The 56,680-nt window shown below is 66.3% G+C and carries 47 protein-coding genes (2 of these 47 cut by a window edge); 27 read left to right on the plus strand and 20 right to left on the minus strand.

From position 1 onward, the window contains the following. The 4 genes from V9L18_RS11155 to V9L18_RS11170 form a co-directional block, all read right to left on the minus strand. Window positions 1–883, minus strand: the 5' portion of a protein-coding gene (locus tag V9L18_RS11155) for an ATP-binding protein (protein WP_337347234.1). It extends 224 nt beyond the left edge of the window; the window shows 883 of its 1,107 coding nt (coding positions 1–883); its start codon is at window positions 881–883; its stop codon lies beyond the left edge, outside the window. Further along, a complete protein-coding gene (locus tag V9L18_RS11160) occupies window positions 880–2,331 on the minus strand; it encodes a DUF5691 domain-containing protein (RefSeq protein ID WP_337347235.1) in 1,452 nt (483 codons plus the stop codon). Before V9L18_RS11160 ends, V9L18_RS11155 begins: the two co-directional genes overlap by 4 nt. Beyond that, the gene (locus V9L18_RS11165) at window positions 2,328–3,626 is read right to left on the minus strand and encodes an SWIM zinc finger family protein (protein ID WP_337347236.1); all 1,299 of its coding nucleotides are present in this window, start codon (window positions 3,624–3,626) and stop codon (window positions 2,328–2,330) included. Before V9L18_RS11165 ends, V9L18_RS11160 begins: the two co-directional genes overlap by 4 nt. 98 nt (window positions 3,627–3,724) lie before the next feature. Further along, on the minus strand, window positions 3,725–3,883 hold the full coding sequence (locus tag V9L18_RS11170; RefSeq protein ID WP_337347237.1) for a hypothetical protein: 159 nt from the start codon (window positions 3,881–3,883) through the stop codon (window positions 3,725–3,727). A 321-nt stretch (window positions 3,884–4,204) separates the two neighbouring features. Between V9L18_RS11170 and V9L18_RS11175 the strand changes: the two genes are divergently transcribed. Together V9L18_RS11175 and V9L18_RS11180 are read left to right on the plus strand one after the other, a co-directional pair. Beyond that, a complete protein-coding gene (locus tag V9L18_RS11175) occupies window positions 4,205–4,453 on the plus strand; it encodes a hypothetical protein (protein WP_376047368.1) in 249 nt (82 codons plus the stop codon). 31 nt (window positions 4,454–4,484) lie between these two features. Further along, complete coding sequence (locus V9L18_RS11180) at window positions 4,485–5,420, plus strand: 5'-3' exonuclease (protein ID WP_337347315.1); 936 nt, start codon at window positions 4,485–4,487, stop codon at window positions 5,418–5,420. Between the two features lie 13 nt (window positions 5,421–5,433). Here V9L18_RS11180 and V9L18_RS11185 read toward each other — a convergent pair whose 3' ends face one another. Continuing rightward, window positions 5,434–7,242 (minus strand): DUF222 domain-containing protein, encoded by a 1,809-nt coding sequence (locus V9L18_RS11185; protein WP_337347239.1) that lies wholly within the window; start codon window positions 7,240–7,242, stop codon window positions 5,434–5,436. 368 nt (window positions 7,243–7,610) lie between these two features. Here V9L18_RS11185 and V9L18_RS11190 point away from each other — a divergent pair, with 368 nt between their 5' ends. After that, window positions 7,611–8,735, plus strand: a complete 1,125-nt coding sequence (locus V9L18_RS11190) for a zinc-dependent alcohol dehydrogenase (protein ID WP_337347240.1) — start codon at window positions 7,611–7,613, stop codon at window positions 8,733–8,735. A 19-nt stretch (window positions 8,736–8,754) separates the two neighbouring features. On the opposite strand, the gene V9L18_RS11195 is transcribed toward V9L18_RS11190, so the two are convergent. Together V9L18_RS11195 and V9L18_RS11200 are read right to left on the minus strand one after the other, a co-directional pair. After that, entirely contained in the window at window positions 8,755–9,603 is an 849-nt protein-coding gene (locus tag V9L18_RS11195; RefSeq protein WP_337347241.1) for a DUF5655 domain-containing protein, read from the minus strand. A gap of 53 nt (window positions 9,604–9,656) precedes the next feature. Next, window positions 9,657–10,070 (minus strand): hypothetical protein, encoded by a 414-nt coding sequence (locus tag V9L18_RS11200; RefSeq protein WP_337347242.1) that lies wholly within the window; start codon window positions 10,068–10,070, stop codon window positions 9,657–9,659. 88 nt (window positions 10,071–10,158) lie between these two features. Here V9L18_RS11200 and V9L18_RS11205 point away from each other — a divergent pair, with 88 nt between their 5' ends. After that, on the plus strand, window positions 10,159–10,881 hold the full coding sequence (locus tag V9L18_RS11205) for a helix-turn-helix transcriptional regulator (protein WP_337347243.1): 723 nt from the start codon (window positions 10,159–10,161) through the stop codon (window positions 10,879–10,881). Here V9L18_RS11205 and V9L18_RS11210 read toward each other — a convergent pair. Then, on the minus strand, window positions 10,847–11,428 hold the full coding sequence (locus tag V9L18_RS11210; RefSeq protein WP_337347244.1) for a hypothetical protein: 582 nt from the start codon (window positions 11,426–11,428) through the stop codon (window positions 10,847–10,849). The genes V9L18_RS11205 and V9L18_RS11210 overlap by 35 nt on opposite strands. Window positions 11,429–11,587: 159 nt before the next feature. Here V9L18_RS11210 and V9L18_RS11215 point away from each other — a divergent pair, with 159 nt between their 5' ends. The 7 genes from V9L18_RS11215 to V9L18_RS11245 all read left to right on the plus strand — a co-directional run bounded on the left by V9L18_RS11215 (window position 11,588) and on the right by V9L18_RS11245 (window position 23,574). Continuing rightward, window positions 11,588–13,759, plus strand: a complete 2,172-nt coding sequence (locus tag V9L18_RS11215) for an elongation factor G-like protein EF-G2 (protein ID WP_337347245.1) — start codon at window positions 11,588–11,590, stop codon at window positions 13,757–13,759. Between the two features lie 124 nt (window positions 13,760–13,883). Then, window positions 13,884–15,749, plus strand: coding sequence for a gamma-glutamyltransferase family protein (locus V9L18_RS11220; RefSeq protein ID WP_337347246.1), 1,866 nt, complete (start codon window positions 13,884–13,886; stop codon window positions 15,747–15,749). 105 nt (window positions 15,750–15,854) lie between these two features. Beyond that, on the plus strand, window positions 15,855–16,907 hold the full coding sequence (locus V9L18_RS11225; protein ID WP_337347247.1) for a hypothetical protein: 1,053 nt from the start codon (window positions 15,855–15,857) through the stop codon (window positions 16,905–16,907). Window positions 16,908–16,935: 28 nt separating this feature from the next. Next, window positions 16,936–17,289 carry a hypothetical protein gene (locus tag V9L18_RS11230; RefSeq protein ID WP_337347248.1) on the plus strand — a complete coding sequence of 118 codons (354 nt, stop codon included), beginning with the start codon at window positions 16,936–16,938 and terminating at the stop codon, window positions 17,287–17,289. Window positions 17,290–17,349: 60 nt separating this feature from the next. After that, on the plus strand, window positions 17,350–19,527 hold the full coding sequence (locus V9L18_RS11235) for a hypothetical protein (protein ID WP_337347249.1): 2,178 nt from the start codon (window positions 17,350–17,352) through the stop codon (window positions 19,525–19,527). A gap of 32 nt (window positions 19,528–19,559) precedes the next feature. Further along, entirely contained in the window at window positions 19,560–21,512 is a 1,953-nt protein-coding gene (locus V9L18_RS11240; protein ID WP_337347250.1) for a M20/M25/M40 family metallo-hydrolase, read from the plus strand. Window positions 21,513–21,534: 22 nt separating this feature from the next. After that, on the plus strand, window positions 21,535–23,574 hold the full coding sequence (locus V9L18_RS11245; protein WP_337347251.1) for a M36 family metallopeptidase: 2,040 nt from the start codon (window positions 21,535–21,537) through the stop codon (window positions 23,572–23,574). Window positions 23,575–23,587: 13 nt separating this feature from the next. Here V9L18_RS11245 and V9L18_RS11250 read toward each other — a convergent pair whose 3' ends face one another. Then, complete coding sequence (locus tag V9L18_RS11250) at window positions 23,588–24,415, minus strand: DNA/RNA non-specific endonuclease (protein ID WP_337347252.1); 828 nt, start codon at window positions 24,413–24,415, stop codon at window positions 23,588–23,590. 178 nt (window positions 24,416–24,593) lie between these two features. Between V9L18_RS11250 and V9L18_RS11255 the strand changes: the two genes are divergently transcribed. Further along, entirely contained in the window at window positions 24,594–25,334 is a 741-nt protein-coding gene (locus tag V9L18_RS11255) for an AfsR/SARP family transcriptional regulator (protein WP_337347253.1), read from the plus strand. Here the strand turns inward: V9L18_RS11255 and V9L18_RS11260 are convergent. Together V9L18_RS11260 and V9L18_RS11265 are read right to left on the minus strand one after the other, a co-directional pair. Continuing rightward, on the minus strand, window positions 25,331–25,603 hold the full coding sequence (locus V9L18_RS11260; protein WP_337347254.1) for a hypothetical protein: 273 nt from the start codon (window positions 25,601–25,603) through the stop codon (window positions 25,331–25,333). The two genes, V9L18_RS11255 and V9L18_RS11260, sit on opposite strands and share 4 nt — an antisense overlap. Before the next feature lie 181 nt (window positions 25,604–25,784). Beyond that, window positions 25,785–26,813 (minus strand): M12 family metallopeptidase, encoded by a 1,029-nt coding sequence (locus V9L18_RS11265; protein WP_337347255.1) that lies wholly within the window; start codon window positions 26,811–26,813, stop codon window positions 25,785–25,787. A gap of 217 nt (window positions 26,814–27,030) precedes the next feature. Between V9L18_RS11265 and V9L18_RS11270 the strand changes: the two genes are divergently transcribed. The 3 genes from V9L18_RS11270 to V9L18_RS11280 are packed head-to-tail and all read left to right on the plus strand — an operon-like array spanning window position 27,031 to window position 36,789. Continuing rightward, window positions 27,031–28,611, plus strand: coding sequence for an esterase/lipase family protein (locus V9L18_RS11270; protein WP_337347256.1), 1,581 nt, complete (start codon window positions 27,031–27,033; stop codon window positions 28,609–28,611). Beyond that, on the plus strand, window positions 28,611–31,868 hold the full coding sequence (locus V9L18_RS11275) for a hypothetical protein (RefSeq protein ID WP_337347257.1): 3,258 nt from the start codon (window positions 28,611–28,613) through the stop codon (window positions 31,866–31,868). The genes V9L18_RS11270 and V9L18_RS11275 overlap by 1 nt, the downstream gene beginning before the upstream one ends. A 13-nt stretch (window positions 31,869–31,881) precedes the next feature. Further along, entirely contained in the window at window positions 31,882–36,789 is a 4,908-nt protein-coding gene (locus V9L18_RS11280; protein WP_337347258.1) for a hypothetical protein, read from the plus strand. 70 nt (window positions 36,790–36,859) lie between these two features. Here V9L18_RS11280 and V9L18_RS11285 read toward each other — a convergent pair whose 3' ends face one another. Further along, window positions 36,860–37,336, minus strand: coding sequence for an NUDIX domain-containing protein (locus tag V9L18_RS11285; protein WP_337347259.1), 477 nt, complete (start codon window positions 37,334–37,336; stop codon window positions 36,860–36,862). Window positions 37,337–37,483: 147 nt separating this feature from the next. Between V9L18_RS11285 and V9L18_RS11290 the strand changes: the two genes are divergently transcribed. Next, window positions 37,484–38,959: an APC family permease gene (locus V9L18_RS11290; RefSeq protein WP_337347260.1), complete on the plus strand. Its 1,476-nt coding sequence runs from the start codon at window positions 37,484–37,486 to the stop codon at window positions 38,957–38,959. A 96-nt stretch (window positions 38,960–39,055) separates the two neighbouring features. Here V9L18_RS11290 and V9L18_RS11295 read toward each other — a convergent pair whose 3' ends face one another. Further along, window positions 39,056–39,340, minus strand: a complete 285-nt coding sequence (locus V9L18_RS11295; RefSeq protein ID WP_337347261.1) for a hypothetical protein — start codon at window positions 39,338–39,340, stop codon at window positions 39,056–39,058. Between V9L18_RS11295 and hrpB the strand changes: the two genes are divergently transcribed. Both hrpB and V9L18_RS11305 read left to right on the plus strand, forming a co-directional pair. Beyond that, on the plus strand, window positions 39,339–42,149 hold the full coding sequence (gene hrpB / locus V9L18_RS11300; protein ID WP_443197946.1) for an ATP-dependent helicase HrpB: 2,811 nt from the start codon (window positions 39,339–39,341) through the stop codon (window positions 42,147–42,149). The two genes, V9L18_RS11295 and hrpB, sit on opposite strands and share 2 nt — an antisense overlap. A gap of 154 nt (window positions 42,150–42,303) precedes the next feature. Beyond that, window positions 42,304–42,456, plus strand: coding sequence for a hypothetical protein (locus V9L18_RS11305; RefSeq protein WP_337347263.1), 153 nt, complete (start codon window positions 42,304–42,306; stop codon window positions 42,454–42,456). A gap of 8 nt (window positions 42,457–42,464) precedes the next feature. Here the strand turns inward: V9L18_RS11305 and V9L18_RS11310 are convergent, their stop codons facing one another. Continuing rightward, window positions 42,465–43,142, minus strand: coding sequence for an alpha/beta hydrolase family protein (locus tag V9L18_RS11310; protein ID WP_337347264.1), 678 nt, complete (start codon window positions 43,140–43,142; stop codon window positions 42,465–42,467). A gap of 90 nt (window positions 43,143–43,232) precedes the next feature. Here V9L18_RS11310 and ligD point away from each other — a divergent pair, with 90 nt between their 5' ends. After that, a complete protein-coding gene (gene ligD / locus V9L18_RS11315) occupies window positions 43,233–44,249 on the plus strand; it encodes a non-homologous end-joining DNA ligase (RefSeq protein WP_337347265.1) in 1,017 nt (338 codons plus the stop codon). Window positions 44,250–44,362: 113 nt separating this feature from the next. On the opposite strand, the gene V9L18_RS11320 is transcribed toward ligD, so the two are convergent. Beyond that, the gene (locus tag V9L18_RS11320; RefSeq protein WP_337347266.1) at window positions 44,363–44,983 is read right to left on the minus strand and encodes an L-threonylcarbamoyladenylate synthase; all 621 of its coding nucleotides are present in this window, start codon (window positions 44,981–44,983) and stop codon (window positions 44,363–44,365) included. Window positions 44,984–45,102: 119 nt separating this feature from the next. Here V9L18_RS11320 and V9L18_RS11325 point away from each other — a divergent pair, with 119 nt between their 5' ends. Next, window positions 45,103–45,618 carry an AAA family ATPase gene (locus V9L18_RS11325; RefSeq protein WP_337347267.1) on the plus strand — a complete coding sequence of 172 codons (516 nt, stop codon included), beginning with the start codon at window positions 45,103–45,105 and terminating at the stop codon, window positions 45,616–45,618. Here the strand turns inward: V9L18_RS11325 and V9L18_RS11330 are convergent. Further along, a complete protein-coding gene (locus tag V9L18_RS11330) occupies window positions 45,615–45,785 on the minus strand; it encodes a hypothetical protein (protein WP_337347268.1) in 171 nt (56 codons plus the stop codon). The two genes, V9L18_RS11325 and V9L18_RS11330, sit on opposite strands and share 4 nt — an antisense overlap. Window positions 45,786–45,914: 129 nt before the next feature. Between V9L18_RS11330 and V9L18_RS11335 the strand changes: the two genes are divergently transcribed. Together V9L18_RS11335 and V9L18_RS11340 are read left to right on the plus strand one after the other, a co-directional pair. Beyond that, window positions 45,915–46,280: a DUF1801 domain-containing protein gene (locus V9L18_RS11335; protein WP_337347270.1), complete on the plus strand. Its 366-nt coding sequence runs from the start codon at window positions 45,915–45,917 to the stop codon at window positions 46,278–46,280. Between the two features lie 107 nt (window positions 46,281–46,387). After that, window positions 46,388–47,041 (plus strand): DNA alkylation repair protein, encoded by a 654-nt coding sequence (locus tag V9L18_RS11340; protein ID WP_337347316.1) that lies wholly within the window; start codon window positions 46,388–46,390, stop codon window positions 47,039–47,041. Window positions 47,042–47,756: 715 nt separating this feature from the next. On the opposite strand, the gene V9L18_RS11345 is transcribed toward V9L18_RS11340, so the two are convergent. Then, window positions 47,757–48,029: a helix-turn-helix domain-containing protein gene (locus V9L18_RS11345; RefSeq protein ID WP_337347271.1), complete on the minus strand. Its 273-nt coding sequence runs from the start codon at window positions 48,027–48,029 to the stop codon at window positions 47,757–47,759. 52 nt (window positions 48,030–48,081) lie between these two features. On the opposite strand from V9L18_RS11345, the gene map reads away from it, so the two are divergent. Beyond that, a complete protein-coding gene (gene map, locus V9L18_RS11350; protein ID WP_337347272.1) occupies window positions 48,082–48,852 on the plus strand; it encodes a type I methionyl aminopeptidase in 771 nt (256 codons plus the stop codon). 30 nt (window positions 48,853–48,882) lie between these two features. On the opposite strand, the gene V9L18_RS11355 is transcribed toward map, so the two are convergent. The 3 genes from V9L18_RS11355 to V9L18_RS11365 all read right to left on the minus strand — a co-directional run bounded on the left by V9L18_RS11355 (window position 48,883) and on the right by V9L18_RS11365 (window position 52,556). Next, entirely contained in the window at window positions 48,883–49,923 is a 1,041-nt protein-coding gene (locus V9L18_RS11355; RefSeq protein ID WP_337347273.1) for an alpha/beta fold hydrolase, read from the minus strand. Then, window positions 49,895–50,494: a class I SAM-dependent methyltransferase gene (locus V9L18_RS11360; RefSeq protein WP_337347274.1), complete on the minus strand. Its 600-nt coding sequence runs from the start codon at window positions 50,492–50,494 to the stop codon at window positions 49,895–49,897. Before V9L18_RS11360 ends, V9L18_RS11355 begins: the two co-directional genes overlap by 29 nt. A gap of 85 nt (window positions 50,495–50,579) precedes the next feature. Beyond that, window positions 50,580–52,556, minus strand: a complete 1,977-nt coding sequence (locus tag V9L18_RS11365; RefSeq protein WP_337347275.1) for an amino acid transporter — start codon at window positions 52,554–52,556, stop codon at window positions 50,580–50,582. 178 nt (window positions 52,557–52,734) lie between these two features. Here V9L18_RS11365 and V9L18_RS11370 point away from each other — a divergent pair, with 178 nt between their 5' ends. From V9L18_RS11370 to V9L18_RS11385, 4 genes are all read left to right on the plus strand, one after another. Next, window positions 52,735–54,693 (plus strand): DUF4118 domain-containing protein, encoded by a 1,959-nt coding sequence (locus tag V9L18_RS11370; RefSeq protein ID WP_337347276.1) that lies wholly within the window; start codon window positions 52,735–52,737, stop codon window positions 54,691–54,693. Beyond that, entirely contained in the window at window positions 54,690–55,409 is a 720-nt protein-coding gene (locus V9L18_RS11375) for a response regulator (RefSeq protein WP_337347277.1), read from the plus strand. The genes V9L18_RS11370 and V9L18_RS11375 overlap by 4 nt, the downstream gene beginning before the upstream one ends. Before the next feature lie 121 nt (window positions 55,410–55,530). Continuing rightward, window positions 55,531–55,962, plus strand: a complete 432-nt coding sequence (locus tag V9L18_RS11380) for a VOC family protein (protein WP_337347278.1) — start codon at window positions 55,531–55,533, stop codon at window positions 55,960–55,962. Window positions 55,963–56,019: 57 nt separating this feature from the next. Next, window positions 56,020–56,680 carry the 5' portion of a hypothetical protein gene (locus V9L18_RS11385; RefSeq protein ID WP_337347279.1) on the plus strand. It continues 23 nt past the right edge of the window, so the window shows 661 of its 684 coding nt (coding positions 1–661); it begins with the start codon at window positions 56,020–56,022; the stop codon falls past the right edge of the window.

Genomic DNA, 56,680 nt, shown 5'->3' on the forward strand with positions numbered 1-56,680 from the left:
CTGTCGACAGGGTCGCCGAGGGCGATTTAAGGGTGGTTCGCTGGTCCTGGGTTACGCCTGCGCGCAGTTCCCGCATGACGGTGACCACCCTTCGGATCTCCGAGAGCGCGGCCAGGTCAGCCGGAAGCTCAAGGGCCTCGCCCAGGCTGCGGACCCGGGTGGTGACAATCTCCACCTCCTGGTCAATGCTGTCCGGCAGCGGCAGCACCACGGTGTTGAAGCGGCGGCGCAGTGCCGAGGAGAGATCGTTGACGCCTTTGTCCCGGTTGTTGGCCGTCGCGATGATGTTGAAGCCCTTGCGTGCCTGCACTTCTTCGTTCAGTTCGGGGATCGGCAGCGTCTTCTCGCTGAGAATCGTGATGAGGGAATCCTGGACGTCGGACGGGATACGGGTGAGTTCCTCCACCCGCACCAGGCTTCCGGTTTCCATCGCGCGCATTACCGGCCCGGGGACCATGGCCGCCCGGGACGGGCCGTCGGCGAGCAGCCGCGCATAGTTCCAGCCATACCTCAGTGCCTCCTCCGGAGTTCCGGCGGTGCCCTGGACCACGAGCTTTGAGGATCCGGAAACAGCTGCGGCGAGATGCTCTCCCAGCCAGGTCTTAGCGGTGCCCGGCACACCAAGCAAGAGCAGGGCCCGGTCCGTTGCCAGGGATGCCACTGCGATTTCCACCAGCCGTTCCGAGCCCAGGTATTTGGGCGTGACTTGCACTCCGTTTGGCAGGGTGCCGCCGAGGATGTAGGTGGTTACCGCCCAGGGTGACAGCCGCCAGCTGGGCGGACGGGGCCGGTCGTCGACGGTGGCCAGCGCGCTGAGCTCGTCGGAGTACGCGTGCTCGGCGTGGGCGCGAAGGACATCGGTGCCGTTAGGGGCATTGGTCATGGAAAAGCCTCCGTCAGGGATTGTCGGAATGATTGGTACTGCAGGGCCTCACGGAGCACGCGGCGCCGCGCGGCGTCGTCGTCTGAACGCTCTAGCAATCGCCGGGCCTGCCCGGTCGCCTGCGGCGGTAGTGCCGCGGGCAGGACGTCGGCCAGCATGCTTGCCAGCTGTCCGCCGTTCTTGGCCGAAATCTGCTCAAGCACGGCTTCAGCAAGGGCAGTTCCCCAGGGACGTGGCATGTCACGCAGCGGTGTGGCCAGTGCGAAGGGGTTTGCGGCGCTGGCCCGGATGTGCCGGATCAGTGTCTCTTCGCGCTCATCCTGAGGCAGGCAATTGAGCAGCCGCAAGTCCAAGCGGAGCTCCAGGAGCGCACGAGCCCAGTCACCGTCACCCCGCAGTGCGGCAATGTCCCGGATCGTTTCGAGGACGCGCTTTTCGCTTTTAAGCAGTGCCACAGTTGCCCTGGGGCTGCGGCCAGAGGCCTTTGTCCAGACGTCGAGCGGGGCCCCGCGGACGACGGTGTCGAGCCGGCCCAGCAGGTCGGGCTCACCGGTGCGCGGGTCCGGCGCGATCCCGTCCCGCAGGGCGGCCGCGTCCGGTTCCGAAGGGAGGTCGATCTCGAATTGCTTGCGCAGCATGCCCTTGACGCGCAGCAGCGGGAGAAGCCGGGTGGCCATACGGCGGCCGCGGGCGCTGGCCGGGAGTTGGTCGAGCAGGCCGGCGGCGACCTCGCGGACCACCTTGGCTTTGTCATCGAGCGCCTGCTCGAGCAGGTCCTCGTCGTCGTCCCCGAGGTTCATCGCCAAGGTGCCCAGGTGGGCGGCCCGCTCCCGCGCTCCGAGCGTGTCCCAGTGGGCGGCAAGGTATTCGCGGGCGGCGGCGGGGTCACTCCTGCGGAGGCGTTCCAGTTCTTTGGTGGCGTCCGCGCTTTTCAGCTCCGCCCAATCCGTTGCACTGGCTGCCGGAAGGTCGGACGCCCGCGCTTTGAGGTCCTGAAGCCAGCGGCCCCGGGTGCCGATCGCCGGCTGCAGAAACGCTGCGACCCCGGGCTTCGTTTCCGCCAAAGCCAGCAGCACAGGCAGCAGTCTGTGCGGAACGCGTCGGCCGAAGGCTTGGGCCAGCTGAAGCCAATCGGCCACCAGCAGGCCCCGAAGCTCCTGTCCGACCGGCGGCTGGGTAAGCAGCAGTTCCAGCAGTCGGGCGGCCGCATCAGAGGCTATGGGGGCATCATCCGGTGGAGCTGGCTCGGGCAGGTCAGCTGCATCCAAAGTGGTGGATTCCCGGGAGGAACGGCTGACGGCGTCGGCCAGGGCCGCCTGGTCAAGCACCAATTCCTCGCTGGACAGGCCTTCCGCGGGGCGGACGCCCAGTTCACTGGGCGGCGGCGGTGCCGGATGCCGGGCGGTCCCGACGAGCGCCGCCGTCCTGAGCTCGGCCAGCCAGGTCATGGCGTCACCACCGTTCCACCAACGACGGCGGACAGTGGCCGTAGGTGGCCCTCGTCCAGTTCGCCGAACACGTCCACGGGATGACCGCCGGTCAGGGCCAGCAAGGCGTCCAATGGTGCGTCGACCAGGGGGAGGGCGTCTCCCGCTCCGTCCCGCAGCCAGCCGTGGTCACCAGGACAGATGCTCACTCCGCCCAGCAGGACGGGGTGGCGCTCACGCCAGGGGGAGAGGGCTACCGCGGCCGATTCGACTTCCATCGCTTGGGCGATACTGCCACCGTCGCCCAGGCTGGTTGCCGTTCCCAAGGGTGCGGCGGGGCTGGTGAACATGGCCCGCCTCGGTGCGGAGCCCGGGTATCGTGCGAGCGTGGCGTCCAGGACAGCGCCGGCGAGCTGGGGCGTCGCCAGGGACTCACTCTGGGCAGCGAAATCGAGGACGACGACGACCGTTCCGTCGGGTGCTCGGAGCCAGGTCCGTTGCTGCTTGAGCCTGCCGTCGTCGCTGCGGTGGGCGCCCAGGACCAGCCAGGGACCGTGCAGGGCCTCGGTGCCGTGGACGTCCGCCGTCGGAACTGCCCAGCCGACGGCCACCCGGAGATCGGCGAGCTCCTCCGGCGTCAGGATTTCTCTCATGCGCCAGGCCTTGGTCACGGCCCACCAGCGGCCTGCGCGGAACAGCAGATGGTCGGCCCAGTCGGCCCGGGCGTGTACGTCCGAACCCATGGCCCTCACCTGTTCAGCCAAACCCGGAAGCTGGGCGTCAACAAGGCGGGCTGCCACCCCGTCCCACCAGGAGTACGGCTGGGTGCGTGCGGACGCCAGCCCGGTCCTGACCAGATCTGTCAGCCACCGGGCGAAGTCCTCGATCCCCGCATCCATCAGTGCCATTCGGTCGGCCAGCCGCTTCGCTTGTGCTGCAGGATCCGTCGGCTGATCAGTAGGGCGTTTTTCCCGCGCAGCGGACCGTTCCGCCCGCTGGGCCGCCCATTCCTGGGCGAAACCGGCGGTCTCTGTGCCGGCGTCGGCCGCTTCACCCCGGGACCACATAAGCAGCAAAGCCAGGGCGTGCTTGCAGGGGAATTTCCGGCTGGGGCAGGAGCACCGGTAGGCGGGGGCCACGGTGTCCACGCTCACCTGATAGGGCGTCTTTCCACTGCCTTGGCATTTGCCCCAGACCAGGTCGTCGTTGCTGCCCGTATCCGACCAAGGCCCCGGCCGTGCCAGCTTCCGCGCGGCCGCGAGGGACGACGCGTCGGGAGCGGCGCCTATCACCTGCTGCTCGCTCCATCGCCCCATGAAGCACATTGTGCCCGATGTCACAGGAAGCGCCAAGGTGAGCAGCGCGGCGTGGCCCTCAAGATCTGAACAAGATTTGCAGGGTCCGTGACGTCCGGCTAGGTGCAGGAGTCTGAGCCGCCGCGCAGGCCCAGTCCCTTGCCTGCGTCCTCCCATATCGCGGCTGAAACGGGCGTTCCGTGGAGGCCCAGGACGAGGACCCCGTTACCGTTTTCGTCGTAGTAGAGCTCGACGCCGTTGACGCGGGGTTGAGGCATGCCACCAGCGTAGGCCTGCCAGTTAACGTGCGAAAGGCCCGCGTGCAAGGCCCTCGGGAACGCGGAGAGCTTAACTGAAGACTCTTGCGCACCCTCCCACGGCTGAGCGAGACTCTTTAGGAACTTGATGCACCGATCAATGGGATTGCACAACAAAACCAGCGGTAAGGGACGCAGCGTCGCGTCCCTCAGCTCAGCGGCAAAGACGTCGCGGGGTTTGATCGCGCAGACTTGAGGAGAGCCATGGCCGGCATGTTTGAACTTTACGTGGACCCAGAATCCTGTTTCAGGTTTCGTCTCACAGCACCGGATGGAACGGTGATGGCCATTTCCAAAGCCTTTGACACCAAGACCGCAGCGGTTGCCGGCATTGCCGAGGTGCGTGAGTATGCCGGCATGGGACACATCACCGATCTCTGCCCGAAGGCCATGAAGGAAGCGCGGCCGGATAATTACGACCTCCCGGTTGTCCAGCCCCATGAGGTCCGGCGTATTCCGGCCGCTGACCTTCATGGCCGTATCAGGCCGATCCGTCAGCCCGCCGGGCCACGGTGGGCGGGAGCGGTCTAACGCTGCCGACGCATCCGTGTCAGGATCAGGTATGCCACACCGCCTGATGCTGCTCGACACCGCGTCACTGTACTTTCGCGCCTTCTACGGCCTGCCGGATAGCATCCGTCGCCCCGACGGGACGCCAGTGAACGCTGTCCGCGGCCTTCTGGACATGATTGCCAGGCTCACCACCGACTACGGTGCGACACACCTGATCGCTTGCTGGGACAATGACTGGCGCCCGCAGTGGCGGGTGGATCTCATTCCGACCTATAAGGCCCACCGGGTCGCGGAGGTCATGCCGGATGCCGCCGATATCGAGGTTGTTCCGGATGCGCTGGAGGCCCAGATTCCGATGATCCGCCACGTGCTTGACCTCGCTGGCATAGCCGTCGTCGGGGCTGACGAGCACGAGGCGGACGACGTCGTGGGCACGTACGCCAGCCACGCCGAGTTTCCGGTCGACGTCGTCACGGGAGACCGCGATTTATTCCAGGTGATCGACGACGCCCGCCAAGTGCGCGTGATCTACACGGCGCGGGGGATGAGGAACCTCGAAGTGTTGACGGAGGTGGTCGTTGTCGGCAAGTACCTCGTGCTGCCCCAACAGTATGCCGACTATGCCACGCTCCGCGGCGACGCATCAGACGGGCTGCCAGGCGTCGCCGGTGTCGGTGAGAAGACCGCCGCGTCCCTGCTCGGGCAGTTCGGCACGCTGGACAATCTGCTCGCGGCGGCAGCTGACGGGGGAGGCGGCGTTTCCGCATCCGTGCGGGCAAGACTCGAAGCCGCTGCCGATTACCTCATGGTCGCGCCCACGGTAGTGAAGGTGGTACGCGACCTCAAGTTGCCCACCCTCGAGGAAGCCGGAGCGCAGCTTCATCCCGTCGGCGCCGACTCGCGCGCCGAACTGGAGCGTCTTGCTGTTGACTGGAATCTGGGCAGCTCTGTTAAACGGCTGCTGGCCGCCTTGGACCAGCGCTAGCCTTGGGCCAGCGCTAAAGGTGCTGGTCGGGAACCAGTTCGCTCAGTACTTGAGCTGGCCAGTGGGGTGGTTCCCAGTCTTGGTGTTCGCTTTGGTAGTGGCGGCCGGTGGGTGAGGTCCAGCCGGGTGGTTTGTCGATGCTGGCTGCGGTGGGTGTCCAGGCGGTGGTGTGTTTCAGGCGGTGGTGTTTGGGGCAGGGCTGGCCGAGGTTGCTGATGCCGGTGGTGCCGCCGTCGGCCCAGGCCAGGAGGTGGTCTGCTTCGTTGTCCAGTGACTGGTTGTTGCAGCCGGGGAACGGGCATTTGCCGTCCCGCATCCGGAGCCATTGGCGCATCGCGGCGGGGATCCGGTAGCTTTGGCGGCCGATCTCCAGTGGTGCCCCGTTGCGGGGGTCGGTCAGGACGCGGTGGAATGAGCCGGCGCCGTTGGCGACCAGGTTGCGGGCCATCGATGCCGGGATTGGCCCGTATCCGTCGAGGGTGGCGGGTTCGTCCGTGAGGCCCATCAGGGCGAACACCGGCACGGTCACGAGGACCTGCGCCGCCGGGGACGGGACCCGGCCCGTCATCAAGTCGTTGCCCGGCAGGACGTCGCTGCCCGCCACGGCTTCGTTGCCCGCCGCGGTCCCGTTGGCTTTGACAAGGCCCGCCAGGACGTCGTTGCCCGCCATGGTCCCGTTGGCCAGGACGCTTCCAGCGCCGCCATGGCTGTCGGGGGAACTACCAGCGGTAAGGTCGGGGCCCGCGGGGCAGCCTGCCGAGACGTCGCGGTCCGGGGCACGGCTGCCTGCGGCGGTCCGGCGGTCCGGGGCGCTGCCTGCCGTGCTGGTGTAGCCGCTGTTGCCCGCCCCGACGTTATTGGTGCTGGAGCTGCCGGTTGCTGTGTCTGTGCTGGCCTCGGCCGGGCTGGCCGTGGTGCTGCCCTCGGTCGGGCTGGCCGTGGTGCCGGTGAAGCCGGCGCTCAGGAGCAGTTTGGTGGCGATGTCGGCGCGGAGCTGGGTCATGGTGCGGGTCTCGGCCGGGCCTTGGAGGGTGCGGGCGGTGGCGGTGATGCCGTTCCAGATCCCGGCTGCCCGGTCCGCGGGCAGGTAGGCCGAAAGCCAGGCCATGCCGTCCCGGTCCGGGACGTACTCCAGCCGACGGTCCAACACGCTCCTGGCATGGCGCTTTTCAATACTCACCGGGTGGTGCCGTTCCCGCCAGGTCCTGGCCTTGTGCCGGAACCGGGACGGGACCAGCTCACCGGCCGGGCACTCCCGGGCCCGGTCCGGCACGTCCGGGTCTAGGAAACGGGCCTCCAACGCCGCCGCCCCGGCCGCATCCAGGCCGGTAGTTTCATCGACCATGACCCGCGCGTGCTGCCACGACAGATCCCCGGCCTGCAGCGCAGCCAGCGTCAGCGGCAAGGCAGTGGTCAACTCATGGGCCTGCGCCAACAACGCCGAAGCCGAGCGTTCACTCACCGTCAGCGCACACGCGACCTCGGACACCACACCCATCTCCTGGGCCGTGTGTTCGCCAGGGCTCCTGACCGGGCCGTCCAGGGCCGCAGCCTTCCCCGCATACGCGGCGGCCAGGCGAACCCTGAACGCCGCAACCATCGCGTCCACCCGGACCGAACCGGCCAGCCCGTCCAAGCAAGCATCCGCCTGCCCCCGCAAAGGATCACCACCCCCGGAACCCATCCCGGAACCCGTTCCGGAATCCATCTGGGAACCCGTCCCGGAACCGCGGCCGCCCAGCCCCCGGCGCACACAGGCAGCAAACTCCGCCGCAGCAGCCTCGAAAGCCTCCACCGCCTCCTCAACACCCGGGATCCCCATACCCCCATCATCCAGCGACCCGCCAACAAAAACACCACAGCAAATTCCCTATGTGGATAACCTCAGGACCCTCTCAGAATTGCCTTTGGGCGGTTTTCGTCCCCGGGTGCAGGGCCGCAAGTTGAAGGCCTCCGGCCGAGGCTGCCGTGAAAACCGGACTCGAGAGCGAACTTTTTCCGTCGGCGGTGTCATCCCCATGTTCCGTGCCGGACCATCCCTGCGGCCACGAAGGACACGGAATGAGTTAGCGCTTCTAACCGGTCTTCTCGGAAGCCGCTGCTGCCCGTATCGTGGTGGGCGTCCCCGGCAGAATGAGCGGCAGGGGAGAAAATCATCAGCACAGGGCTCCCCACAGAACGGATCCACCCATGCGTGAACTGAATTTCATCAGCACCGGCAAGCTGGAGTGGATTGAACGCATCGACCCGAGGCTGATCACAGGAGATGATGCGATCGTGCGCCCGATTGTTGTGGGCCGTTGCGACGGTGACACTCTGCCGATCCACCACCGTGTCTCGCGGGGGTTGCAGGCCGGTTTGAAGGCAGGGGTGATCGACCCCGTCGTCGGAAACATCTGTGGGCCGGTGCCCTTCCAAGGACCGTTCGCGATTGGGCACGAAGCGATCGCGGAGGTGGTCGAGACCGGGCCGTACGTCAGGAATCTCAATGTGGGCGACAAAGTGGTTGTGCCATGGTCCGTTTCTTGCGGACGGTGTGCGATGTGCAAGCGGGGCCTGACCTCCAAATGCACCGTTGCCCGGGACGGACGCGCCATCGCTGCTTACGGGTTCGGCCCGGCCTGCGGGCCCTACGGCGGGATGGTGGCAGACCTGATCCGGGTGCCGTTTGCCGAGCACATGCTCGTCCCGCTGCCCGACGGGCTCGACCCACTGCGCGTCGCGGCCGCCAGCGACAACCTCGCGGATGGATGGCGGACCGTGGTGCCGCAGCTCCGGGCCAGGCCTGGTGCGAAAGTCTTGGTCCTTGGCGGCGGGGGCGGAAGATCAATTGGCCTGTACGCGGCCGGACTGGCTGTGGCACACGGCGCCTCGAAGGTCGATTATGTGGACACCAGTCACCGTCGCCTTGATGTTGCCCATTCCCTCGGAGCCGATGCCCACCAGCGCACCGGGAAGTCTGCCAGTCCAAGGGCCGGGTACGACATTGTGGTCGAGGCTTCCAGCACTGCTTCCGGGGTCCGCAAGGCCATCCGCGCCACGGCCCCAGGAGGGATCTGTACGGCCATTGGCTACTATCCGGGCACCAATACAGGAATCCCTCTGATGCACATGTACGCCAACGACATCACCTTGCATCTGGGTGTTTCCCATCCCCGCGCGGTCCTGCCCGAACTCCTGGACTGGGTCCATACCAACAACTTCCCCGCGGAGAAGGTCACGAGCCACCTCGCGGACTTCGACGACGCTCCCAGCGCGTACGCCGAGCACGCCACCAAGCTTGTCCTCCACCGCCCGGCTCTCATTCAGGCCTGAACGGGCATGGGCAAAGTGACTAGGGTTCCCGCAGGTGATGCTGGCAGCCCACCTCATAGGCTTCGCGGAGCCAGCCGGCGAGCTCGTCGGCGACAGCGGCGCGATTGGTGACGCGGACTGTGTAGATGTGCGTGTACGGCGTTAGCGTTTCAACTTTCCGGAACCGGGGAGACTCGATCCTGCGGGTGAGCCAGAAGTCCACATCGAGCCATCTCTTCGCCGGCTTGGCTCCGGCAAAGCGCACTCGGACCATAAAGGCCATGCGGTCCCGGTAGGGGACAAGCGTCACAGGTCCCATCGCTTCCACAGTTTGGCGGACCATATCGAACAGCTGCCGGATTTCGGGCGGCTTCCCGCGGTATGGTTCGTCCAATGAATGCACGGCGCAGGAATGGTTCATGTTCCGAGTGACAAACGACTGACCGCAGTCCGGGCATGTCCACAAAGGCAGGTCGCTTTGGCGGCCCGGCGGGAGAACCGCCCCGCCGACGAGCTGCGCCACGACCTGGTCAACCCTTCGCTTCCGTGATCCTTGGGATCGGCCGTCTTCGATGAAGCGGGCCAGCTCCCGCCGATACGCCACCGGCAGCTGGCTCCAACGGTCCGCGACGCCTTGTTGATCGTGGAGCGCGGAGGCCAGTTCGCCGGGCGGGAGGACCTGCTGGGCAGTTTGCGGCTGGAGATCGACGGACACCACGTCGCCGGCCTTCACGCCAGTTGCCGCCCGAAGACCACCGGGAAGATACAGCACGTGCCCCCTGCCCTTGACGGGCATCAGGGTGGCGTTGAAGCCGCGGATCAGGTACATCGAGGCAGGGGTTGCGTCCCTGCAGCCGAACGAGAGCGCTGAAGTGGACCATGCGGCCATTATTTCTCCGCGCCCACAGCCCGGCAAGGGTCCGGGAAGGGCCCTTGAGACGCCTAATGCGACTCCGCCGTGGCGAGCCGGTTAAGTGCCAGGGCACCAACCAGGAGGCCAAAGTCGCGCAAGGCAATATCAAAGAAACTGCCCAGCACCAGGAGGTTGATGATGATTCCCAGCAGCCAGGCAGCCACGAGCAGGGACCCGAAGCGCGGTCGGACCGCCACCACGATGCCGGCGATGATCTCCACCACTCCAACGGCATACATGATGGTCTGCGGCGGAAGGGGCACCACGCTGCTCGCCACGGGGGCCAGATAGATGGTCCAGTCGGCAAGAAGGTTGGTGAACTTGTCCAGCCCGAAAAGGATGGGGGCAACGGTAAAGACGGTGCGAAGCAGGAGGAACGCCTGATGCCCCGGTTCAGCGACCAGGCTCCGGCCGTTCGTCCGCTCCGCAGCAGTGGATTTCATGATGACTCCTTCTAAAAGTAGGTAATGCTATTTTAGAAGTGAAGCTATGATTAATCAACAGTTGTTGTTTTTAGAAGGAGGCTCCCTCATGCGCAGACTTCCGTGGGCCGGCCGGCTGGCCGCCGTCGCATCGTTGGGGGATGAAAAGCGCCGCCAGCTGTTCGAGTTTGTCTCAGCGTCGGACGGTGCCGTTGGCCGCGACGAGGCGGCAGCGGCCGTGGACCTACCGCGAAGCACCGCGTCCTTCCACCTGGACCGGCTGGTGAAGGACGGCCTGTTGGCCGTGGAGTTCCACAAACCGGCGGGAAAGACCGGCCCGGGGTCGGGACGGCCAGCCAAGATGTACAGGACCGCCGAGCCTGAGATCGGGGCCTTCGTTCCGGACCGGAACTACGATCTCGCCGGCGAGCTGCTCGCTGCAGCCATTGAGCATTCGTCGTCCGGCGGGACACCTGTCCGGGAAGCGCTCCTTGTCACTTCACGTGAAGCCGGCCGCACCGCGGCTGCGGGAAACGGGACACTGGAGGGCTTCCTCACGGCCGAGGGCTACCAGCCTGAACCGGATGGCGCCGGCGGCCTGACGCTGCTGAATTGCCCTTTCCATCGGCTGGCGGACAGGCATCCGGACACGGTTTGCGCGATGAACGGCGCATTCCTCCGCGGTGCGGCGTCCGGATGCGGTGATTCCGAGGACAGGGTGCTGGGCAACGACACTCCCGGGCAGTGCTGCGCAAGAATCGCCCCGCCAGGTGCGAACGACGCCGGATCCGCTGACCTCAGTCAACTGCCGGCAGGAACCTCCCGTTCCTGATCCGCGATTCACCGAACGCCACGGTCATGGGCGGAATCCCCACCGGTCCGCGGGACCGTGACTTCGGCCGGCCCACCGCCACGTGCGGCACCCAGTGCGGGTATCGGAACCCCAGGGCGGGCGAACTGAGGATGAAGTCGTCCACGTTGTCCACGAGCAGGCCGTCGAGCAGCACCCGCAGTCCCTCCACCAGCGACACCTGGAAATCATGCACCTGTTGCGGCACATCCACTTCCAGTCCGGCGATGCCACCTCCGCCCAGCACAATGAGCCGGTCTGACGTTCCGGAGAAGGCGCCGAGCACCGGCAGGGACCGCAGCCAACGTACCGTTTCCCGGGCTGCAGCGTCCGCGCTGGTGATGCCTTTGGTCCACTCGGTGACGTCTCGGGAGAAGTCCTCCAGGATGCCGATGTGCAGCAGCGTCATGTGCAGTCCCCCCACCCGGCGCAGGCTATCGACGCGCTGGGCAAGGCCCTCATAGTCTGCCGGCCCCGATCCCACACCCAGCACAGGTACCTCAACCGTGATGCGCGGAAATGGCTGCATCCGGACCCCCTCACGCCAGCGCTGACTGTTCGGCTTGGTTGCAATTATCCACCGGTCCATGAATCGCCCGGCGGTGCCCTTGCCGTTCCGCCCGCCAGGGTGTCGAATCAAGTAACACGTTCAGCCCGGGTGGCATGGCAAAGACGCCAGGAGGTTCCAATGTCGGTGAAAGGTACCAAGGACGCAGCGAGGACGGCCGGCCGCGGCGGACCGGAGGCACGCCGGTCCGATGCCTCGGCCGGCATCCCCGCCCAGGACCCTGCGCAGGTCCGGAATGTGGCGCTGGTGGGCCACTCCGGAGCGGGCAAGACCATGCTCATTGAAGCGCTGCTTGCCGCGAACGGCATGATTACCCGCAAGGGCAGTATCGCGGACGGCACAACGGTCAGCGACTCGGATCCTTCTGCCGTCCATCAGCAGCGCTCGGTCACGCTGTCAGTAGTTCCGCTGTTGCTTGGCGACACCAAAGTGAACCTCCTGGACACGCCCGGATATCCGGACTTCATCGGGGAGCTCCGGGCAGGGCTGCGGGCTGCGGACGCCGTCCTTTTTGTGGTGTCGGCCGTTGACGGCATCGACGCGACCACCACGGCCCTGTGGGGTGAGTGCGAACACTTGGGGATGCCCCGCGCCGTGGCCATCACTCGTCTGGACCATCCCCGCGCCGATTACGACGGCGTCCTGGCCGCCTGCCGTGCGGCGTTCGGGGATTCAGTGCTGCCGCTCTATGTCCCGGTCCGGACCGGCGGTGAAGTCACCGGCCTCCTCGGCCTGTTGTCGGGGACTGTCTCTGAATACGGGACGGGGGAGGTTCGCCCCACCGGGCGCCCCGGCAGTGCCCGGGAGCTGGAGGAAGCAGAATCTGCCCGGGCGGAACTCATTGAAGGGATCATCGCCGAAAGCGAAGACGAGACGCTGATGGACCGCTATTTGGGCGGTGAGGACATCGACACCGCTGTGCTGGTCGAGGACCTGGAAACCGCCGTCGCCCGCGGTTCCTTCTTCCCGGTTCTCTCCACATCAGCCGTGACAGGGGTGGGCGCGGCCGAACTGCTGGAGGTCCTGACCCAGGCGTTTCCATCACCGCTGGAGCGCTCCCTGCCTGACGTGACCGATCTGGCCGGAACCCCGCTGGGTGCCTTGGCGTGTGACCCTGCCGGGCCGCTGGCCGCGGAGGTTGTCAGGACCAGCATTGATCCGTTCCTGGGCCGCGTGTGTCTGGTCAGGGTGTTCTCCGGGGAGCTGCGGGCGGATACCCCGGTGCATGTGGCTGGCCACGGCCTGGCGGACCGCGGCCACCAGGACCATGACACAGACGAACGCGTCACCCACCTGTATTCCCCGTTGGGAGCCAACCTGCGTCCTGTGTCCAGCTGCATTGCCGGGGACATCTGCGCTGTGGCCAAGCTCGGCAGCGCCGAGACCGGGGATACGATTTCCGGCCGCGAGCAGCCCCTGCTCCTGGCCACTTGGGAGATCCCCGAGCCCCTGATGCCCGTGGCCATCGAGGCTGACTCCCACAGCGACGAAGACGTACTGGCCCGCAGCCTTGGAAAGGTGGCAGCGGGGGACCCTACCCTGAGGGTGGAACGAAACGCCGAAACCCACCAGCAGATCCTGTGGTGCATGGGAGAAGCCCATGCCGAGGTGGTGCTCGACAGGCTGCGCGACCAGGGCGTGAAACTGCACACCGTCAGCGTCGTGACGCCCCTCCGGGAAACCTTCGCCGCTCCTGCTGCCGGCCACGGCCGGCACGTAAAACAGTCCGGCGGCCACGGGCAGTACGCGATTTGCGACATTGAAGTCGAACCCCTCAGCCGAGGTGGTGGCTTCGAATTCGTAGACCGGACTGTGGGTGGAGTGATCCCGGGAACGTTCATCTCGTCCGTCGAGAAAGGTGTCCGGTCGCAGATGCAGAAAGGTGTCTCCGCTGGTTTCCCGGTGGTGGACCTGCGCGTAACCCTGGTGGGCGGAAAAGCTCACAGCGTGGACTCTTCGGACGCCGCCTTCCAGGCAGCCGGTGCCCTGGCGCTGCGGGAAGCCGCGGCAGCGGGGCGTATCCAGTTGCTGGAACCCGTTTCTTCAGTTGTCATCAGCGTCTCGGATGAGCATGTGGGGGCGGTGATGAGTGATCTATCCGCCCGCCGCGGCCGCCTGACCGGGACAACGTCCTCCGGCTCGGATCTGACCGAAATCAGTGCTGAGGTCCCCGACCAGGAACTCCTGAAGTACGCCGTGGAATTGCGGGCCCTTACTGCCGGCACAGGACGGTTCCGGCGCCGGTACCTGAGGCACGACCCTGTGCCCGGCAACACGGTTCCTGTCGCCTGAACGGCAGGGCCGCGGGCTGGCGCGTTACCAGGGCGCGGGCTTTCGATCCACCGTTGAATGTCGAACTGCCGCGGAGTAGGCTGACGCCCACCTCAACCCGCACCACCCTCACCAGGGAGCGACTATGCCAGGTTTACGACGTCGACTTGCTGCCTCTACGGCGGTTTTGGCTTTGAGCGTTATGGGCGGGGCGGTGATGAATCCGGCCTCCGCCGATCCTCGCGAGACGACGAAGGAGGCTGTTGCCACCGGGTACGGCGGGGCGGTGAGCACCGTTGACCCGGAGGCATCGGCTGCGGCCATTGAGGTCCTGCGGGACGGCGGTAATGCCGTGGACGCCGCTGTTGCCGCCGCGGCTACGTTGGGCGTCACAGAGCCTTATAGTGCCGGGATTGGCGGGGGCGGCTATTTTGTGTTCTACGACGCGAAGACCGGCAAGGTGGGCACTATCGACGGCCGTGAAACCGCCCCGGCAACCATGCCGCCAACGGCGTTCGTGAACCCGGCGACAGGGACCTTCTACACGTTTGCGGAGCTCGTCTCCAGCGGCGTCTCGGTTGGTGTACCGGGCACGCCGGCCACATGGGAACGCGCCTTGGAACGATGGGGCACGCTGGACCTCGATGAGGCCCTCGAGCCTGCCATCAAGGTGGCCAACCGCGGGTTTGTGGTGGACGAAACGTTCCGCCAGCAGACCCTTGACAACAAAGTCCGTTTCTCCGCTTTCACGCCCACCAGTGAGCTTTTCCTTCCCGGTGGCGACGCCCCCGCCGTCGGCAGTGTCTTCCACAACCAGGACCTCGCGAAGACCTACCGGCTCCTCGCGAAGGAGGGGACGGATGCCTTCTACGGCGGCCCGCTCGCGGCGGAGATCGCCGCCACGGTGCAGGATCCGCCGAAGGATCCCACCTGGGTGGCTCCTGCACCCGTGCCACCTGCGACGACGCCCGTCTCCATTCCCGCTGTGCCCGGATACCTCACGACGGCGGATTTGGCTGCGTACCGGACGATTGACCAGGAGCCCACGCACGTCAACTACCGCGGCTACGACGTCTACGGCATGGCGCCGTCCAGCAGCGGCGGCACAACAGTCGGCGAGGCACTGAACATCCTTGAGCCGTTCGACCTCGCCGGAATGTCCGACGCCGGTGCCCTGCACCACTACCTCGAGGCGAGTGCGCTTGCCTTCGCGGACCGTGGCGCCTACGTGGGTGACCCCGCGTTCTTCGACGTCCCCACCGAGGTACTGACGGACCCGGTATTCGGCAAGGAACGGTCCTGCCAGATCGATCCGGACACTGCGGCCATCAAACCGGTACCGGCCGGGAACGTGACATCCTACGACGGCGTATGCCCGGTTCCACCCGCTGCGGCCGCTGATGAAACGGACACCGAAAACATCTCAACCACCAACCTGACCGTGGCTGACAAGTGGGGCAACGTCGTGGAATACACCCTCACCATCGAGCAGACCGGCGGCTCGGGCATTGTGGTGCCCGGCCGCGGATTCCTGCTCAACAACGAGCTGACCGACTTCTCCTATACCTCCACAAATCCGGACGACCCGAACCGGATTGAACCCGGGAAGCGTCCGCGCTCGTCAATGTCGCCCACGATCATCCTTCACGAAGGAGAACCGTTCCTGGCGCTCGGTTCGCCCGGCGGTTCCACCATCATCACCACGGTTCTGCAAACCATCCTTAACCGGGTGGATCTGGGCATGGGCATTTTCGACGCGCTCGCCGCGCCCCGTGCAGCCCAGCGCAACACGGTGAACGTCACGGCCGAGCCGGACTTCATCACGCTCTATGGATCCCAGCTGGCACCGTACGGCCACAACCTGGTACCCGCAGGGGACGCCTTCACGTCCGCGGCAGAGATCGGCGCCGCAACAGCCATTGAGTTTGGCCCGGATAACAGCATGACCGCAGTGGCCGAGCCCCTCAGGCGCGGGGGTGGTTCAGCGATGGTGGTCCGGCCGGCCAAGTGAGCGGTGGAAAGGATGGTTCCGTAACGCCGGTGTAACGCCGCCTGTCCATACTGGGTGCTCGTGGGGGGATGACAGATTCAGCCGCACGGGCGGAAGGCGACCGGGATGAGTGATCCAACCGAGAACGGGACGGTCCAGCAAGACCGGTTACGCCACAAAAACAGGATCTGGGCGGAGCAGGTCCTGACCCGCGCAACCCGGCTCAGGGCCCTGTCCGTGTGGATGCAGTCCCGCAGCAACGACGAATTCCTTGCAGTCCTCGACGAGGGCATCAGCCGGCACCTGGATATCGCCGAGACCTCCGCCGGGGGCAGGAACCACCGCGGATTCACCGACTTCGGCGGATCAGCCATCGAATGCGCCGTCAGCAACCTGGATGCCGCAGAATCCCTGCTGCTGCTACGCGCGCCGGACGATTACATCCAGGGGCATTTCCCCGGCATCCACTCGGACGTCCGCCGGTACCTTGAAGCCGAAGACCCACGGAGAAGGCGGATCGAAGCGCTGTCCAAACAGAGCCTTGAGTCGCCGGTCAGCATCGACACGCGCGAGAGCCTTGGCATAGCCCTCACGGCGGCCCGGTCGCATTCACGGCAGCAGTACATCAAGGTCCGGAACTTCCGGAACGCGGTGGTAGTGGCCACCGTGGTGCTGTTCTCGGTGGCCGTGGCATTGGGGATCTGGGGCCTGAGCGCGCCGCAGTCCATCCCGCTGTGCTTCAACCCCGATGACAAGATCGTCTGCCCTGCTGCGGAGTCGCTGTACCGCCCGGACGCCGGTGACGACAAGGACCTGGTGGTCTTGAGGACAGCGATGCCGGGGGACATCTTCCTGATCCAGTTCGTTGGGCTGGTGGCGGCTGCCGTGTCCGGGGCAACGTCCCTGCACCGCATGGAGGCAACCCCGGTTCCGTTCAGCCTCCCGATTGCCCTCACGGTCCTCAAGCTCCCCACCGGGGCACTTACCGCGGTGCTGGGCCTGGTCCTCATGGGCGGCGGGTTTGTGCCCGGACTGAGCGCACTGGATTCGGCGCCCCAGATCCTGGCCTGGGCCATCCTCTTCGGGGCGTCCCAGCAGTTGTTAACCGGCCTTGTGGACCGGCAGGCGAGGGGCGTCCTGGACGGCGTCGGCGGGAAACCGCACGGAGCCCGGACCTAGCGCTCCGATGGGCACTCCGGAGGAACGCATGGCCGAGGAATTCGTGGAGGCGCTGGTAGTACTGGACGTGGAGGCCGCCGCCGGTGGGCGGCTCGCGGAGTTGCGCCAGCACGCCGTCGTGCTTCAATGGCTGCCGCCGCGGATTGCCATTGTGCGAGTGCCGGCAACCCATCCGCTGCCCGAGGCAGTCCCGGGGACGCGCTGGTTCACTGGGGGCGTCCCGGCGGAAGTGGCAGCGGATTTCACGCCGGCGGAGCGGCTGTTTGCCGAGGCGTGGCTGTCCCGCCGCGAAGCCAAGACCCGCCCGGGGGAAGGCCTGCCGTGGGACGCGCCCGGAAGGGAAGCCCCTGACTGGCCGGAGGAGCCTCCGCAGCAGCAATAACACTCCAGTAACGCCCGCCGTCGCATAGTCCTTGCTGTACGCCGGTGTAAGGAGAGGGCAATGTCTGGAGATTTGAATGTCAGGGAGCAGGCCGTCCTGGACGATTTTCCGGGGCTGCGGAGCGGGGCGGATCCGAACCCGCCGGTCCACCAGTACGGGCGGATCCGGATCACCGTTGTGCCGCAAGGCGGCGGTCCACTGCGGAACGGCCTGGCGCCTGACGCGGTGCCGGAGGATCTCACGGACACCGAGCGACTCGGCTTGGATGCGCTCCGCCTGCGCGATTCGCAGGAGTTCCGGACCGCCAAGGAGAACCGTCCGCGGCAGGGGGAGCCTTGGGACATGACCGGCTGCACGGACGTCGCGCCCGTGGGGGAGGCGGACGTAGGCGCTGACAGCCTGGCCTTCGCTGCCGCACCCACCAGCAGTTACCTCGAGGGCACCGTTGCTGTGGGCATAGTGATAGTCCAGGGCCCGACGGCGGCCCTGCGGTTTTCGGACGCAGAGGTCCTGAAGGTGGTGGCTGAGGTCCAGAACGGGCTGGGCTACTTTGCCACGACCAACCCGATCGCAGGCATCAGCTTTGCCTATGACATCCAGAACGTCACCCTGGCTACCCCGGCGGATCCGGCAAACCCCGATCTGGAAGGGCTGTGGCGGAATCCGGCCATGGGCGCCATCGGATACAGCGCCGACTGGAGCGGCGTGGGTGCCTACGTGGAGGACCTGCGGACACGCTTTGGCACACGCTGGACCTTCTGCGGCTTCTTCACCAAGTACCCGCTCGGGCATTTTGCGTACGCGTCGATCGGCGGACCGCGGATTGTGATGGACTACAACAACGACGGCTGGGGACCGGACAACATCGACAGGGTCTTCGCCCACGAAACCGGGCACATCTTCGGCTGCCCCGACGAGTACGCGGCCAGCGGCTGCAACTGCGGCGGAAGCTGGGGCCGGTACGGGACAACCAACGGCAACTGTGAGAACTGTGCTGCCAGCGGCGGTGTCCCGTGCCTGATGAAGGGCAATACATTCACGCTGTGCGGCCACACCCCCGCCCATTTGGGCTGGTCGCCGCAACTCCTGGTCCGCAACTACGGGGCTTCCGCCGGCGGCTGGCAGGTGGGCCGCCACCCGCGGATCCTGGCCGACACTACGGGTGACGGCCGGGCCGACATTGTGGGCTTCGGCGACGCCGGCGCCTACCTGTCCCGGGCCCAGGCGGACGGACGGTTCGAAGTGCCCCATCTTGCCGTGAACGACTTCGGGTATGTGGCTGGTGGCTGGCGGGTGGAGAAGCACCCGCGGTTCCTGGCCGACACTACGGGTGACGGCCGGGCCGACATTGTGGGGTTCGGCGACGCCGGCGTGTACGTGTCCCGGGCCCAGGCGGACGGCACGTTTGATGCCCTGCGCCGTGTAGTGGACAACTTCGGGTATGTGGCCGGCGGCTGGCGGGTGGAGAACCATCCGCGGTTCCTGGCCGACACCACCGCGGACGGCCGGGCCGACATCGTCGGCTTCGGCAACGCCGGCGTGTACGTCTCCCGGGCCCAGGCGGACGGCAGTTACGACGCCTTGCGGCTGGTGGTGAACAACTTTGGGTATGTGGCCGGCGGCTGGCGCGTGGAGAACCATCCGCGGTTCCTGGCCGACACCACGGCGGACGGCCGGGCCGACATTGTGGGCTTCGGGGACGCCGGCGTGTATATCTCCCGTGCCCAGGCAGACGGCAGCTACGGCCCCGTGACGCTGGCTGTCGCCAACTTTGGCTACGTGGCAGGCGGCTGGCGCGTGGAGAAACACCCGCGCTTCGTGGTTGACCTGACAGGTGACGGGCGGGCGGACATCCTGGGCTTCGGGGATGCCGGGGCTTATGTTTCCCTTGCCCAGGCCGACGGCAGCTACGGCCCGGTGACCCTGGCCGTGGCCAACTTCGGGTACGTTGGCGGCGGATGGCGCGTGGAGCGGCATCCCCGGTTCCTGGCCGACACCACCGGCGATGGCTTGCCGGACATCGTGGGGTTCGGCGACGCCGGAGTGTACGTTTCCCGGAACCTGGGCGGCGGCGCTTTCGAGGGCCCCGGCTTGGTGGACACGCATTTTGGGTATGCGAACACGGCAGGCGGCTGGCGGATCGAACGGCATCCCCGCTTTGTGGTGGACGTGACCGGGGGCGGGAAGGCTGACATTGTCGGCTTCGGCGAAGCCGGGGTCTACGTGGCCCGGGCCTAGCTACCTCAACGCCTGGCACTGGAGGCACGAAGATGGCCACCGTCTTCTTCGACATCGGCGCGACGCTCGCGGATGCGAGTGCTGCCCCGGACGGTTCGCTGACCTTTCGGCCGCGTCCCCGTGTCCTCGAAGTCCTCGACGCGCTCGCCGACATACCTCTGGGGATCATTTCGAATCCTGGCCCCGGCGAGCGCGCACGGTCCAACGCCGCCGCGGCACTGGAGGTTGGGTTCCCCGGGCGTTTTACCGACGACGCGCTGATCCGCTGGGGACCGAAGGATTCACGCGCCATTTTTGACGACGCCGTGGCCGGGGCGGGAATCGACGCGGGAGACTGCGTTTTTGTCGGCGAGGACCCGGACGAGCGCGCTTTTGCCCGCGACGCGGGACTCCGGACAGCTCCCCATCCCGTGTTTGCCACCGCCGCCATCGACGGGCGGCGCGTCTTCTGGATCCGCATTGACCTGACGGCGGACCAAAACCTCCAGGATCTCGGGGCCGTGGCAAATGCTGCCGAAGTTGTCCCCGTTCACGTGCCGTCGGCACTGCTTGTCCTTGCCATGGCCACTGCGTCCGGCGCGGAGCAGTTGGAGCAGGCAGGCTTCTCCGTGGACCAGCAGGCGCCTGTGGACGACACCGTTGCGTTCCTGGTGCGGGACGACAGACCTGTCCAGCCGCCGTCGGGCGTTGAAGCCGCGGCAGAAGCGGCCGAGACTAACGCGGGAGGGCCGTCGATGGGCCTGGCCCGCGCCTCCGCCGCCTTTGCGTTTATGACCGGTGGGCTGACCGGGCTGACGCAGACGGTGACTTCCCTGGGTCCGGCACCCGGCGGCGTCTACATCGCGGCGGCCGCCGGCACATCGGTGGAGGAACTGCACATCCCCGGCGCCCGCCATGGCCACACCGAACGGCTGCTGCCTGACCCAGGCCTCCTCGGCCGTCCGGGGGAACGCGACGCCGGCGCGCTGGTGTCCGGGTTCGCCCGGGCCGGCTTCGCGGCGGCTGTGCCGTCGCCGGAAACGCTCGACGCCGTCCGTGCTGCGGTCACGTCCTCGGCAATCCGCCGGCACATCGCGAGGATCTCCGGTAAGGCCCCGCTGGTTGACGGTGGCGAGCGGACGGTCAGGAGCCGCGACGCCTCGCATCCCGACAACATGGAGGTGGTGGATGCTTTGGCGGCACAGTTCCGCGGCTTGGGCCTTGCCGTCACCCTGCAGCCCTTCACATGGCGGGGCCACCGGCTCGCCAACCTGGCGGCCGAACACCGGGTCGAGGGATCGGACGGGGCCGTCCTGGTTACCGCGCACCTCGATTCAACAGCGGCCTACGGCGCCTTCCTGGATCCGGACGGCAGTCCCCGTCCCTACGATCCGCGGACCGACCCGGCGCCGGGAGCAGACGACGACGGGAGCGGCACCGCGGGCGTCCTGGCGGCGGCAGAGTGCCTCAGCGACATGCTGGCCCGCGGCGCGACGCCGGCGCGGACCGTCCGCTTTGTCCTGTTCAATGCCGAGGAACAGGGCCTCATCGGCAGCAAGCTGTACGCCCGCGCAGCTGCCGCGATGGGCGACAGCATCACCGCCGTGCTGCAGATGGATATGATCGCCGGTCTGCAGGACGGCGCCCGCAGGGTGGAGATTCACGCGGGTTCGTCAGTGCCGGGGCCAGCGGTGGCTGCTTCGAACGCACTCGGTGACCGGGTTGCGGAGGCGGCGGCCGCGGTGGAGCCCGGGCTGGAAGTCCAACGGCTCACCGGGAGCGCGGATCCGGCCGCGGGGCGCAGCGACCACGCGAGCTTCCACGAACGAGGCTGGGCGGCAGTTGCCATCTCCGAGAACTTCTTCGCCGACACCTCACCCGCCACCGGCACCCGGCAGTATCACCTACCGGGAGACACGCTTGACGACGCCGACCACAACACCGAGTACGCCGCTACGATCGCGCGCGCCGTCACTGTGGCGGCGCTGACGCTTGCCGGACTCTGAACAACCGCCGAAGGGATACGCCATGGGCAGCATCATTGATCAACGGAATCTGGACTACGACCGCCTCGCTGAGCGCGGCGGCGAACGGCCCCCGCGGGAAAGTGCCGGCAGGGCTGCGCCCGGGGCCGGTCCGGAATCCGGTAGCGAAGCGGGCAACGTACGCGAGAACGTGAACCGCTTCACCGGGCACCGTTCCGAACTAAGGGCAGACCAGGTACCCGGCTTCGACGCCGGGGAGGAACGCAGCGAGTCAGAGTTCATTGCCAAAGCGAAGTCGTATGCCGTCTCCGTGGCGGACGCCGTCGGATTCGAGGTGGGCGTTGCACCGGAATTTGAGGCCGATCCAACAGTCACCACCACATCGGAAGGAATGCGGGTGGTCAGCCTGCAACAGATGTCGAACGGCATTGAGGTTTGGTCCATGGCTCCCAAAGTGTGGCTTCACAGCGACGGGGCTGTGGACCGGCTGGTGGGCGACACAGTGAGCGTCCCACCGGATCTCCCCGCCAAACCTGTTGTAGCCGCAGAGGCGGCCCTGCTGGCTGCAGTCCGGGAAGCGGCGAAGGCACGGACCGTGAGGAGCAATTTCGGCGATGACGAGCTGCCGCAGCTCGAGATCTCGGAGGGAGACTTCACCCGGTTGTCGTTCCAGTCGTTGCCGGCCCGGCCGATGACGTTCAGCCGCGGAGCTTTCGCCGAGGACATTCCGGCCCGGCTGGTGTACTTGGACATGGGCGGCAGCTTCAGGCTCACGTGGTTCTTTACGCTCTCCCGCGAGGACCTGATCGTCCAATACAAGGCCTTTGTGGAAGCCGATGAACAGACCAGGGACCCGGAAGCGCCGGAGATCCTGTACTTCTATGACTCCGCCAGCCACGCTGTGGGCGGCCGCGTCATCACCAGGAACCCCGGCCAGACCGACTTCCGCGACGTCCCGTTCCCCCTGCCCGTCAGTGAGTATCCGGTTGAGCCGCCGGTTGGCTTCCCGGCCTTCGGATCGTGGACGGACCCGGTAAACGGGAAGCTGGCCACGGTGGGCAACAACGTGCGGGCCCTCAACGGGACCACCCGGAAGCCCTTCGAGATTACCGCGTCACCCAGCGGCGGGGTCTTCGCTGCCAACGCCGACAGCCCGGAACAGTTCGTCACCAACATCTTCTTCTTCTGCAACTACATGCACGATTTCTTCCTGATGCTTGGATTCAATGAGGAATCAGGAAATTTCCAGGCCATCAATCCCGGCGGAGTGGGCAGGGGCGCGGACCCCGTCGATGCCCTCGCACATCCTGGCCGGGTAGTGGGCACCGCCAACATGAGCACCCGCGCCGATGGCGTGGCCGGCCTGATGAACATGGGCCTGGTGACCTCCACCGGCCGGCACACGGCCAACGACTCCGACGTCGTTTTTCACGAGTATGTTCACGGCGTGAGCAACCGGCTGGTGGGCGGGATGCTGGATGCAGAAGGCCTGAACGAAGACCAGTCGGTGGCCATGGGGGAGGGCTGGAGCGATTTCTTCGCACTGACCATCAACAACTTCCCAGGCACCCTTGAGCGTGTGGTCACGGGCAGTTGGGTGACGGCCCGGGAGTCCGGAATCCGGCAGCGGCCCTATGATTCGCGGTACCCGGGGACTTTTGGCGACATCGGCAAGGGGGCGGGAGAAGTTGGCGGCGCCGGCAATGCGGATCTTTCCTACCAGGAGGTGCACGACGTCGGGGAGATCTGGTGCGCGGCCCTGATGCAGGTAACGCGTGAGGTCGGGGCCGCGCTTGGCAGCAAGGAGCGCGGGTACCGGGTGACATGGCAGGCCGTGGTTGACGGGCTCAAACTGACGCCCAAGAACCCTTCCTTCCTGACGGCCCGTGACGCCGTCCTGCGTGCCTTCAAGTCAATGAAGGGCACCGGCCGGCTCGCGGACGGTGAGTACACTTCAGTCCGGGGCGCTGCGTGGGAGGCTTTCGCCAAATTTGGGATGGGCTTCGATGCCTCCTGCCCGAACGCCACGTTCAGCGGTTGCCGAGGTGGAACAGCACTTCCTCCTGAGGGGGTGGAAGACTAAAAGCCTTCAACTGTCACCATTGGATGTCGGATGGGCCGTTAAGCGGCTCCCGGTCGCCCGCCGGGGGCAAAGGAGCAAAGGCGTCTGCGCCCCGCAGCGCGTCGGCAAACCGAAGCTGCGTCCGATCTTCCAGTTCGGCCGTGCTGACCTGGAACGCCCGGAATTCATCCAGGTCCAGTGCCTCAAAGGGGTTCAGGTTCTGCGTCAGCAAGAAGGCGTTGCTCTTGAACACGCCCTGCTCCACGTAGGCAAGGATCTTCCAGTACTCCCGCGGCAGCCGGACTCCCCGGTACTCGCGGTCATTGTCCTGGAAGACCGGCCCGCCGAACACACTGACTTTCAAATCCTGGACGTCGACGTCGGCGAAGACCGCCTCTTCCAGCCGTCCCCAAACGCCGTCCTTGCTGCTTTGGTTGAAATCGTCCATGTGGGGTGCGATGTTCGTGAAGAAAAAGGAGTCGTCGTTTGCGCTCTCCGCCTCGGGCAGCTCGCCCCACAGCAGGTCTGCGCGGCGGGCCAGGTGGCCCCGGTCCAGGCGGTTACCACTGTAGAGCTCATCACCGTTCTGGAACGCCGCGGGAATCCTGGGGTCCTTGATGAAGGAGCTGCCTTTCCGGCTGACCCGCTTGAGGCGGCCGCCGTCGATATTCCAGGCCACCCACCGGGCGAACCGGCGGGACTTGCTGAGCGCGAGCGAGAAGTGGGTGTAGGGAATGATCTCGGACCCCTCGAGCTGGACGGCATCGTCCTCCAGCGTTGCATCGAGCACAGGGGGTTCAATAGTTTCACCGAGGAAGCCGGCAGAGTATCCGCCGCCCTGGAAATCCTGGATTTGAGCCATGCTGCGGACACTAGCAGGGGGCCGTTATCACGGCGTTACGGCGCCGCACAGCGGATCTGGCGCTGCGGCTCCGGGCGCGACACGGACGGAATGTCATTGACATCCCGCGTCAAACTGCGGATCGTCATTGCTACATAAGTTCCAGCTCATCAGACCCAGACTGAAATGGGGGGAACGCATGGGCGACGACGGCTATGGCCATTTTCAGTTGCGCCTGCTTCAATCCTGGCAACTCCGCCGCGATACCGACGTTGTGCATGTCGCGGCACGGCAACAGCGGCTCATTACTGCCCTGGCGATTACCGGTCCCCGGCTCCGAAGCTACCTTGTGGGCCTCTTATGGCCGGACAAGGCTGAGGCGAGGGCGCTGGAGAGCCTGCGCGTCAGCGTGCACCTGGTATCTCGGCAGTTACCGGGCCTGCTGGTCAACGACGGTGCCGTGCTGTCGCTGAACAGCCGGGTGGAGGTAGACCTGCACCGAGTCCGGGCAGGGATCCGGGCCCTGGCCCAGCCCGGGCTCAACGGAAACATGGCCGCGTGCCTGCCTCTGCTCCGGGACGCCGAACTCCTCCCGGGCTGGTACGAGGACTGGGTGCTGTTTGAACAGGGAAGGCTGAGCCAGGAGCGCCTCCACGCGTACAACATCATTGCCCGGGAATCCCTGGCCCATGGGGACTACGAAACTGCCTCGGAAGCGGCCGAAGCTGCGCTGGAGGTAGAGCCACTGTACGAAAGCGCTGTTGGCCTGCTGATCCAGGCCGAAAGCAGGCAGGGAAACGCCGTTGCTGCCCTGCGTGCCTTCGAGAAATACAGGGCCAAGTTGAAGGAGGAACTGGGCCTGACCCCTTCGGACACTATCTTCCGGCTCGTGAGTGAGGTCCGGGAAAGCCAGACGTCACGGCAGGGGGAAACCTACTAGTTGACTGCTCCAGGCCTGGCGATCAGCCACCGGCGGACAACTGCCAGGACCTCTTCGGGATCTGCGGTAGTCACTATGGTCGGTCCGGCTTCAACAGGCGGAGTAGAGGTGACCCTGGCGCGGAAACCGTGCACGTGGTCCGGCTCCCACCAGGTACGGATGACCAGGGTGCCCTGGGCCTGGGTAGGGGCCTCGGGACGGGACTGGGACGGCGCGGCGGAATCTGTGCCGTCGTCGGCGATTCCTGACTGGCCGTCCCCGTGTGCCATGGCATTCCACCTTTATCCCAGCCGGTTGCCTCTGCTGGCTTGCACCCCCGGCTGCCTTGATGGTCCAGTACGAGAATCAGGAATCAGCGTGGTTATTCGTAAGGTTTGCTCAAGATTGGGCCCCGGAGCCTGTCGCTCGCTGGCTGGAGCCTGCTACCTGCTAACTGCGGCACGGTGCCTGCTACCAGTACATCACCGCGGTCTGTCCCGATTCACCCGCCCAGTACAGCCGCACGCGCACCACGTAGTTGCGGCCTTGGAACAGCTTTGCGCTGACCCGGGAGTTCCGGTCCTCGCCGCTGTCGTCGTCGCCCGCCACGAACCGGAACTCGCCATCGATTTCTTCGAAGAGGACCACTACGGTATCTGAGGTCCCGAACGTCGCAATTTCGTACTTCCGTGAGGCCTGCGGCTGGATGGAGAAATCCGCCTGGCCCCCCGGGGAGAGCGAGAGGGGAACCGATTGGAAGGGCTGGAGCACGGGAACCGTTGGCTCCAGGGCCGGGAAGAACTTACGCACCCACTCCTTGTCCGCGTTGGACAACCCGCCCGGGGGATTGAGGCCGGTTTTGAACCGCGCAGGCTCCTTGATCAGTCCTGCGGGGAACCAGTACTCCATGACCGAATCCGGATCCCAAGGGGACCCCTCCACTTCGGTGGTTTCGATCTTGCGCAGCACATTATGCAGCGTTTGTTCCGGCGTCCAGTGGTTGGGTGCGCCGGTGAAATAGGCGTACACCTTCGGTTCATCCCAGACGATGCCGGCGAACGGGTTCTGGTGCTCGTGCGGCATGCCCAAGGTGTGCCCGATCTCGTGCAGGGCCGTAGTCCGGCCGTAGTCATCGGTCAGGTCCCAGCCGAAGTTCATGGTGGGTTCATTACTACTGATGCTCAGGACATCCCGGCCAACATAGGACCACGAGCCGTCCGCCTGGTCAAAGGCGATCCGGACCTCGGATTCGCTGCGGTCCGCCACCTCCGTGAACTCCAGGCCGATGCCGAGGTCCTTCCATTCCTTGAAGGCTTTGCGCACCGCTTCCTTCTGCGGCGCAGGGCCCTCGAGGAACCAGTAGTGCAGCACAGTACCGTTGACCCATTTCAGCCGCAAAAGGCGTATGAGGCGGTCCCTGGCGGGGGAAAGGTCCGGCCGGAGCAGCGGCCTGGTTTGCGGCCTGACATCACAATGCGGCTGGGGTGCGGTCTTAGCCATGACTTGCTCCTTCAATACAGCGGCTCCTGATCCAGTAGAACGGCGGGCCCGTTACTGCCGCGTTATCAGCGGGTGCCCTGCGCCGGCCGGGGTCCAACCATCCGAAGCGCAACTGCGGTAACACCGCAGTAACGCCTTGGATGCTCTACTGCCCGCACGAATGTGCCCTTGTCCCTTGCCGGAGCGGGGCGCCTATTTTCTGAAAGAGGGCTGCGAGATGGGTAATCCCGGCGACGACGGCAGGCTCCCGGTTATCTACGTCCGAGGATTCGCGGGCAACGGCTCAGCGATCAACAGTGCGGTGGATGATCCGTTCTATGGCTTCAGCCAGGGATCCGTCCACGTCCGCGCCGACAGCAGCGGCCGGGCAAAGTTCCACCAGTTCGAGTCTCCGATGCTTCGCCTGATTACCGACCACAAATACGAAGTTCCTGTCCACGGCGACCAGTGGGCCTACCTCCAGAGCGTCGACGCCGGTACGGTAACTCCAGCGTCCGTGTGGATCCACCGGTTTTATGACGACGCCGCTGCTACGTTTTCGGAGGACCCGGAGAACTTCTCCTTCGAACGGGCCGCGGCGGACCTGTTCGAGCTCATCAAGCTGGTCCTGGACAAGACCCGCGCGCCCAAGGTCTTCCTCGTGGCCCATTCCATGGGCGGCCTGATCTGCCGGTCACTCCTGCAGCGCGTGATCCCTGAACAGCTGGCAGGAGACGACGGCGAGATCGACCCTGCGGCCGGGGCTAAATACGTGGCCCGGGTGTTCACTTATGCCACGCCACACGGCGGGATCAGCTTCGCCGTCGGCTTTGGCCTCCTGGAGCGTATCCGCGACGCCACCGGCTTCCAGGGCGCCGACATCTTCGGGCCGGACCGGATGTATGACTACCTCACGGCCCCGGCGCTGCGGAACCGGCGCACACGGGAGGAATTCAGCGGGACAACGATGCCGGATGACGGGTTTCCGGTGGATGAGCTGTTTTGCCTGGTGGGATCCAACCCCGAGGACTATGACGTGGCCTTCGGCCTGTCCTCGAAGGCCGTGGGCGCCCGCAGCGACGGCCTGGTCCAAATCGAAAACGCAGCAGTCAGGGGCGCTCCCCTGGCCGTGGTCCATCGGAGCCACAGCGGCCGGTACGGCATCGTCAACTCGGAGGAGGGCTACCAGAACCTGCAGCGGTTCCTCTTCGGCGACCTGAAGGTCGAGGTCGAGCTTGTGGGCTTCACCGTGGGCCGCGACGCCCCAAGCGACATCGAGTTCCAGCTCGATGTGGGCCTGGCCATCCGAGGGCTTCCGGTCCTGGTGCACGAGCAGAGCGCCGCCCACTTCTGCCCCGTCCAGATCGAGCACTGGAAGGAAGGAAACCCGATTGACACTCCCGTCCCGTTGCTGACCACGTTCCTGTCCTCCCACGCCCCCCGCCCGCGGGTCGCCGGCAGGGAGGTGCCCAGGCTGCGGCACGCGCTCAAGCTGCGGCTGATGTCCATCAAGGAACGGCAAGGCAGGTTCTTCTTCGATGACCATATGGAGCAGACGGAGGACTGGATGGACGCTTTGTTAGTGGACATCGAACCACCGGGCCCAGGCGGCCTGCCGCGGGCCTGGGCTGCCTGGACGAGCACCGTCCCCACCGCCGTCAGGGACTGGAACCCAGAAGAGAAGGACTTCCTCGCCGACACCGTGGACACCCCCGAGTTTTGGCGCGGGCGCATCGACGTCCCCGAGTTCTCCAAGGAACTGCTCGGCGCCAACGCCGGCATCCGGCTGACCGTCACGCCGCGGAAAGTGTCCATCTGATGCCGCCACGGGATGAGGAGCCACCCGTTGATGTCCGCCTGCTGCGCCCCCACGACCTCATCGACCTGCGGCTCGAAGCCCCCGGCTGCGCGATAGAGCCCACCGACGGCGGCGCGGAACTGGTTGCCGGTCCGGACGCATCGCTGGTGGTCCACTTCCCGCCGCAGCACGTGGGAGAGGAAGTCTGGCAGGCGGGTGCTCCGCCGCCCCCTCCCGCGCAGCCCCCGCGACCGTCGATGCATCTGGCAGCAGGGCCCAGCCGCCTCGTCTATGAGGTTCCCGAAGGCATGCGCATCACGTTCACGCTCGAAAAAGTGTTGGAAGCCCTCCGGAGCCTCACCCTGCGGGTCTCACCGAACGCGACGCCCGCCGGCGAGGCCGGGTACCGCGGCATCCACAAGCCGGGCGACCTGGAGACGGCCATCGAGGCTCCTTACCGCCTGATTGTCTCGCCCAGCAGGCTGGGCGCCTTCCGGCACTCCACAACGCCACTGGGACCGGCTGGCCGGGCCGAGCTCTGGCGCACGCACCTCACGGTCCGCACTGACACAGGAACGGACGACGGCGACACGGACCAGCGCATCGTCCGCGCGCTCTGGACCCGCGACAGTGAGTTGCCGCCGCCGGGCTTCGACCAGCCACTCATTCCGTTCGACCGCACCGCCATCGTGGACCAGACCAGCGGCGGAGACCCCGCCAACGCCGACACGCCGCTGCTGGTCAGTAACCTCTCGCTCTCCAGCCTGGGCGCTTGGTTCGACTGGAAGCAATCGTGGGAGTTCCCGTCCAACATCGTCGACTACCGGCACCAGGCCTTTATGGGCCGTGACGGCTACGTCCGCGTCGCCTATCCCGGGATCCTCTTCCCGTTCGGTCACAGGTGCTTCCTGGTGAAAATCACCGAGCGCGAGGTCAAGCACCGTGACAAGCCGGTCGCTTACCTGTGGCAACGATGGTTCATCATCGTGCGCCAGCCAACACGCACCTATCCGCCGGCTGAGCGGGACAACCCCTTCGGCCAGGTCACGGTCAGCCCGCTGGTCACCCCGGACATCGACAAGCCGCCGGAGAACCAGCAGCCGTTTGTCCCCACCCGCAACGGAGTCCCGTTCCCGTTCACCCTGACCACCGTGGACCGCGGCGGCGGCACCCGCAGCTGGTCCGCACCGCTGGTGTTCGTCCAGGCCGGCAAGGACGGGCCACAGGCCTTCATCTTCCACGCCGAGGACGCGTCGCCGCGCTACTTCACGGTCCGGCAGATCCAGGGCCGCGGACAGGCGCTCGCGGTTGCCGCACCGGTGAAGGCCGGGGACACCTCGGTGGATGTCGTACACCTGGTCTTCGACGGGGAGATTGACCAAACAAACGTCACGTCGCGGCCGTTCCTGACCGAGGCCCGGGCCGTGGTGCCCTCTATGAGGCACCTGGCCCCGCAGGCGCCCGCCGTCGACCTTGTCTTCGCCAAGCCCTACCTTGCCGACGGCCTGCCCACACGTGGCCCGGACGACAAGCCAGTGCCCGGTACGCCCAACGCCGGTGAACTGGTCCTGGCCTTGAAAAGCCCGCCCGCCGCCGTCGACTTCACCAGCGGTTCCGACCGGGCAGGCGGTTTCATCGCCCCCAACCTGTCAGTCAAGGGCATCTCCCGGGCTCTCGGCGCCATCGGCGAAAGCGGCAACGCACCCTCGCCCTTCGACGCCGGCACGTTCGATCCGGCGTCGTTCCTGTCCGGGGCCATGCCCAAACTGTTCGGCCTGTTCAGCCTGGTGGACCTGCTCAAAGCGGCCGCGCTCGATGAGGCACCAGCGTTCGTGTCCGACGCCCTGGACGCTGTCGCCAGGCTCTTGACAGAAGCGCAACGGCTCCGGAATGCGCTGGACGACGCCGGCACGCGCCTTGCCAACGAGGTCACCGATGCAGCCCACGACGGCGCGCGGGCGGTCGCGCAGCACGCGAAAGACCAGCTCGACGCGCGGTCCGCAGCCTTGGAAGCCCGCCTCGACGCAGTGATTGCTGCCGTCCATGGACTGCCGGGGAGTCCTGACGCCGTCAGCACCGCCGCCGTCGCCCTCGCTTTGGAGCTGCAGCCCCTGCTGGACGCTATCGGTGCCCCGGGCGTTCCCGCCGCCGTCCGGTCTGCGCTGGTAAAACCGGTCCAGGCGCTGAAGACCCTCACCGAGCTAGCCAAGGACGCGGCCGGCCTGGCGCAACTGCTGCAGGGTGCGGCGGGCGGACAGGTCACCGCGCAGCTGCGCTGGCGTCCGGCAATCAAGCCGTGGGGCCCACCGGGGGTTCCCAACATCTTCAAGCCCAAGGACGAGCACGCCCTGCATGTTGACGTCGAGGTGCGCGCGTCCGCCAGCGCGCCGCCCGCCGTGGACATCGTTGCCGAGATCGTCGACTTCGACCTGAACCTGATCGGCGACGGCTCCGCAGCCTTGATGACGCTGATGTTCCGGCGGATCGGGTTCCACGCCGGATCCGCCGGCAAGCCCGAAGTGGACGTGGTGTTCGGCGGCATCGGCTTCCTGGGACCGCTGTCATTCGTGGACCGGCTGCGCGGACTAATCCCCTTTGACGGGTTCTCGGACCCGCCCTACGTGGACGTTGCCCCGACCGGTGTGACAGCCGGCTTCGACCTGACGCTGCCCAACGTGTCCGTCGGAGTGTTCAGCCTCGAGAACATCTCACTTGGCGCCGACGCACGCGTGCCGTTCCTCGGTGATGCGCTCACGGTGGGGTTCAACTTCTGCTCAAAGGACGCGCCGTTCCGGCTCACGGTGATGTGCATCGGCGGTGGCGGGTGGCTGGTACTGCGGGCATCCCCCAAGGGCCTGGTACTGCTGGAGCTGGGGCTCGAGGCGTGTGCGTGTCTGTCGGTGGACCTGGGAGTGGCGTCCGGCTCGGTGTCCGTCGCCGTCGGCGTCTACCTCCGCCTCGAAGCCGACAAGGGCCTGCTCGCCGCCTACTTCCGCATCCGCGGTGAGGTGGACGTCCTGGGCCTGATCAGCGCATCGATCACTCTTGAGCTGTCGCTGATCTACCACTTCGAGACCGGCAAGCTGGTCGGTCGTGCTTCGCTGGTGGTTGAGGTGGAAGTGCTGTTCTTTTCCGCCTCCGTGGAGATCTCCGTGGAACGCAAACTCGCCGGCTCCAAGGGCGACCCCACGATGTACCAGGTGATGCCGCCCGATGCGGACGGCATGAACTCGGACTGGGCAGAGTACTGCGGTGCCTTCGCCCCGGTGCCGGCCTAAGACAGGAGAGACTATGCCCACCACCGTCCTGGCCACAGCACTGCCCTACTCGCTTGCCGACGACGCACCGTTCCACCTCACGGTGTTCATCACGCACAAGCTGACCGGCGGTGGAGCCCTGCTCTCCAGCTATCCCGCGGCGGTGGACTGGGTGGGCACACTGTCGGGCTGCACGCTGGCGCTCGCTACCTCGCTTGACCCGGGTACCGCGTTGCCGCTGCGTGTCGTCTCTACCGCCGACGGCGCATCCTGGGCCGCCGTCCTGCCACCCGGTACACCGGTGGCCCCATTTCCCACCCCCGCCCTGTCCGGTGAGACCTGGCGGACCAATCCTGCCAGCCGGATGAGCGACCACGCCGTTGACCTGCACCTTGCCGCCATCACCGCCTCGCCGGCACTCAAGCCGGGGTTGGCAACCGACCCGGTGGCGGGTGGCCTGCTGGAGACGCTGGCCAACCTCGACGAACGCGGCGCCTTGCGGCGGCTCCTCCGGGACGCCCCGGCCCGGGCCCGCCGCGCGCTGCAGGTTCCGGCGCAGCGGCTGCGGGACACCCTGGCCACCCTTGGCCCCCTCACCGACCCCGAGGACGCGGACCCCGAGCGGGGCCACGGCCGGGAACTCCCGCCACTGCCGCCATACCAGTCGGAGATCAAGGACAACCCTTCCCCTTTGGAGGTACTGCTGGACGACCCCGAGGCCGACCTGCGGGTTACAAAGCGCCTTGACCGGCTCGTCGGCCAGGACCTGTCGGCCAACCCGCAGTTGCAGCTGATGGTGGACGCCCACGCGATGCGGCGTTACTACGAGCGTCCCGAGCAGCCGCAGCAGGAGCCCCGGACAGAACCTGATCCGGACGCCCCGCCCACGCCGCGTCCGGACCGGCCTGAGCATGACTTCCATGCCAAGGCCGCGTCCTTCGGGTCCACGCCGGCGTTGCTCCGCCGGCTCGGCCTCGCCATCGATGTGGTGCTCGACGGCGTTGATGCCGCTGGTGCAAGGGCAGCACTGGCAGGTGCCACCTGGGTGAGTGTCGCGATCTCGTCCCCGGACGCGGACGTTGAGGTGCTGCCGCCGCGGCGCACTTCGGTGGTAGTGGAGGGTCCCGTGTTCGCGGCCAGGTCGGGCGAGGCGTGGGTGGGCGGAGCCCTGCCGTTGGGTGAGGACGATTGGGTGGTGCTCGACGCCGACCCGGATGCGTCGGGCCTCAAGCTCGACCAGCACGCCCGGAACCTCGCCCGCCAATACGCGAGCGAGGCCAACGGCGATCCTGCCACCTCCGCGCCCGGCACCCTGCGCGCCACAGGGTTCGCCCTCGCCCGCCGGAACAGGGCCGCCCAGGTGCGGGCACGAGTCCACCAGGCTGAGCAGCTGGCCGCCGACGACGGCAGCCGCGAGCTCTCGTTGGATGATCTGGTCCGCGGCATCAGGGTTGAGGTCTGGGACGACGTCACGAGGCAGTGGCACAGCCTGCACCGCCGCCGCGTCACGGTAACCGGGCAGCCGGGGAACGTGCCTGTCCTGGAAGATGCGGCCGACGTCGGATTCCTGCAGCTGTCGGCGCTTAACCGGGCCCCAGGCGACACCACCAACGGGTACTACCTGCACGAGGTAGTGGCTGGCTGGGACGGTTGGAGCCTGTCCGCCCCGCGGCCCGGGCTGACCATTGTGCACGTCGAGCCGCCGGGGCCCGACGGCGCCACGGAGGCCGTCGTCGAAACCCCGCCGGATGAGCCGATCGACGGTGCACACATCACCTCCAGGGTGGAACCGGGGTCACTGCCGCGGCTGCGGTATGGCATGTCCTACAGTTTCCGGGTACTCGCCGTGGACCTGGCCGGAAATTCCGTGCCGCAGGTGGTGCCGCGGCACCTTTCGCCCCATGCTCCTGACGAAGCAGCAGTCGAGGCTGCCCGGACTCACCTCGACCGGCTGCGGACGTCCTACCGCGAGCGCGACCGCGCCGGAGTGGCGGCGGACCGCCGCGACGCCGTCGTCGAACATTTGCGGACCGCCGGGCGCGGGGTTGCTGACGTCGCGCTCCCTGGGGCGCTGCTGTCCGGTGATCCAGGCATCGACGCGACGTTGGAGGCCCTGGTGGCCCAGGCGTCAGCTCCCGCGGCGGCACCTGCCCAACGTGCGTTCGATGACGTGGTGGCGGCGTCGAGGGTCCTGGCGGAATCCCGCGAAACATTGCGGGTGCGGCCGCAGCTGCGCATCGATCCCGGCGACTTCGCCCGGTTAGCGCGAAACGATGACCTGCACCTGCCAGAGGACGCTCGGAGGCCCGGCCGGCCCGCCGTCACCGCCCCGCGGCCCTACCTGCGGTGGGAACCGGTTCCGGCCCCGGCACTGGTCGCCCGGCAAGAGCTGGGAACAGGGGAGCAGCCAGCTCACCTGGTGGTGCGCAGCGGACTGCCGGCAGACGGTGCCCCGGGTGACGGTGTTCCGGGTGACGGTGTTCCGGACGAGGGTCCTGATTCGCGGTCCTCGGCCGAACGCCACATTGCCCCGCCGAAGTCCACCCAGTTGGAGGCCGAGACCGCCGGATACTTCGACGCCGCGATCGGCACAGGCAACGCCACCGAGATCCGCAGGCTCTACGCGGTTGCCCTGGCCGAGCGCGGAACACTGCTGGACCAGTCCGTACCCAGCCACACCGACGCCAGGGCCACGGATGAACAGAACGGAATCGCGCTCGTTGACCGGCCGGGCGCAGACACGGGTTCGAGCCACCGGGCCACTTTGGCGGACATCGCCGCCGACCGTGGCCGGCCCATCGGTGAGGGCCAGTATGTGGTGCACAACACCGACGCCCTGAGGCTGCCGTATCTTCCGGACCCGTTTGCCACCGGCGTTTCGCTGGTGTTCTACGAGGCGGGAGCGCCACATGGCCTGCGGGAGCCGCGGGCGCTGCAATCCGTGACCGTCCCCTACCCGGGCTCGTGGCCTGCGCTGCAGCCGCTGAGGCTCGTCCTGGAGCCCGGCGACAAGCTGGGTGCCCGTGTTTCCGGCCACGAAGTGTACGTGTCTGTCCCGCCGGGTGAGCAGGTGCGGGTGGCACTCTCCAGCACTTTGGAGCAGGCATCGCTGGACAAATTCGGCCTGTGGCGGTCGCACCTGGCCAGCGTCGCAGATCCGGAGGACGGCTACACTCCGGACGAGGTGGTGGCCGCGGCCGCGCTCATGCGTGCGGCGTCCTCGGGCTGGACGTGGTGGCTGACCCCTTCGACCGACCTGCGGCTCGTGCACGCCGTGCCGGCGCCGGTGCGGCCGCCCGGGCTCAGGGCACTGGAGGTATTCCTCCGGCCGCCGGGCCGTGCGGTCGTGGCGCTCACCGGACTGGTGGACGTGCATGGCCCCAGCACCGACACGCTGCTCGTGCGCGCGCGTTGGACCGAGACCGTCGATGACCCCGCGGCCCCGGGGCCGCAGACGGTGTCCAAGTCCGACGTCGTGGTCCGCTCCGCCGTCGCGGAAACAGAACGGACGGGGGTGCTTTTCCTGTACGACTTCCTGCCCACAGGCCCGCTGGCGCAGGCGCTCGGGAACATCGGCTTCCACCGGGCACTGCAGAGCTTTGAAGACACCCACTACCGGCGGGTGACGTACGTGCCCTCCGGCGCCACACGGTACTCCGAGTACTTCCAGCACGTGCCGGATCCGGAGGAACCGGCCCTGGCCGGAGAGCCGGTGGAGCTCGATATTCCCTCGTCCGCGCGGCCGGCTGCGCCCCTGGTGCTGGATGCGGTGCCACTGCTGCGCTGGGAGGCGGTGCCTGAACCAGCGGACCCGTTCGCCTGGCGGCAGGTGCGGCGTTCCGGCGTACGCATCTGGCTGGCCCGCCCGTGGTTCTCGTCCGGTGACGGGGAACTGCTGGGAGTGCTCGTCTTCGACCCCGACGAATGGGTGCAGCAGCCGGACGGTTCCTGGGCCCGCCGGCCAAAGGCGAGGCAGGCCCCGGATGGCGCCACCAGCCTGTGGGCAGCGGACCCGATCATCCACCAGGGCGGCGGCGTTTCCCCAGCCACCGTGCCGCCCCTGCTCACCCTCGACCAGTTGGTGCTTGACCTCGTGGAAACGGGCGCTGCGGAAGGAGCAGGCATTCGCCCGCCGCTCGGGGGCAGGCCGCCGGGCGGGCGGGACCGTGGGTGGCCGGATGCGCCTGGAAACCCGGTAGCGGTCGCCGCGTCCCTGCCGTTACGGGATGTTCGGGGACGCCCAGCCGTGCGTGTCCTGGGCTACCGGCCGGAGTACGACGAGGCGTCGGGCCGCTGGTTCGTCGACGTCGCCCTCCAGGAGACCTCCGCCCTGTGGCCCTTCGTGCGGCTGGCGGTGGCCCGTTTCCAGCCGCATTCCATCGCTGGCTGTGAACTCTCACCTGTGGCGCTGACCAGCTGGGTCCAGCCGCTGCCCGCCCGGACCCTGACGGTGAGCCGGCCGGACCTCCAGCACGTCCAGGTGACGTTGACGGGCGTGGTCAGCTGGCTGCGCTGGGATCCCCACGGTGCGCCGGGCCTGCCGGGCGAGCAGCTCACCGCCGACAGCCCCACCGGTGACGCCGCCACCCGGGCTTCCCGCCTGCAGCAGTCCAGGACGGTGCGCGCCTCGGTGCAGAGCCGGTCCGCGGGTGCGGGAGATCTGGAATGGCAGACGGTATCCAGTTGGCTGCTGCTTGCCGTCAGCGTCGAAGAATCCGGGGGATTCCGGGCCACTTGGTCCGGGGCCATCAGCCTGCCGCCGAACGCCGGGACGCCGGCCGGGGACGCGGCCGGCGTCCCGGGACTGCGCCAGCCGGGAAACCCCGACTCACTGTGGCGCGTGTTGGTTGAGGAGCATGAACTGCTCGACGCCGACCCGGCGCCGGGCGAGCGCAGCGGCCGCGTTCCACGCCTCGTCTATGCTGACAGCGTGCCGCTGTAGGAGGGCTCCCTTTTGCGAGGTGGCACTTAGAGGTGGCACTTAAAGGCAGTGTTCGACGCCGGGACTGCCCTTAAGTGCCGCCTTGTTTGAGTTGTTCGACCAGTGCGTCGAGGATGGGCAGTTGGCCCCGCACCAGCCTGGTCCGGGCTTCGGCCTCGGTGGCCCACTCTGCACGGTCGATCTCGGGGAAGTCCGTGATGACGCCCGAGCCCTTCGGCCATTCCAGCGGAAAGGTGTTGCTGACGATCCGCTCCGGCGTGAAATCCGACTCCGCCGCGAAGACTGTGATGACCTTCCCCGAGGGCTGGCGGAACGAACCCAGCAGCCGGTAGTCGCCGGCGGGTGCGGGCACGCCCATTTCTTCAGTGAACTCCCGTTGCGCAGCCGCCCATGGGTCCTCGTCCTCGGCGTACTCGCCTTTGGGGACGGACCAGGCCCCGGCGTCCTTGCGCGCCCAGAACGGTCCACCCATGTGGGCGATCCAAAACTGGAGGCCCGACGCCGGATCCCCTCGGTACAGCAGGATGCCTGCGCTCCGGACTGTCATGTTCGCTCCATCGGGCTAGGCTATACCGCCGCGCCTCTGGGGTGTTGCCAAAGTGACCTGAGAGGTTCAAAGTGAAGTAGGTCACAAAAGACCGGGAATCCTGCTGCGGTTCCACCGGGAGCCGTCTACCCGTTGTGGAGGTCAGCCATGAGCCAGACGTCTGAAGAAGTGTACGACGTGACGCCCGAGGGGGACGGACCCAAACTCAAGCGGGTCCTCGGCCCCAAGCTCCTGCTCCTCTTTATCGTCGGCGACATCCTTGGTGCCGGCGTCTACGCCGTGACTGGCACCATGGCCGGCACCGTGGGCGGCATCGTGTGGTTGCCGTTCCTGCTGGCCTTCGTCGTCGCGACGCTGACGGCCTTCTCGTACCTGGAGCTGGTTACGCAGTACCCGCAGGCCGCCGGTGCGGCGCTGTACACGCACAAGGCCTTCGGAATCCATTTCGTCACGTTCCTGGTGGCATTCGCCGTGGTCTGCTCCGGCATCACCAGCGCTTCCACCTCAGCGAACGTCCTCGCCCAGAACTTCTTCGGCGGCCTGGAAGTCAACGGCTGGATGGAAGTGCCTGGACGGGAGGTCATCACCTTGGTGGCGATGGCCTTTATGCTGCTGCTGGCGGTCATCAACCTCCGCGGCGTGGGCGAGAGCGTGAAGTTCAACGTGGTGCTGACCCTCGTGGAGATGATCGCGCTCTGCATCGTGATCGGTGTCGGCTTCTTCGTCATGGCCCAGGGGACGGGGAACGCTGGAGAAATATTCGTCTTCAATGACTACCAGGACAAAGGGTTGTTCCTGGCAGTCACTGCGGCTACATCCATCGCGTTCTTCGCAATGGTTGGCTTCGAGGACTCCGTGAACATGGTGGAGGAGACCCATCACCCGGAGAAGATCTTCCCCCGGACCATGCTCACCGGTCTTGGCGTGGCGGTAATCCTCTACATGCTGGTAGCCATATCCGTGGTCAGCGTGCTCTCGCCCACGGAGCTGGAGAACATCAGGGAAGCCGAGGGGGCGGCCCTCCTTGAGGTGGTGCATAAGGGTTCGCCGGACTTCCCGATCGACAGGATCTTCCCGTTCCTTGCCGTCTTCGCCGTCGCCAACACAGCCTTGATAAATATGCTGATGGCCAGCCGCCTGATCTACGGCATGGCCCGCCAGCACGTCTTGCCCCGGCCGCTCGGGAAGGTGCTCCCGGTACGCCGCACACCGTGGGCCGGTATCCTGTTCTCCACCGTCCTGGCGCTCGGCCTTATCTGGTACGTCACGTCCGACCCTCAGAGCAACATCGTGGCAAACCTCTCCGGGACCACCGCGTTCCTGCTGCTGTGCGTCTTCACGGTGGTCAACGTGGCCTGCCTGGTCCTGCGCCGCAAGCGGGATCCCAACCGCAAGGTGTTCTTCACCTCGCCGGGGCAGCTGCCGCTGGTCGCCGCGCTGCTGTGCGCCTTCCTGGCAGGCCCATGGGTGGGCCGGAACGTCATCCAGTACCAGATCGCCGGCGGCCTGATGGCCATCGGTGTGGTGCTCTGGGTCCTCACGTGGCTGATCAACAGAAGGACCAACGCTGGCCCCGGAGGTCCGGACAGCCTGCACGATATTGGCAAGGAAGACAAGGGCTGACCCAGCTGCCTCCTTCCTGCGAGTTTGTCCAGAGACGGCCACTTGGCGCCGTCCAAGTCCCCCTATCCGGACAAGAACTCCATGGGGTTGGGTGGGCTACTGCTTCTGCCGCCCGTCCTCCGTCTTCCCCATGCCAGGGTGGACGGCCACGAATTCGATGCCTTCCTGGACCTTCTTCTTCGGACCCCTGGAAAATCCCTTGGCGTCGAGCTGGTTCTGTGCTCGGTATTCGGCCTTGGCTTCGTCGTAGATACGGTTCAGCCGGAGGCCGCTGAATACTTCCTGGGTGCCGTCGGCAAACGTGACAGTCACCTCCACACTGCCGGGAAAATGGCGCTTCATCCGGATGAAGCCTTCTGCGTCCTGCTGGAGATTGATCATGCTTGGTCCCGCTTTCGTGTGTGGCAGCCTCCAGTCTCTCCTACGCAGGCTCCTGACGGGACAGACAGCCGGGCACCTGTCGTACGGGGAGAATGGACGGGTGACTTCTCCGAACTCTGCCGCGACGTTTGACCTGGCTGCCATTGGGGCCGGCCTGGCCTTTGCCGATTCCCTCGGCGACCTCACTGCGGCGCTCAGGCGGGACGCAGAGGCCGGGACTGCGGTGGTGCAGGCGCCGCCGGGAACGGGCAAGACCACGCTGGTTCCGCCTCTGCTCGCCAACCTGCTGGCCGGTACCCCTGACGGGCAGCGGCGGGTGGTGGTCACGCAGCCACGGCGCGTGGCTGCCCGCGCAGCAGCCCGGCGCCTGGCCGCACTGGACGCCAGCCGCCTCGGCGACCGGGTGGGCTACACCGTCCGCGGCGAGCGCCAAACGGGCTCCGCCACCGTCATCGAGTTCGTCACTCCGGGGATTCTGCTCCGCCGGCTGCTTGATGACCCGGGACTGGAGACGGCGGGCGCGGTGATCCTGGACGAGGTCCACGAACGCGGGCTGGAGACGGACCTGTTGCTGGGCATGCTCACCGAAGTGCGGCAGCTCCGCGGGGACCTCACCCTGGTGGCCATGTCCGCCACACTGGACGCGCCACGGTTTGCGGCCCTGATTGGTGCCTCCACCGCAGGAACAGAAGATCACGCCGGCGGCGGGCCGGCTCCCGTGATCGACTGCCCATCGGCCCTGTACCCCCTGGCCGTTGAATGGGTGCCCGCCGGGGCTGCCAGGCTGGACGGCCGCGGCGTGACCCGCGGCTTCCTGGACCACGTTGCGGACACCGCCGCAGGGGCACACGCCAGGGCCACTCCCGATACGGACACGCTGGTGTTTGTCCCCGGCGCCCGGGAAGTGTCCCACGTTGCAGGACGCCTGCGGGCCAGGACCGGCCCAGGAACGGAAATCCTGGAGCTGCATGGCCAGGTCAGCCCGGCCGAGCAGGACCGTGCCGTGTCCGGTCGCACCGACGAAGCGCTGTCCCGGATCATCGTCTCCACAGACCTCGCCGAATCCTCACTGACCGTCCCGGGCGTCCGCGTCGTCGTTGACTCGGGCCTGACCCGCGAGCCGCGGCGAGACGCGAGCCGGGGCATGTCCGGCCTGGTGACTGTCTCGTGCTCCCGTGCCTCTGCGGAGCAGCGCGCCGGCCGGGCCGCCCGGCAAGGTCCGGGCCTGGTGGTCCGCTGCTACGACCAGAAGGCCTTCGGCGCGGCACCTGCCCACGTCACGCCGGAGATCGCCGTCGCCGACCTCACCGCCGCTGCCCTGGTCCTGGCCTGCTGGGGTTCGCCCGCCGGAGCGGGACTGGCGCTTCCGGATGCGCCCCCGCCGGCAGCGATGCAGGAGGCCGTTGAGGTGCTCCGGGAACTCGGCGCGGTGGCGCAGGACGGCCACGCCACAGCGCTGGGCAGGACCCTGGCGAGGATCCCCGCCGATCCGAGGCTGGCCCGCGCGCTCCTGGACGGCGCCGCCTCCGTTGGCGTACGGACAGCCGCCGAGGCGGTGGCCCTGGTAGCGGGGGACCAGCGCGCCCCCGGTGCCGACCTTACGCGGCTCATCGCGGCCCTCCGCACGGGCAAGGACCCTGGATCCCGGCGCTGGGAGGAGGACGTGAGGCGGATGGAAAGCATCGCTCGGAAGGAGGGCGCCGGCGTCGTGCCCCCAGTCCTGAGCGCTGCCCCGAACTCGACGTCTGCCAAGGCGGAAGCGGTGGGTGCCGTCGTCGCCCTCGCATTTCCAGACCGGGTGGCGCGGCGAGTTCCAGGCCAGGGGCCGGAGCGTTACCTGCTGTCGTCAGGCACCCGGGCCGGGTTACCGGCGGGAAGTTCCCTGGCCGGGCATGAGTGGCTGGCCGTTGCGGAGGTATCGCGCGCAGAGGGCCGGGACGCTGCCGGCACGGGTGCCGTGATCCGTTCCGCTGCACCGATCACGGCGGACACCGCGGAAGCGGCGGCCCGCCACCTCCTCACCGACGCTATCGAAGCAAACTTCAGCAGGGCCCGCGTCACAGCACGGCGGGAGCGCCGGCTCGGAGCGATCGTGCTGTCCTCCACTCCGGTCCGCCCCTCCCCGGACGAAGGGCGCGCTGCGGTGGCACGCGCCCTGGCCATAGACGGGCTGGAAACGATCGGATGGTCGACGGCGGCGGACACCTTGCGCCGTCGGATCGCCCTGCTCCGCCGCGAACTGGGCGAGCCCTGGCCCGACGTCTCCGAATCCGCCCTGCTCGCGCGCCTGGACGACTGGCTGGGGCCGGAGCTTGAGAAACTGGCCGGGGGAGCGGCCACCGGCAGCATCGACCTCACCGACCCTCTGCGGCGGCTCCTGCCCTGGCCCGAAGCTGCGAAGCTGCCGGAGCTCGCGCCGGAAACCCTGGAAGTTCCCAGTGGATCGAGGGTGCGCATCGACTACCCGGACGTGCCGGACCGCGCAACGGCGGCTGGTGCCGCGGCGGCTCCTGGACGGCCTGATCCTGCGGAACCTGGCGCCGGCGGCAGGCCGGTAGTGGCGGTCAAACTGCAGGAATGCTTCGGCTGGGCGGAGACGCCGCGGCTGGTGGGAGGACGCGTGCCCGTCCTGTTTCACCTCCTGTCACCGGCCCGGCGTCCGCTGGCCGTAACGGACGATCTGGCGTCCTTCTGGTCCGGGCCGTACGCGCAGGTGAGGGCCGAGATGAGGGGCCGCTATCCGAAGCACCCGTGGCCCGAGGATCCATGGACGGCGCAGCCAACCGCACGGACCAAATCCCGGATGTGACCATATCGGCGGGCGGATTCATCGCCCCCGGAAGACAGGGTGAGAGGAACGATACATACCGGAAACGTGGCGTCGACGTGCTGAAACATCACGCCGTTAGGCTCGTCGGTACGTGGACAGCGTGGTCCACACCACGACATGAAAGGACACAACAATGTTGCTTTTGAGTAGCCTTAACCTCCTGCTGGATGCCCGCCGGAGTGACGAGAACCGTCCGTATGGCAGCGGAAACGCCAAGGCCGGGTTCCCCAACGGACAATTGAGCTCCACCGCCTGGGAAGGCTGGTGGCACGAGGACGCCGCATAGCGGGAGGGTCAGCTGCGGGCGCGCATGAAGTCCGCAACCGTCGGGGCCAATGACGCTCCGATGTCTTCGGCGCTTCGCTTCCTGCCTGCGATGGCAAAGGAGTGGTCTCCACCCTCGATCCACTCCACTACGGCGGATGTGCCGATCCGGGACACCACGCCCTCCAATAGTTCCGGAGTGGCAAAGGTGTCGCGGGAACCCTGCAGGAACAACATGGGAAGCGTCAGCCCGTAAAGGTGTTCGTCGCGGATTTTTTCCGGCTTGCCCGGCGGGTGCAGCGGATAGCCGAGGTAAACCAGCCCGGCGGTGTCCATGCCTTCCGCGACGGCCATCGACGCCATCCGCCCGCCAAACGACTTGCCGGCCGCCCAGATGGGTCCGCTCTTCCCGTGCTCCGCGCCCTGCCGCGCTGCCTCGTCCATTGCCGCACGCCAGGCCGCGATCGCCACCGGGGGCCGGTCCGGGAACTTCCGTCCCGCCTCCCGGTACGGAAAGTTGAACCGCAAGGTGGCCACGCCTTCGTCGTTGAGGGCGTCGGTGAACCCGCGCATGAACGGATGCTCCATGCCCGCACCCGCTCCGTGGGCCAATACCAGCGTTGCAAACGGCTGCTCGGGACGGGCATAGGAAGCAGAAACCCCGACGTCGCCCACGGCGATGGTCAGGGGGGACTCTGAGACGGTCATGGATCCATCATGCCGGAAGTCCGCTGGTTCCGACGCCGGGCCCGATGCAATGTGGTTTGCCAGCGGAAAGGCGGGGTGTAGCTTGTCCCCATGGCGAGCGAACAGACTACCCTTACCGTCCCCGGGCCCAACGGCGAGCGTGAGATGCGGATTTCCAGCCCCAGCAGGGTCCTCTGGCCCGAGCTGGGGCTGACCAAGCTGGACCTGGCGCGCTACATAGTGGACGTTGGGGAGGCCTTCATTGCCGCTAACGGCGACCGGCCGGTGGCACTGCAAAGGTACTCAGACAACGTCGACGGCGAGCAGTTCTTCTCAAAGAACCCGCCCAAGGGTACGCCGGAGTTCATCCGGTCGGTGAAGGTGGTTTTTCCGAGCGCGCGCTCGCATCCCATGCTGGTGCTCGACGAGCCAGCGGCCGCGGTCTGGGCCGTGCAGATGAACACTGTGGTGTTCCACCCCTGGCCATCGCGGACCGGGAATACGGACAACCCCGACCAGCTCCGGATCGACTTGGATCCCCAGCCGGGAACTGACTTCGACGACGCAGTTCCGGCCGCGCTGGCGCTGAAGGAGGTACTGGCGGAGGCAGGCCTGGACTGTTTCATCAAGACATCGGGAAACCGTGGGCTCCACGTTTACGCACCGATCAAGCCCACGCATGAGTTCCTGGATGTCCGGCACGCGGTCATCGCTGCCGCCCGCGAGCTGGAACGGCGCATGCCCGACAAGGTCACTACGTCCTGGTGGAAGGAGGAGCGCGGCGAGAAGGTCTTCCTGGACTTCAACCAGGCGAACCGCGACCGGACCATCGCCGGCGCCTATAGTCCCCGCGCCCTGGCCCACGCGTCGGTTTCCTGCCCCATCACGTGGGAGGAACTGGAAAGCATCAGTCCGAAGGACTTCACCATCCTCACTGTCCCGGACCGGCTGAAAACCGTTGGCGATCCTTGGGCGGACATTAACGCTAATCCGGGGACCATCGACACCCTTTTGGGCTGGTGGGACCGTGATGTGAAGGCAGGACTCGGTGAGATGCCGTTCCCGCCCGACTATCCCAAGATGCCTGGCGAGCCGCCGCGTGTGCAGCCCAGCCGGGCGCGCAAGTAGGACTAAGGCGGGATTCACTGACTGATCGGGGCCCGTTCGTTCCCGCGAGGTGGCACTTAACGGTAGCTCCGCCGTCGAACACTGCCGTTAAGCGTCATCTCGCGGAAGAGAACCTATTCGAAGCGGGAGGGGTCTCCCGTGCCGCGGCGTACCACCTCGGCAACGCCGCTGGAGAAATCCACCACCGTGGTGGGCTCGGACCCGCAGTCGCCGGAATCGATGACTGCGTCCACTTCGTGGTCCAGGCGTTCCTTGATCTCCCAGCCTTGGGTCAGCGGGTCCTCTTCGTCGGGAAGGAGCAATGTGCTGGAAAGGAGTGGCTCGCCCAGCTCCGCCAGCAGTGCCTGCACCACGCGGTTGTCCGGGATCCGCACGCCCACAGTCTTCTTCTTGGGGTGCAGCAGCCGGCGCGGGACTTCCTTGGTGGCCGGCAGGATAAAGGTATAGCTGCCAGGGGTAACGGACTTGATGCTGCGAAAGACGTCGTTGCCGATGTTCACGAACTGGCCCAGCTGGGCGAAGTCCTTGCAGACAAGGGTGAAGTGGTGCTTGTCGTCGAGCTTGCGGATGGTCCGGATCCGGTCCAACGCGTCCTTGTTGCCCAACTGTGCGCCTAACGCGTAGCAGGAGTCCGTGGGGTAGGCGATCAGGCCGCCGTCCAGCACTATGCGGACGGCCTGCGTGATGGCGCGCGGCTGGGGATCCTGGGGATGAACGTCGAAGTATCTGGCCATGCCCATGAGCCTACGGCCCGGCTGGGAATAGCGCACTCGCGACTTGCCCTCTCAATCAGGCAAATCCTGGCCGACTTCTGAAATACTCGGAATCCCCGGCTGAATGAGAACAACGAACTGTGGCTGAATCAGTAATCCTGGTAAATGGCCTCCCCGGATCCGGAAAGAGCACTCTGGGGATCCAACTGAGCGAAAAACTGGGTGTTCCCCTCATCTCCAAAGACTCCATCAAGGAAGCCCTTGCGGATATTTGTCTGAGCCGTGTGAGCAGCGGCAAGCTGGGCCAGATTGCCTCGCAGACCATGTGGCAGCTGGCCGCCGCAATTCCAGGCACGGTCATTGTCGAGTCGTGGTGGTACCGGCCTCGGGATCTTGGCTTCGTCAATGCAGGCATAGCCCTCTCAGGACGTCCACAAGTGGTTGAAGTTTGGTGCGACGTGCCTCCGGGCCTGGCGTGGGATCGGTACAGGGATCGGCGGCGTCACAGGATTCATCCGGTCGGGATCAGTGCGGAGCGGGACTGGGCCGAGTGGTCAGCATACGGCGCGCCTTTGAGCATCGGCACCGTTGTCAGGGTGGATACGTCCTCGCCTGTCGATGCAGCCGCTGTAGTTGGCCTGCTGCCGTTCAGCTAGCCGCGGAGTTCCGATTCATCCCCAGATGCCTTCGCCTTTTCGGCTTGGCGTGCCGCGTCGATGATTCCATCACGGGTCGCAGCGCGAACCACGCCGTACAGGACATAAAAGAAGACGGCTGCGCCCACGGCGCACAGCACCAGAAAATTCAGCGGATTGGCGTCCATGCGTTCTTCCCCCAAGAAGCTATGTTGACCTGATTCGGACACGTCAAAGCCTATCGTCAGATATCCCAGCGAAGCACGTAGCGGACAGCGAAAGTGCTTGACTGTCTCATGACACTAAATCGAAACTCGGTGGTTGATTCGTTCCTGGAGTCGCTGGACCACCCCCTCAAGCCGGCAATTGAGTCGCTCCGGCTGGCAGTCCTCAACGGCGATGACGCAATAACGGAGCACATCAAGTGGAAAGCACCGAGCTTCTGCTTCAATTCCGTTGACCGGGTGACATTCAACCTGCGCCCGCTGAATCACATTCAGCTCATTTTCCACCGGGGTGCCAAGACGAACGAGGATGTCTTCCATTTTGATGCGTCGAAGTGGAGCGGGCTGTTGGAAATGATCGGGCAAGACCGCGGCCAAGTGATTTTTCCCAGCGCGGAAGTAGCGGCAGCACGGCAGGAGGATTTCGTAAGGCTCGTACGTGAATGGGTTCGTGGCTAAGTGTTCGATGCTTCCAGGTTTCGGTCGTAGGCTGAATCGCACACATGATCGACAGGGAGGCAGACGTGGCTGATACGACGGTGGCCGAAGCGACAGTGGACCAGGTGATGGCCGAGCTTGCCGCACTCGAGGACCCAAGGGCACGCGAGGTGAACGAGAAGCGCGGGGACGATCACGGCGTGAACCTCAGCAAGCTGCGCGCTGTGGCGAAGCGGCTGAAGACCCAGCAGGAACTTGCGCGCCAGCTCTGGGAAACGAATGACACCGCGGCGAGGCTCCTGGCGCTTCTGATCTGCCGGCCCAAGGTGTACGAGCGCGATGAGCTGGACGCCATGGTGCGCGAGGCGGGTACGCCCAAGGTGCACGACTGGCTCGTGAACTACGTAGTAAAGAAGAGCCCCCACTCCGAAGACCTGCGCCAGTCCTGGTTCGCGGATCCGGATCCAGTGGTCGCCAGTGCTGGCTGGGCGCTGACCACTGAACGCGTGGCGAAGAGTCCTGGAGGTCTGGACCTCCCCGGCCTCCTCGACGTCATTGAGTCCGGGATGCGGGAGGCACCTGATCGTCTGCAGTGGGCGATGAACCATTGCCTGGCTCAGATCGGGATTGAGCACGCCGAGCTCCGCGCCCGTGCACTGGACATCGGTGAGCGGCTCGAGGTGCTCAAGGATTACCCGACGCCGCCCAACTGCACTTCTCCGTTCGCGCCCATCTGGATCAACGAAATGGTGCGCCGGGCGGGAGAGAGCCGGGCCGGATAGCCAGGTGGACGTCGTTGGGCAACGACACGGCCGCCGTCAAGCGTAGGGAGTGCGGAACAGAGTGACTCCCCATTCAGGGTTATGGAGCACGATGCCAGCTTCCTTTGGCGCGAACTGCAACGGCCCTTGGAGGTACCTTGCCATCCGCTTCTGCTCCTCATCCCACGGGAAGTTGCAGGTGCCAATGGAGCTTTCCGTGGACCCCGGCTCCGGCGTGATTGTCTGGCCGACAATGCTAACCCTCAGCGCGTACGAAGCACAGGGGATCCGGAAGGTCATCAATGTGCTTCCCCCAACGTTGGAGAACCTTACGGCGTAGTCACCGGAGCTTAGGCCCGGGCCAGACGGGACTGAGTCCGGCATCAGGGAGCCGGAAGTGAAGTACTGGCACTGCAGCACTCCATTAGCACGGGCCTCTTCCGGGCTTTGTTCCAAGCAGTCGTCTGCACCCTGACTGGAAGCCGCGGGAGGCGCCGGCGGAACCGGTGCGGGAGTCTTGCCCGGCGACAACTCTGCGCCCGTCGAGGGTGCTTGAGCCATAGACGACGGCCTGGCGGCGGTGTGGTTGTCGGAGGCTGAGCCCTGCGGAAGCGCCAACCCACAGGCAGCTGCTACGACGCCGATAGTAAGGCCCGCCGTCGACAGCACTATTTGCCTGCGCACCCCACGAAAAACGGTCCCCCCAGATGCGTCCATGGTTCGAACCCTACGTGCTCTAGGAGGCTACATCGAGCTTTTCGCCGGACGACCTTCGCAGCGTTCGCTGGATAGCATCCAACGAGAGGCCCAGTTCCTCGGCCAGGGAAGCCACGATCACGAAAGAAGGCGTCGCGATTCGACCCGTCTCGATTTTCCTGAGCGTCTCGGGCGATATTCCTGCTCCGAGAGCCACCTGGACAAGGGTCCGTTCTCCGCGTGCATGACGGAGCATCTCTCCGAGCAGCCTCCCGGCGCGGACATCTTCGGGGCTAAGAGGAACTCTGACCATCCTCCCAGCATAGTACCGTTATAATAATACCGGTTCTATATTGGAGGATTCGTTGATTGAGCTACTCACACCCCGGGAAATTGACCAAGCACGTCACTCGGGCCAATTCGTGGCAAAAACCTTGTCGGACTTGCGGCAGAGAATCGAGCCGGGGACCAATCTCCTGGACATCAACGAATGGGCAGCTTCGATGATCCGGAGCGCAGGAGCCCGTTCGTGTTATGTCGACTATGCCCCGGCGTTTGGGCGCGGGCCATTCGGAAAAGTCATCTGCACGTCCGTCAACGATGCCGTCCTGCACGGACTCCCTCATGACTACGTTTTAGTGGACGGGGACCTGCTCACGCTTGATTTCGCGGCAAGTGTCGATGGTTGGGTCACTGATTCCGCCATCAGCTTCGTTGTAGGGAGTTCCGCCGCGCCCGGCGACCTGAAGATGATTGAAACCACGGAAAAAGCGCTTCTGGCTGGCATCCGGGCGGCCGAGTCCGGAGCCCGTATCGGAGATATCTCCCACGCAATTGGCGCAGTGCTCGAATCAGCGCATTTTGAGGTCAATACCGAATTTGGCGGACATGGTGTTGGAAGCACCATGCACCAGGATCCGCATATTCCGAATATCGGTGCGCCTGGCCGTGGATACGTGCTGCGGCCTGGACTGCTTCTGGCAATAGAGCCTTGGGTTATGGACGGCACCAGCAAGCTAGTGACAGCTCCCGACGGGTGGACCCTGTGCAGCTCCAATGGCCGGCGGACCGCGCATTCCGAGCACACGGTTGCCGTCACGGAATCCGGACCCGTTATTCTCACTCAACTGGCCTAGAGCGCTCCGAAGCCGTCGCAGCCCGTGAACTCAGGCCAGTGCAGCGATTTCTTCGACGGCTCGTGTCAGTGCTGCCATGCATCGAGTTCCGCCATGGCCCTCGTCCTCGATGACGATAAGCCGGCTGGACTCCCAGCGCCGGTGCAACTGCCATGCCGTGACGGCGGGGCCGCTGATGTCCCGCCTGCCGTGGATGAGGTAGCCGGGGATGCCATTGAGCTCGTGGATCCGCGGGATGATTTCCCGGCCTTCGACGAGGAATCCGTCCTTGGACCAGTAGTGCGTGACCAGGAGCGCGAAGGTCATCCGTTGGCGCTCGTCTTCGAACAGCAGGCCAGGAAGCCAGTTGGGATCCAGCGAAATGTGCGTAGATTCCCACCGGTCCCAAGACAGTGCAGCGAGCCGCGCGTCTGCGCGATCCTGCCCCGCCAGCCGACGAGCGTAAGCATCCACTATCCGTTCGCCGGGGGCCGCGTTGGCCGCTTCTGCGAACTCAGCCCATGCTTCGGGGAAGATGCGTCCGACGTCTTCTGTGATCCACTGGATCTCGTCCCTGCTGCTTGTTGTCACCGCTACCAAAGCGATGCCGAGAACCCGCGCGGGGAACTCCAGGGCATAGGCGAGGGCAAGCGTGCTACCCCAGGAAACGCCGGTCACGATCCATTTCTGTACACCCAAGTGTTCTCTCACAGCCTCGATGTCTTTGATCAAGGCTTGCGTCGTGTTCTCGGGCAGGTGGTCAAGGTCGTCCTGGACGACGGGAGTGCTCTTGCCGCAACCGCGTTGGTCAAGACCGATAGTGCGGAACCGGCCGGGGTCGTGGCGTTTACGGTACCCGCCCCGACCAAGGGAACCGCCAGGGCCTCCATGAAGGTAAAGGACCGCAATCCCGTCGGGATCTCCGGTGGCTTCCCAGTAGATTTCAGCATGGGGCATGGTCACCCAGCCGCTTTTTGCCTGAAATTGCTCGTCCGTCACCGGATCCACAGTATTCGACGTCGTGCCGTTCCGGTTGTTCACCGGGTTCGGGGAAAGCGAACCCTTACCGGCGGATCGCAGCAATGGCTGCATGCGGCCGCCTGCCGGCGTCATGCCTCGTTTCGACGTCGAGAACCTCGAACCCGGCATCCTGCAGTAGCCGGCTCATCTGGTCTAAAGAGCAGTAGTAAGCCTTTGTGATGGCATGGTCGAATGGCTCGGCGGAAACGCCCTCGAAAAAGCCAATGAGCAGGCGCCCTTGGGGCCTGAGCACGCGTGCGAGTTCGGAAAGAATATGCGGTAGCTCCGCCGGAACCAAGTGAATCAGCGAATACCAGGCGAGCACGCCACTCAGGCCCCCGTCCGCCACGTCCAGGGCACGAACTGAGGAGACCCGGAACAGTACCTCGGGGAAGCGGAGTCGGGCGATCTCTATGAACTCGGGAACGAAATCTACACCTTCGATGTCGACACCCCGTTTGTGAAGGTAGTCCGTCCAATGTCCCGGGCCGCACCCGGCGTCGATTACCGGACCGCGAATCTCCCCGGCCCACCGTTCAATCCGGCGCAGGTCGTGCTCGTGCATGTCCTCGATGGCGCCAAGGACGCTCGTGTATTCTGCCGCACGCGCGGCGTAGGCATGCAGAACCTGCGCATCAGTCACGCACCAAGTCTAGGGACAGGCAAGGAGATACCCGGCAATGTCCCGGGCCGCACCAAGTGATCCGGCCGCCGTCGGAAGCGAGCCCTTACCCCACATGCACCCACGGCCGCTTGGTGACATCCGGTTCGGCCTCCCGCAGGATCTCCCGTGTCACGGGAGCGATCTCACCCTCGCCCAGCACCAGGAAGCGCAGGAGGTTCACGGCAGGGTTGCCTTCGGTCCAGCGGAAGTACACGTGCGGCATCAGGCCAGTCACGTCCCGGATATGGAGGAGCACCGACGCGATGGTGTTGGGTACTACGGGTCCGTGCACCTCCAGCACGGCGAAACCATGCCGCACTACGCCCCGGACTTCCAGCGCCGTTTCGAAGTCGGAGGAATCATCCACGGTGACTTCCAGGAACAGGGGCCGGTAGTCCGAGGGGAAGTGGCTGGCTTCGGTGGCGGACGCGAGCTTCTGCCGGTAGGCCTCCGCGGACTGGCGGAGCGGTTCGTGGGCGATGATGCCGATGGGCCCCGACAGGTTCTCCGCGATGAACTCCAGCGCCTGTGTATCCAACCGGACATGCGTGGCGTGCAGTTCGAAGGAACGCAACACCCTGGACAGCAGCGAAATGCTCACGATCCCCAGGATGAACAGCCCCGCAATCCTAATTCCCTCGGGCCGCTCAAAGATGTTGGTGACTGTGGTGTAGACAAAAAGCACGGCAATCACACCGAAGCCTATGGCCCGCTTCCGTTGCTGCAGGCGGCGCGCCGAGAGCGTCACGGCCACCGCCGCCGAAGTCATCAGCACCAGGACGCCGGTGGCGTACGCACCGCCCTGGGCATCGACGTCGGCCTCAAACAGCCAGGTGATGAGGAACCCGGTGAGCGTGAAGACGAGCACCAGTGGGCGGACGGCCTTCGCCCATTCGGGGGCCATGCCGTACCGCGGCAAGTATCGGGGAACAAGGTTCAGCAGGCCCGCCATTGCGGATGCCCCGGCGAACCAGAGAATGGCGATTGTGCTGAGGTCATACACGGTTCCGAACCCGTCTCCCAGGTATTCGTGCGCAAGGAACGCCAACGCCCTTCCGTTCGCTTCCCCGCCGGGCTGGAACTCGTGCCCGGGGATCAGGACCACCGTCGTAAAACTGCTCGTCACCAGGAAGGCACTCATGATCATTGCGGCGGCGGTCAGCATCTTCCGTGTCCCCTGGATCCGTCCGGCCGGGTTCCCGTCGGTATCACCTGCGCCACCGCGCACCTGCGGCATCACCGCCACTCCAGTTTCGAAGCCGGACAGTCCCAGGGCCAGTTTGGGGAAGACCAGTAGTGCCATGGCCACAGCCATGAGCGGATTGCCGTGCGATGTGTTGAGGGTCTGCCACCAGTCACCGACAGCAACCGGATGGGCCGCCGCCTCGCCGAGGGACGTGGCGATGACCACCACATTGAGCCCCAGGTACAGGACCACCAGTACGACGGCGACGCCGATCGCCTCCTTGAACCCGCGAAGGAAGACCGCGGCGAGCAACGCAAGCAGCACCAGCGTCACTGCCACCTCCTGGCCGTGCAGGAACTCCGGAGCAAACGGGTTTTCGATGAGGTGCGCGGTGGCATCGGCAGCGGAGAGGGTCATGGTGATCATGAAGTCCGTCGCGGCAAAACCGAGCAGCACCAGCACCAGAAGCTTTCCGCCCCACCGGGGGAGCAGCCGTTCCAGCATCGCGATGGACCCCTCACCTCGGGGGCTCTCGCCCGCCACCCTCCGATAGACCGGCAGGGCCCCTAACAAGGTCACAGCAACCAGGACCAGCGTGGCCAGGGGAGAGATGGCACCGGCAGCCAGCGCCGCGATGGCCGGCTGGTACCCGAGGGTAGAGAAGTAGTCCACGCCCGTCAGGCACATCACCTGCCACCAGTGGTGCTTCTTCTCCTCGTCCGCCGCGAGGCCACCTGGGCCCTGGTGTGCGCCCTTGGAGTCCTGCAGTCCGAACAGCAGCCAACTGCCAAAGGCCGCCTTCCGCGTCGGGCGGAGGGCGGACGGGTCGGCCGGGGGCCTGCTCATGGTGGTCATGAAAGCCTTTCAGTCCACAGCACGGCGCCGCGGGCACAGCCGAATCTAGTACTGGCCGGACCTGCGGGACCTGGATTCCCCAGCATCTTGACGCATCCTTAACACCGCTATGACCAACACCACAGCTTGTGCGGCCGGACGGCGAAGGCGTGCAGGATCCTGGTGGGAGAATGGCCGCATGGCACGGGAACGGATAGTCATTGGCCTCAACGGCAGCGACGACGCAGAACTGCTCATCCGCCGCGCCGCCAGGATCCTGGAAAGGAGCGACGGCGGCGAACTGGTGGCCGTCCACGTCCGCACCGCAGAGGATGCGCCGGGAGAATCGCCGCAGGCGCTGGAGGCCCAGCGGCGGCTGGTCGTAGAACTGGGCGGAAGCTACCACACGCTCTCGGCACCTGACCCGGCGTCGGCACTGCTCGACTACGCCCGCAAGTCCGATGCCACCCACATCGTGGTCGGCCAGTCCCGCCGCAGGCCGTTGGCCGGCCAGCTGTCCGGGCTCCTGTCCGGCGGCAGCGTGGAAACCAGGGTGGTCCGCGGCGCGGGGGACATTGACGTCCAGGTAGTGCCCCGCTCCGCGCCCGTGCACACCCCACGGCGCAGGAGGCCCACCCTTGGCGGGGCGCGGGCCGGTGCCGGCTTTGCGCTCGCAGCTGCCCTTCCTGTCCTGCTGCAGTTGCTGCTGGCCGCGTTTGACCACAGCGTTGCCACCGCCGTCCTGATCCAGCTTGCGGGCGCCGTCGCGGTGGCGCTGGTGGGCGGGTTGTGGCCCGCCGTCGTCGGCGCACTGTGGAGCAGCCTGCTGGTGAACTATTTTTCGACGCCGCCGCTGGGGGATCTCGCTGTCAGTGATCCGCAGGACTTCCTGTCCTTGGGTATCTTTGTGGGCGTGTCTGTGGCTGTCGCCGGTGTGGTGGACAGATCCGCCCGCCGGTCAAAGGAAGCCGCCCGGGCACAGGCCGAGGCCGCCACGCTGGGTGATCTCGCCTTGGGCGCCTCCCGCTCGGAGGACACCCTCGAAGGCCTCCTGGCGGAAGCCCTGGACGTTTTCGGTGCAACAGGCGCCGGAGTGTTCAGCAGCCACACCGTGAAAGCGGAAGGCGCTGGACCGGCGTCGGAACTTTCAAGGGACGGGGGCCCGGACGCTGACGGCCGGGTATGGCGGTTGGTGGCCGGTGCCGGGGACACGGCCGGGTGGGAGCCGGGTGTTGCTGGCATAGCGGGCAGCACTGCAGAGCCGGTCGACGCCGATACCCGGCTCGTGCTGTTCGGCCGGCAGGTGCCGGCGTCGGAAAGCAGGCTGCTGGGTGCCTTTGCGGTCCACGTCAAAGCCCAGCTGGAGCGCCGGCAGTTGGCCGTAAGTCGCCGCGAGGTGCTGCGCCTGGCCGAAGGGAACACCATGCGCACTGCCATCCTGCGGGCTGTTTCGCACGATCTGCGGACGCCACTGGCCGGAATCAAGCTCGCCGCAGGTGGACTGCTGCAACGGACAGTCACCTATACCGCTGCTGAGGAGAGAGAGTTGCTGGAAACCATCGATGAGTGCACCGACCGGCTGGACCAGCTAGTCGGTAACCTCCTGGATATGTCAAGGATTACCGCCGATTCGGTTATGCCCACGCTTGGGCCGGTTCGGTGGAGCGACGTTGTTTCCCCGGCCCTCCGTGGGCTGCCGGCGGGAACCGTCCGGGTTGAGCTGCCGGCCAACATGCCTGCCGTGGAAGCCGATCCGGTGCTGCTGGAACGCGTCATCGCCAACATCGTCGAAAATGCCGTCAAGTACGCGCCCGGATCCGGCATCACCATCACCGGCGCTTCCGACGGAATGGGCGCAGACACCCTGGACGGCTATCCTTCCGGTGAGTTGCGGATCATCGACCACGGCGCTGGCGTACCCGCCCAAAAAGTGCTGGACATGTTCCGGCCGTTCCAGCGGCTCCACGACCTTCCCCAATCCACGGGCGTGGGCCTGGGCCTGGCCGTCGCGGACGGATTTATCAAGGCCATGGGCGGCACGCTGACCGCACAGGAGACTCCCGGCGGGGGATTGACCATGGTCATCACGTTGGCCCTTTCCACCGGCGAAGCGGGCGCGCGCCATGCTGCAGGCCAGCCGCGGCAGGATGCCACGTGAACGCGGCCCAGACACACTCTGCGGGCACGCATCCGGGCCAACGGACCAGCGTCCTCGTGGTGGACGACGACCCCCACCTGCTGAAGGCGCTCCGGATCACGCTCCAGGCCCATGGCTATGCCGTGGATACAGCGGCCGACGGCGGCAGCGCCTTGCGTGCCGCATCGCACCGGCCGCCGGACCTGATGGTTTTGGACCTCGGGCTGCCGGACCTGGACGGAGCGGAGGTACTCCGGGAACTCCGCCGCTGGAGCAGCCTGCCGGTGCTGGTGCTGTCCGCCCGCCATGGCTCCTCGGATAAAGTGGACGCCCTCGACGCCGGCGCGGATGACTACATCACCAAACCCTTCGGTCTGGACGAACTCCTCGCCCGGCTGCGCGCGCTGCTCCGCCGTGTGCCCGAGCCCGAATCGGCACCCACCGTGGCGGCCTCGTCCTTCACTGTGGACCTTGCCCAGCGGCGCGTCACCAGGGATGGCGACGCTGTGCGGCTGACACCCACCGAATGGAGCATCCTGGAGCTGCTGGTCCGGAACCCGGCCCGGCTGGTAACGCAGCAGCAACTCCTGCTGGACGTCTGGGGGCCTGCTTACCAGAAGGAAGCCAATTACCTGCGCGTGTACATGGCGCAGCTTCGCCGGAAGCTGGAGACCGACCCCGGAAACCCGCGCCACCTGCTCACCGAACCCGGTGTGGGGTACCGGTTCGTGCCTTGAGCCACGCCGTCGGCCAACAGGGAAACCGGCGGCCGGGGAACCCTATGAAGCGGGGTGGAATTGGGGCAATATGTTGACTGTTCCTTTCCGATTCCGTTCCGTACCGCAAGGAGATTTGTCCATGCCAACGACGCTCAACCCCTACCTTGGATTCCGCGACAACGCCCGGGAGGCGATGACCTTTTACCAGTCCGTGTTCGGCGGCGACCTTGCCCTGAGCACGTTCGGCGAATTCCAGGCCAGCGAAGATCCGGCAGAGGCCGATAAAATCATGCACGGAATGCTGACCACCGATAAGGGCCTGGTCCTGATGGGGGCAGACACCCCCAACGGCATGGACCTCGCGCAGGGCAGCTCCATCTCAGTTTCCCTCAGCGGCGACGACGAAGCAGAGCTTCGCGGCTACTGGGAGAAGCTGTCCGGCGACGGCGGCTCTGTGACCGTTCCGCTGGAACCGGCACCTTGGGGCGACATCTTCGGCATGTGCAGGGACAAATTCGGTACCGCCTGGTTGGTAAACGTCAATAACCCCCTCGGGGCTCCCGCGTCCTAGGCAGGCCCGAAGCCATAGTCCTTGAGCAGCTGCCTCGCACGGTGCGACGATAGAAGCGTGCAGCCCATCCTGGATTTTATGGCCCATTACTGGTGGCTGGTCTTTCCGCTCAGTGGTGTCATGGGCGGTTGGGCCAAGGCGTGGCAGAACTCCACCGAGCGCAGGCACCAGCGCCGGGTGGAGCTCTACAAGCTGAGGAATCTGACGCTGCAAGCGGAGCAGGTAGTCGAGGCCGAAGTGGCCATGCTGATGGCCAGCCACGACGCCGTGAACAAACGATGGCTGGACTACGAGCTCGATGTAGGCAAGCTGATCGATTTTCCCTTGATGACTGATGTCCGCGAACCCCTGACCGTGGCGTTCCTGCGGGCGAAACGCGAAGCCGACGGGCTTCGGCCTGCCGCGGCTAAAGAACTCACGGTGCCCTCCCGGCTCGAGGCCTACCGCTCGGCGGTCAACGGCTATGAGGTGGCTTTTTCCGTAGCCGAACGCGAGGCCAGGCGCATCAAGGATTCGAACTTTTCGGGCCCCGAGCGTGAACGGCTGGCCACAGCCAGGAAGCTGCTGCGTCTCGCGGAAGACAGCGCAGCCACGCCGGCAGAGCGTCAGGCAGCCTACAAGCGGGCTCGCCGCGAGCTGGACGGTCTGATTGTCCTTCCGGACGCCACAGTGACAGCTCTCGAGGAGAAAGTGGCGCCCATGCTGGACTCCGGCCACG

This window comes from Pseudarthrobacter sp. CCNWLW217, from assembly GCF_037203985.1.
Taxonomy (GTDB): Bacteria; Actinomycetota; Actinomycetes; order Actinomycetales; family Micrococcaceae; genus Arthrobacter.

What these genes read in the sequence shown, in the direction of transcription:
- V9L18_RS11160 (WP_337347235.1), bottom strand. Translation starts at nt 2,331, where the DNA reads ATGACCTGGCTGGCCGAGCTCAGGACGGCGGCGCTCGTCGGGACCGCC.
- V9L18_RS11165 (WP_337347236.1), bottom strand. Translation starts at nt 3,626, where the DNA reads ATGGGGCGATGGAGCGAGCAGCAGGTGATAGGCGCCGCTCCCGACGCG.
- V9L18_RS11170 (WP_337347237.1), bottom strand. Translation starts at nt 3,883, where the DNA reads ATGCCTCAACCCCGCGTCAACGGCGTCGAGCTCTACTACGACGAAAAC.
- V9L18_RS11175 (WP_376047368.1), top strand. Translation starts at nt 4,205, where the DNA reads ATGGCCATTTCCAAAGCCTTTGACACCAAGACCGCAGCGGTTGCCGGC.
- V9L18_RS11180 (WP_337347315.1), top strand. Translation starts at nt 4,485, where the DNA reads ATGCCACACCGCCTGATGCTGCTCGACACCGCGTCACTGTACTTTCGC.
- V9L18_RS11185 (WP_337347239.1), bottom strand. Translation starts at nt 7,242, where the DNA reads ATGGGGATCCCGGGTGTTGAGGAGGCGGTGGAGGCTTTCGAGGCTGCT.
- V9L18_RS11190 (WP_337347240.1), top strand. Translation starts at nt 7,611, where the DNA reads ATGCGTGAACTGAATTTCATCAGCACCGGCAAGCTGGAGTGGATTGAA.
- V9L18_RS11195 (WP_337347241.1), bottom strand. Translation starts at nt 9,603, where the DNA reads ATGGCCGCATGGTCCACTTCAGCGCTCTCGTTCGGCTGCAGGGACGCA.
- V9L18_RS11200 (WP_337347242.1), bottom strand. Translation starts at nt 10,070, where the DNA reads ATGAAATCCACTGCTGCGGAGCGGACGAACGGCCGGAGCCTGGTCGCT.
- V9L18_RS11205 (WP_337347243.1), top strand. Translation starts at nt 10,159, where the DNA reads ATGCGCAGACTTCCGTGGGCCGGCCGGCTGGCCGCCGTCGCATCGTTG.
- V9L18_RS11210 (WP_337347244.1), bottom strand. Translation starts at nt 11,428, where the DNA reads ATGCAGCCATTTCCGCGCATCACGGTTGAGGTACCTGTGCTGGGTGTG.
- V9L18_RS11215 (WP_337347245.1), top strand. Translation starts at nt 11,588, where the DNA reads ATGTCGGTGAAAGGTACCAAGGACGCAGCGAGGACGGCCGGCCGCGGC.
- V9L18_RS11220 (WP_337347246.1), top strand. Translation starts at nt 13,884, where the DNA reads ATGCCAGGTTTACGACGTCGACTTGCTGCCTCTACGGCGGTTTTGGCT.
- V9L18_RS11225 (WP_337347247.1), top strand. Translation starts at nt 15,855, where the DNA reads ATGAGTGATCCAACCGAGAACGGGACGGTCCAGCAAGACCGGTTACGC.
- V9L18_RS11230 (WP_337347248.1), top strand. Translation starts at nt 16,936, where the DNA reads ATGGCCGAGGAATTCGTGGAGGCGCTGGTAGTACTGGACGTGGAGGCC.
- V9L18_RS11235 (WP_337347249.1), top strand. Translation starts at nt 17,350, where the DNA reads ATGTCTGGAGATTTGAATGTCAGGGAGCAGGCCGTCCTGGACGATTTT.
- V9L18_RS11240 (WP_337347250.1), top strand. Translation starts at nt 19,560, where the DNA reads ATGGCCACCGTCTTCTTCGACATCGGCGCGACGCTCGCGGATGCGAGT.
- V9L18_RS11245 (WP_337347251.1), top strand. Translation starts at nt 21,535, where the DNA reads ATGGGCAGCATCATTGATCAACGGAATCTGGACTACGACCGCCTCGCT.
- V9L18_RS11250 (WP_337347252.1), bottom strand. Translation starts at nt 24,415, where the DNA reads ATGGCTCAAATCCAGGATTTCCAGGGCGGCGGATACTCTGCCGGCTTC.
- V9L18_RS11255 (WP_337347253.1), top strand. Translation starts at nt 24,594, where the DNA reads ATGGGCGACGACGGCTATGGCCATTTTCAGTTGCGCCTGCTTCAATCC.
- V9L18_RS11260 (WP_337347254.1), bottom strand. Translation starts at nt 25,603, where the DNA reads ATGGCACACGGGGACGGCCAGTCAGGAATCGCCGACGACGGCACAGAT.
- V9L18_RS11265 (WP_337347255.1), bottom strand. Translation starts at nt 26,813, where the DNA reads ATGGCTAAGACCGCACCCCAGCCGCATTGTGATGTCAGGCCGCAAACC.
- V9L18_RS11270 (WP_337347256.1), top strand. Translation starts at nt 27,031, where the DNA reads ATGGGTAATCCCGGCGACGACGGCAGGCTCCCGGTTATCTACGTCCGA.
- V9L18_RS11275 (WP_337347257.1), top strand. Translation starts at nt 28,611, where the DNA reads ATGCCGCCACGGGATGAGGAGCCACCCGTTGATGTCCGCCTGCTGCGC.
- V9L18_RS11280 (WP_337347258.1), top strand. Translation starts at nt 31,882, where the DNA reads ATGCCCACCACCGTCCTGGCCACAGCACTGCCCTACTCGCTTGCCGAC.
- V9L18_RS11285 (WP_337347259.1), bottom strand. Translation starts at nt 37,336, where the DNA reads ATGACAGTCCGGAGCGCAGGCATCCTGCTGTACCGAGGGGATCCGGCG.
- V9L18_RS11290 (WP_337347260.1), top strand. Translation starts at nt 37,484, where the DNA reads ATGAGCCAGACGTCTGAAGAAGTGTACGACGTGACGCCCGAGGGGGAC.
- hrpB (WP_443197946.1), top strand. Translation starts at nt 39,339, where the DNA reads ATGCTTGGTCCCGCTTTCGTGTGTGGCAGCCTCCAGTCTCTCCTACGC.
- V9L18_RS11295 (WP_337347261.1), bottom strand. Translation starts at nt 39,340, where the DNA reads ATGATCAATCTCCAGCAGGACGCAGAAGGCTTCATCCGGATGAAGCGC.
- V9L18_RS11305 (WP_337347263.1), top strand. Translation starts at nt 42,304, where the DNA reads ATGTTGCTTTTGAGTAGCCTTAACCTCCTGCTGGATGCCCGCCGGAGT.
- V9L18_RS11310 (WP_337347264.1), bottom strand. Translation starts at nt 43,142, where the DNA reads ATGACCGTCTCAGAGTCCCCCCTGACCATCGCCGTGGGCGACGTCGGG.
- ligD (WP_337347265.1), top strand. Translation starts at nt 43,233, where the DNA reads ATGGCGAGCGAACAGACTACCCTTACCGTCCCCGGGCCCAACGGCGAG.
- V9L18_RS11320 (WP_337347266.1), bottom strand. Translation starts at nt 44,983, where the DNA reads ATGGCCAGATACTTCGACGTTCATCCCCAGGATCCCCAGCCGCGCGCC.
- V9L18_RS11330 (WP_337347268.1), bottom strand. Translation starts at nt 45,785, where the DNA reads ATGGACGCCAATCCGCTGAATTTTCTGGTGCTGTGCGCCGTGGGCGCA.
- V9L18_RS11340 (WP_337347316.1), top strand. Translation starts at nt 46,388, where the DNA reads ATGGCCGAGCTTGCCGCACTCGAGGACCCAAGGGCACGCGAGGTGAAC.
- V9L18_RS11345 (WP_337347271.1), bottom strand. Translation starts at nt 48,029, where the DNA reads ATGGTCAGAGTTCCTCTTAGCCCCGAAGATGTCCGCGCCGGGAGGCTG.
- V9L18_RS11355 (WP_337347273.1), bottom strand. Translation starts at nt 49,923, where the DNA reads ATGCAGCCATTGCTGCGATCCGCCGGTAAGGGTTCGCTTTCCCCGAAC.
- V9L18_RS11365 (WP_337347275.1), bottom strand. Translation starts at nt 52,556, where the DNA reads ATGACCACCATGAGCAGGCCCCCGGCCGACCCGTCCGCCCTCCGCCCG.
- V9L18_RS11370 (WP_337347276.1), top strand. Translation starts at nt 52,735, where the DNA reads ATGGCACGGGAACGGATAGTCATTGGCCTCAACGGCAGCGACGACGCA.
- V9L18_RS11380 (WP_337347278.1), top strand. Translation starts at nt 55,531, where the DNA reads ATGCCAACGACGCTCAACCCCTACCTTGGATTCCGCGACAACGCCCGG.